55 protein-coding genes, 2 tRNA genes and 2 pseudogenes (1 of these 59 only partly in view) are annotated in these 56,208 nt (G+C 63.1%); 30 read left to right on the top strand and 29 right to left on the bottom strand.

Annotated elements, in window-relative coordinates; translation table 11 throughout:
* On the bottom strand, nt 1-763 hold the 5' portion of the coding sequence (locus tag RJT48_RS18545) for a molybdopterin synthase (RefSeq protein WP_311173845.1). Its footprint begins 32 nt before the window's first position; the window shows 763 of its 795 coding nt (coding positions 1-763); the start codon lies at nt 761-763; its stop codon lies beyond the left edge, outside the window.
* Nucleotides 764-912: 149 nt separating this feature from the next.
* Here RJT48_RS18545 and pyrH point away from each other — a divergent pair, with 149 nt between their 5' ends.
* Both pyrH and lysS read left to right on the top strand, forming a co-directional pair.
* Entirely contained in the window at nt 913-1,632 is a 720-nt protein-coding gene (gene pyrH, locus RJT48_RS18540; RefSeq protein ID WP_311173844.1) for a UMP kinase, read from the top strand.
* A gap of 2 nt (nt 1,633-1,634) precedes the next feature.
* Nucleotides 1,635-3,284: a lysine--tRNA ligase gene (gene lysS, locus RJT48_RS18535; RefSeq protein ID WP_311173843.1), complete on the top strand. Its 1,650-nt coding sequence runs from the start codon at nt 1,635-1,637 to the stop codon at nt 3,282-3,284.
* 58 nt (nt 3,285-3,342) lie between these two features.
* On the opposite strand, the gene RJT48_RS18530 is transcribed toward lysS, so the two are convergent.
* Complete coding sequence (locus tag RJT48_RS18530) at nt 3,343-3,669, bottom strand: DUF3784 domain-containing protein (RefSeq protein ID WP_311173842.1); 327 nt, start codon at nt 3,667-3,669, stop codon at nt 3,343-3,345.
* A gap of 289 nt (nt 3,670-3,958) precedes the next feature.
* Between RJT48_RS18530 and RJT48_RS18525 the strand changes: the two genes are divergently transcribed.
* Nucleotides 3,959-5,773: a site-2 protease family protein gene (locus RJT48_RS18525; protein WP_311173841.1), complete on the top strand. Its 1,815-nt coding sequence runs from the start codon at nt 3,959-3,961 to the stop codon at nt 5,771-5,773.
* Here the strand turns inward: RJT48_RS18525 and RJT48_RS18520 are convergent, their stop codons facing one another.
* Entirely contained in the window at nt 5,774-7,825 is a 2,052-nt protein-coding gene (locus RJT48_RS18520) for an ATP-binding protein (protein ID WP_311173840.1), read from the bottom strand.
* A 181-nt stretch (nt 7,826-8,006) separates the two neighbouring features.
* Here RJT48_RS18520 and RJT48_RS18515 point away from each other — a divergent pair, with 181 nt between their 5' ends.
* The gene (locus tag RJT48_RS18515) at nt 8,007-9,545 is read left to right on the top strand and encodes a heme-binding protein (protein WP_311173839.1); all 1,539 of its coding nucleotides are present in this window, start codon (nt 8,007-8,009) and stop codon (nt 9,543-9,545) included.
* Between the two features lie 306 nt (nt 9,546-9,851).
* Here the strand turns inward: RJT48_RS18515 and RJT48_RS18510 are convergent, their stop codons facing one another.
* The 7 genes from RJT48_RS18510 to RJT48_RS18480 all read right to left on the bottom strand — a co-directional run bounded on the left by RJT48_RS18510 (nt 9,852) and on the right by RJT48_RS18480 (nt 16,949).
* Entirely contained in the window at nt 9,852-10,031 is a 180-nt protein-coding gene (locus tag RJT48_RS18510; RefSeq protein ID WP_311173838.1) for a hypothetical protein, read from the bottom strand.
* Nucleotides 10,032-10,110: 79 nt separating this feature from the next.
* Nucleotides 10,111-11,193 (bottom strand): aldo/keto reductase, encoded by a 1,083-nt coding sequence (locus RJT48_RS18505; protein ID WP_311173837.1) that lies wholly within the window; start codon nt 11,191-11,193, stop codon nt 10,111-10,113.
* 107 nt (nt 11,194-11,300) lie between these two features.
* Nucleotides 11,301-12,692 (bottom strand): FAD-binding oxidoreductase, encoded by a 1,392-nt coding sequence (locus RJT48_RS18500; RefSeq protein WP_311173836.1) that lies wholly within the window; start codon nt 12,690-12,692, stop codon nt 11,301-11,303.
* A 212-nt stretch (nt 12,693-12,904) separates the two neighbouring features.
* A complete protein-coding gene (pepF, locus tag RJT48_RS18495) occupies nt 12,905-14,704 on the bottom strand; it encodes an oligoendopeptidase F (protein WP_311173835.1) in 1,800 nt (599 codons plus the stop codon).
* Between the two features lie 94 nt (nt 14,705-14,798).
* The gene (locus tag RJT48_RS18490; protein ID WP_311173834.1) at nt 14,799-15,239 is read right to left on the bottom strand and encodes a DUF7112 family protein; all 441 of its coding nucleotides are present in this window, start codon (nt 15,237-15,239) and stop codon (nt 14,799-14,801) included.
* A 3-nt stretch (nt 15,240-15,242) separates the two neighbouring features.
* Nucleotides 15,243-15,668 carry a 30S ribosomal protein S6e gene (locus RJT48_RS18485; protein WP_311173833.1) on the bottom strand — a complete coding sequence of 142 codons (426 nt, stop codon included), beginning with the start codon at nt 15,666-15,668 and terminating at the stop codon, nt 15,243-15,245.
* A gap of 102 nt (nt 15,669-15,770) precedes the next feature.
* On the bottom strand, nt 15,771-16,949 hold the full coding sequence (locus RJT48_RS18480) for an aminopeptidase (protein ID WP_311173832.1): 1,179 nt from the start codon (nt 16,947-16,949) through the stop codon (nt 15,771-15,773).
* Nucleotides 16,950-17,048: 99 nt separating this feature from the next.
* On the opposite strand from RJT48_RS18480, the gene gnd reads away from it, so the two are divergent.
* From gnd to RJT48_RS18465, 3 genes are all read left to right on the top strand, one after another.
* Nucleotides 17,049-17,945, top strand: coding sequence for a phosphogluconate dehydrogenase (NAD(+)-dependent, decarboxylating) (gene gnd, locus RJT48_RS18475; protein WP_311173831.1), 897 nt, complete (start codon nt 17,049-17,051; stop codon nt 17,943-17,945).
* 105 nt (nt 17,946-18,050) lie between these two features.
* Nucleotides 18,051-18,641 (top strand): 2Fe-2S iron-sulfur cluster-binding protein, encoded by a 591-nt coding sequence (locus tag RJT48_RS18470; RefSeq protein WP_311173830.1) that lies wholly within the window; start codon nt 18,051-18,053, stop codon nt 18,639-18,641.
* Nucleotides 18,642-18,727: 86 nt separating this feature from the next.
* Nucleotides 18,728-18,800: transfer RNA gene (locus RJT48_RS18465), tRNA-Arg, on the top strand.
* Nucleotides 18,801-19,292: 492 nt separating this feature from the next.
* Here the strand turns inward: RJT48_RS18465 and RJT48_RS18460 are convergent.
* On the bottom strand, nt 19,293-19,706 hold the full coding sequence (locus RJT48_RS18460) for a hypothetical protein (protein ID WP_311173829.1): 414 nt from the start codon (nt 19,704-19,706) through the stop codon (nt 19,293-19,295).
* A gap of 443 nt (nt 19,707-20,149) precedes the next feature.
* On the opposite strand from RJT48_RS18460, the gene RJT48_RS18455 reads away from it, so the two are divergent.
* The gene (locus RJT48_RS18455; RefSeq protein ID WP_311173828.1) at nt 20,150-20,560 is read left to right on the top strand and encodes a hypothetical protein; all 411 of its coding nucleotides are present in this window, start codon (nt 20,150-20,152) and stop codon (nt 20,558-20,560) included.
* Between the two features lie 176 nt (nt 20,561-20,736).
* On the opposite strand, the gene RJT48_RS18450 is transcribed toward RJT48_RS18455, so the two are convergent.
* The gene (locus RJT48_RS18450) at nt 20,737-21,075 is read right to left on the bottom strand and encodes a hypothetical protein (RefSeq protein WP_311173827.1); all 339 of its coding nucleotides are present in this window, start codon (nt 21,073-21,075) and stop codon (nt 20,737-20,739) included.
* 93 nt (nt 21,076-21,168) lie between these two features.
* Here RJT48_RS18450 and RJT48_RS18445 point away from each other — a divergent pair, with 93 nt between their 5' ends.
* The gene (locus tag RJT48_RS18445) at nt 21,169-21,483 is read left to right on the top strand and encodes a hypothetical protein (RefSeq protein ID WP_017343654.1); all 315 of its coding nucleotides are present in this window, start codon (nt 21,169-21,171) and stop codon (nt 21,481-21,483) included.
* A 514-nt stretch (nt 21,484-21,997) separates the two neighbouring features.
* On the opposite strand, the pseudogene RJT48_RS18440 reads toward RJT48_RS18445, so the two are convergent.
* Nucleotides 21,998-23,265 (bottom strand): annotated as a pseudogene (locus tag RJT48_RS18440) (Cdc6/Cdc18 family protein).
* Nucleotides 23,266-23,634: 369 nt separating this feature from the next.
* Here RJT48_RS18440 and RJT48_RS18430 point away from each other — a divergent pair.
* Nucleotides 23,635-24,276, top strand: a complete 642-nt coding sequence (locus tag RJT48_RS18430; protein ID WP_311173824.1) for a hypothetical protein — start codon at nt 23,635-23,637, stop codon at nt 24,274-24,276.
* A gap of 30 nt (nt 24,277-24,306) precedes the next feature.
* Nucleotides 24,307-24,588 (top strand): annotated as a pseudogene (locus RJT48_RS18425) (DUF4268 domain-containing protein); the annotation flags it as partial.
* A gap of 100 nt (nt 24,589-24,688) precedes the next feature.
* Here the strand turns inward: RJT48_RS18425 and RJT48_RS18420 are convergent.
* The gene (locus RJT48_RS18420; RefSeq protein ID WP_311173823.1) at nt 24,689-25,741 is read right to left on the bottom strand and encodes a metallophosphoesterase family protein; all 1,053 of its coding nucleotides are present in this window, start codon (nt 25,739-25,741) and stop codon (nt 24,689-24,691) included.
* A 555-nt stretch (nt 25,742-26,296) separates the two neighbouring features.
* Between RJT48_RS18420 and RJT48_RS18415 the strand changes: the two genes are divergently transcribed.
* Nucleotides 26,297-26,578 (top strand): hypothetical protein, encoded by a 282-nt coding sequence (locus RJT48_RS18415; protein ID WP_311173822.1) that lies wholly within the window; start codon nt 26,297-26,299, stop codon nt 26,576-26,578.
* Between the two features lie 2 nt (nt 26,579-26,580).
* Nucleotides 26,581-27,696 (top strand): tyrosine-type recombinase/integrase, encoded by a 1,116-nt coding sequence (locus RJT48_RS18410; protein WP_311173821.1) that lies wholly within the window; start codon nt 26,581-26,583, stop codon nt 27,694-27,696.
* 119 nt (nt 27,697-27,815) lie between these two features.
* On the opposite strand, the gene RJT48_RS18405 is transcribed toward RJT48_RS18410, so the two are convergent.
* From RJT48_RS18405 to RJT48_RS18390, 4 genes are all read right to left on the bottom strand, one after another.
* Nucleotides 27,816-28,166 carry a type II toxin-antitoxin system PemK/MazF family toxin gene (locus RJT48_RS18405; RefSeq protein ID WP_311173820.1) on the bottom strand — a complete coding sequence of 117 codons (351 nt, stop codon included), beginning with the start codon at nt 28,164-28,166 and terminating at the stop codon, nt 27,816-27,818.
* 15 nt (nt 28,167-28,181) lie between these two features.
* The gene (locus RJT48_RS18400) at nt 28,182-28,451 is read right to left on the bottom strand and encodes an AbrB/MazE/SpoVT family DNA-binding domain-containing protein (RefSeq protein ID WP_311173819.1); all 270 of its coding nucleotides are present in this window, start codon (nt 28,449-28,451) and stop codon (nt 28,182-28,184) included.
* Nucleotides 28,452-28,651: 200 nt separating this feature from the next.
* Nucleotides 28,652-29,662: a tyrosine-type recombinase/integrase gene (locus RJT48_RS18395; protein WP_311173818.1), complete on the bottom strand. Its 1,011-nt coding sequence runs from the start codon at nt 29,660-29,662 to the stop codon at nt 28,652-28,654.
* 257 nt (nt 29,663-29,919) lie between these two features.
* Nucleotides 29,920-31,500: a long-chain-fatty-acid--CoA ligase gene (locus RJT48_RS18390; protein ID WP_311173817.1), complete on the bottom strand. Its 1,581-nt coding sequence runs from the start codon at nt 31,498-31,500 to the stop codon at nt 29,920-29,922.
* 297 nt (nt 31,501-31,797) lie between these two features.
* On the opposite strand from RJT48_RS18390, the gene RJT48_RS18385 reads away from it, so the two are divergent.
* Nucleotides 31,798-32,964, top strand: a complete 1,167-nt coding sequence (locus tag RJT48_RS18385; protein ID WP_311173816.1) for a thiolase C-terminal domain-containing protein — start codon at nt 31,798-31,800, stop codon at nt 32,962-32,964.
* Nucleotides 32,961-33,455: a Zn-ribbon domain-containing OB-fold protein gene (locus tag RJT48_RS18380; RefSeq protein ID WP_311173815.1), complete on the top strand. Its 495-nt coding sequence runs from the start codon at nt 32,961-32,963 to the stop codon at nt 33,453-33,455. Before RJT48_RS18385 ends, RJT48_RS18380 begins: the two co-directional genes overlap by 4 nt.
* 58 nt (nt 33,456-33,513) lie before the next feature.
* On the opposite strand, the gene RJT48_RS18375 is transcribed toward RJT48_RS18380, so the two are convergent.
* Together RJT48_RS18375 and RJT48_RS18370 are read right to left on the bottom strand one after the other, a co-directional pair.
* Nucleotides 33,514-34,302: a DUF8054 domain-containing protein gene (locus RJT48_RS18375; protein ID WP_311173814.1), complete on the bottom strand. Its 789-nt coding sequence runs from the start codon at nt 34,300-34,302 to the stop codon at nt 33,514-33,516.
* A 22-nt stretch (nt 34,303-34,324) separates the two neighbouring features.
* Entirely contained in the window at nt 34,325-35,005 is a 681-nt protein-coding gene (locus RJT48_RS18370) for a phosphoglycolate phosphatase (protein ID WP_311173813.1), read from the bottom strand.
* 212 nt (nt 35,006-35,217) lie between these two features.
* On the opposite strand from RJT48_RS18370, the gene RJT48_RS18365 reads away from it, so the two are divergent.
* The 8 genes from RJT48_RS18365 (at nt 35,218) to RJT48_RS18330 (ending at nt 42,183) form a co-directional block, all read left to right on the top strand.
* The gene (locus RJT48_RS18365) at nt 35,218-36,402 is read left to right on the top strand and encodes a Cdc6/Cdc18 family protein (RefSeq protein ID WP_311173812.1); all 1,185 of its coding nucleotides are present in this window, start codon (nt 35,218-35,220) and stop codon (nt 36,400-36,402) included.
* 148 nt (nt 36,403-36,550) lie between these two features.
* Nucleotides 36,551-37,756, top strand: coding sequence for a phosphate/phosphite/phosphonate ABC transporter substrate-binding protein (phnD, locus tag RJT48_RS18360; protein WP_311173811.1), 1,206 nt, complete (start codon nt 36,551-36,553; stop codon nt 37,754-37,756).
* A 65-nt stretch (nt 37,757-37,821) separates the two neighbouring features.
* Complete coding sequence (gene phnC, locus RJT48_RS18355; RefSeq protein WP_311173810.1) at nt 37,822-38,652, top strand: phosphonate ABC transporter ATP-binding protein; 831 nt, start codon at nt 37,822-37,824, stop codon at nt 38,650-38,652.
* Between the two features lie 3 nt (nt 38,653-38,655).
* Nucleotides 38,656-39,465, top strand: coding sequence for a phosphonate ABC transporter, permease protein PhnE (phnE, locus tag RJT48_RS18350; protein ID WP_311173809.1), 810 nt, complete (start codon nt 38,656-38,658; stop codon nt 39,463-39,465).
* Nucleotides 39,462-40,253: a phosphonate ABC transporter, permease protein PhnE gene (gene phnE, locus RJT48_RS18345; protein WP_311173808.1), complete on the top strand. Its 792-nt coding sequence runs from the start codon at nt 39,462-39,464 to the stop codon at nt 40,251-40,253. The genes phnE (RJT48_RS18350) and phnE (RJT48_RS18345) overlap by 4 nt, the downstream gene beginning before the upstream one ends.
* Before the next feature lie 75 nt (nt 40,254-40,328).
* Nucleotides 40,329-40,463, top strand: coding sequence for a hypothetical protein (locus tag RJT48_RS18340; RefSeq protein WP_311173807.1), 135 nt, complete (start codon nt 40,329-40,331; stop codon nt 40,461-40,463).
* Complete coding sequence (locus tag RJT48_RS18335) at nt 40,460-41,146, top strand: glycerophosphodiester phosphodiesterase (RefSeq protein ID WP_311173806.1); 687 nt, start codon at nt 40,460-40,462, stop codon at nt 41,144-41,146. Before RJT48_RS18340 ends, RJT48_RS18335 begins: the two co-directional genes overlap by 4 nt.
* 221 nt (nt 41,147-41,367) lie before the next feature.
* Complete coding sequence (locus RJT48_RS18330; protein WP_311173805.1) at nt 41,368-42,183, top strand: DUF7839 domain-containing protein; 816 nt, start codon at nt 41,368-41,370, stop codon at nt 42,181-42,183.
* Nucleotides 42,184-42,209: 26 nt separating this feature from the next.
* On the opposite strand, the gene RJT48_RS18325 is transcribed toward RJT48_RS18330, so the two are convergent.
* Nucleotides 42,210-43,481: an MgtC/SapB family protein gene (locus RJT48_RS18325; protein WP_311173925.1), complete on the bottom strand. Its 1,272-nt coding sequence runs from the start codon at nt 43,479-43,481 to the stop codon at nt 42,210-42,212.
* A gap of 138 nt (nt 43,482-43,619) precedes the next feature.
* On the opposite strand from RJT48_RS18325, the gene RJT48_RS18320 reads away from it, so the two are divergent.
* Complete coding sequence (locus tag RJT48_RS18320) at nt 43,620-44,657, top strand: zinc-dependent alcohol dehydrogenase family protein (protein ID WP_311173804.1); 1,038 nt, start codon at nt 43,620-43,622, stop codon at nt 44,655-44,657.
* Nucleotides 44,658-44,714: 57 nt separating this feature from the next.
* Here RJT48_RS18320 and RJT48_RS18315 read toward each other — a convergent pair whose 3' ends face one another.
* Both RJT48_RS18315 and RJT48_RS18310 read right to left on the bottom strand, forming a co-directional pair.
* A complete protein-coding gene (locus RJT48_RS18315) occupies nt 44,715-45,329 on the bottom strand; it encodes a VOC family protein (RefSeq protein WP_311173803.1) in 615 nt (204 codons plus the stop codon).
* A gap of 110 nt (nt 45,330-45,439) precedes the next feature.
* On the bottom strand, nt 45,440-45,583 hold the full coding sequence (locus tag RJT48_RS18310; protein WP_311173802.1) for a hypothetical protein: 144 nt from the start codon (nt 45,581-45,583) through the stop codon (nt 45,440-45,442).
* Between the two features lie 44 nt (nt 45,584-45,627).
* Here RJT48_RS18310 and RJT48_RS18305 point away from each other — a divergent pair, with 44 nt between their 5' ends.
* On the top strand, nt 45,628-46,926 hold the full coding sequence (locus RJT48_RS18305; RefSeq protein WP_311173801.1) for an RNA-guided endonuclease InsQ/TnpB family protein: 1,299 nt from the start codon (nt 45,628-45,630) through the stop codon (nt 46,924-46,926).
* A 227-nt stretch (nt 46,927-47,153) separates the two neighbouring features.
* On the opposite strand, the gene RJT48_RS18300 is transcribed toward RJT48_RS18305, so the two are convergent.
* On the bottom strand, nt 47,154-47,960 hold the full coding sequence (locus RJT48_RS18300; protein WP_311173800.1) for a hypothetical protein: 807 nt from the start codon (nt 47,958-47,960) through the stop codon (nt 47,154-47,156).
* A gap of 87 nt (nt 47,961-48,047) precedes the next feature.
* Entirely contained in the window at nt 48,048-48,626 is a 579-nt protein-coding gene (locus RJT48_RS18295; protein WP_311173799.1) for a metallophosphoesterase family protein, read from the bottom strand.
* Nucleotides 48,627-48,884: 258 nt separating this feature from the next.
* On the opposite strand from RJT48_RS18295, the gene RJT48_RS18290 reads away from it, so the two are divergent.
* On the top strand, nt 48,885-49,448 hold the full coding sequence (locus tag RJT48_RS18290) for a response regulator (protein WP_311173798.1): 564 nt from the start codon (nt 48,885-48,887) through the stop codon (nt 49,446-49,448).
* A gap of 142 nt (nt 49,449-49,590) precedes the next feature.
* On the opposite strand, the gene RJT48_RS18285 is transcribed toward RJT48_RS18290, so the two are convergent.
* Nucleotides 49,591-51,756 carry a hybrid sensor histidine kinase/response regulator gene (locus RJT48_RS18285; protein ID WP_311173797.1) on the bottom strand — a complete coding sequence of 722 codons (2,166 nt, stop codon included), beginning with the start codon at nt 51,754-51,756 and terminating at the stop codon, nt 49,591-49,593.
* A gap of 571 nt (nt 51,757-52,327) precedes the next feature.
* Between RJT48_RS18285 and RJT48_RS18280 the strand changes: the two genes are divergently transcribed.
* The 4 genes from RJT48_RS18280 (at nt 52,328) to RJT48_RS18265 (ending at nt 54,793) form a co-directional block, all read left to right on the top strand.
* Entirely contained in the window at nt 52,328-52,789 is a 462-nt protein-coding gene (locus tag RJT48_RS18280; RefSeq protein ID WP_311173796.1) for a DUF4112 domain-containing protein, read from the top strand.
* 430 nt (nt 52,790-53,219) lie between these two features.
* Nucleotides 53,220-53,441: a UPF0175 family protein gene (locus tag RJT48_RS18275; RefSeq protein WP_311173795.1), complete on the top strand. Its 222-nt coding sequence runs from the start codon at nt 53,220-53,222 to the stop codon at nt 53,439-53,441.
* Nucleotides 53,442-53,948, top strand: a complete 507-nt coding sequence (locus RJT48_RS18270) for a PIN domain-containing protein (RefSeq protein ID WP_486617183.1) — start codon at nt 53,442-53,444, stop codon at nt 53,946-53,948. It begins immediately after the preceding gene.
* An 89-nt stretch (nt 53,949-54,037) separates the two neighbouring features.
* A complete protein-coding gene (locus RJT48_RS18265; protein WP_311173793.1) occupies nt 54,038-54,793 on the top strand; it encodes an SWIM zinc finger family protein in 756 nt (251 codons plus the stop codon).
* A gap of 2 nt (nt 54,794-54,795) precedes the next feature.
* On the opposite strand, the gene RJT48_RS20675 is transcribed toward RJT48_RS18265, so the two are convergent.
* The 3 genes from RJT48_RS20675 to RJT48_RS18255 form a co-directional block, all read right to left on the bottom strand.
* Nucleotides 54,796-55,227, bottom strand: coding sequence for a toxin-antitoxin system TumE family protein (locus RJT48_RS20675; protein WP_345784768.1), 432 nt, complete (start codon nt 55,225-55,227; stop codon nt 54,796-54,798).
* Nucleotides 55,224-55,799: a DUF7342 family protein gene (locus RJT48_RS18260; protein WP_311173792.1), complete on the bottom strand. Its 576-nt coding sequence runs from the start codon at nt 55,797-55,799 to the stop codon at nt 55,224-55,226. Before RJT48_RS18260 ends, RJT48_RS20675 begins: the two co-directional genes overlap by 4 nt.
* Before the next feature lie 177 nt (nt 55,800-55,976).
* A tRNA-Cys gene (locus RJT48_RS18255) sits at nt 55,977-56,052 on the bottom strand.
* Between the last annotated feature and the right edge of the window lie 156 nt (nt 56,053-56,208).

The raw sequence follows: 56,208 nt of genomic DNA, 5'->3' as shown, positions 1-56,208 counted from the left end.
CGACAGTCGTCTCTCTTTTGAAGATCGGGACTTCGTCCTTCAGCCGATCGATGCCGTCCGAGACCGTCTCGAACGCCTCGTCGCGGTGGCCGGCGAGGACGACGACGAACACGATGTCCTCGCCCGCGTCGATCGTGCCGGTCCGGTGGAAAAGCGCCACTTCCTCGACGCCCTCACGCTCCATCAGCTCGGATTCGATCGTCCGCAGACGGTCGTCGGCGACGCCCTCGTACTTCTCGAACGTCAAAGAGAGCGTCCGGGGGTCTTCCTCGCCATCTCTCTCCCGGACGCACCCGGTGAACGTCGCGATGGCGCCCGCGCGTTCGGCGCGTGGTGACGCTTTCACCCGTTCGACGAGCGTTTCCAGTGTCACGTAGGGTTCGGCGTCCGCGAGCGCGTCGAGAACGGGTTCGAGGTCCACGTCGGTCGCCGTCGACGCCTCGACGACGACGTTCTCCGCTTCGGTGCCGTCGATCGACACCGTCGGGACGTCCGCATCGGGGAAGTCGACGAGCAACGCGTGGTCGTAGGTCGCCGCGAGGTCATCGAGGAGCGTATCGAGGCTCCGGTCAGTTCCCGTTCCGGTCCACGTGCCGTCGGCTGTGAGACCGTAGGCCGTGTCGACGCCGTCAGGCCGGGATGGACCGTTTCCGGACGGTCCGTCGTCACGCTGTTCGACGACCGCAACGCGCCCATCCAGATGTGGGCCGACGCGCTCACACAGCCGCCGCGATTCGGGGCCGACGATTCCGAGTATCTGCATACTCCGCAGTCGGGGCGGCGATCGGCTTTATACTGTCGCCTGTGCCACCCCCGTCGGATCCGGCCGAGCGGTCAGAGCCGGCGCCGGGAGACGACTGGCTGCATCGTGGTTGACAACCCTTAAGCCCGGTTCGCGGCAACGACGGGGCAATGAGAGTCGTCGTCTCCATCGGTGGGAGCGTGCTCGCGCCGGATCTGGACGCGGGGCGCGTCGAAGGCCACGCAGCGGTCGTCGAGACGCTCGTCGCCGAAGGCTGTGAGGTCGGTGCCGTCGTCGGCGGCGGGGGCGTCGCCCGCGAGTACATCGGCACGGCCCGCGAGTTGGGCGCAAACGAGGTCCAACTGGACCAGATCGGCATCGACGTGACGCGAATCAACGCCCGGCTGCTCATCGCTGCGATTGGGTCGATTGTCGATCCGAAGGTGGCACACAGCTACGAGGACGCGGGTGACGCGCTCCGGCGGGGCGACGTCTCGGTGATGGGCGGCGTGATGCCAGGGCAGACCACGGATGCGGTCGCGGCAGCGCTCGCGGAGTACGTCGGCGCCGACCTGCTCGTGTACGCGACGAGCGTCGACGGCGTCTACAACGCCGATCCGAGCGTCGACGAGAGTGCAGAGAAGTACGACCGGCTGACTGGCACCGAACTCGTCGACGTGGTCGCGCCGATGAGCCGCGATGCGGGCGCGTCGGCGCCGGTCGACCTCCTGGCGGCGAAACTCATCGAGCGCTCGGAGATGCGGACGATCGTCCTCGACGGGACCGATCCCGAACGGATTCAGGATGCCGTCCTTCGCGGGGAGCACAACGGCACTGACGTGGTCCCGACGGGTGTCGACGGCGAGCCGAGTTACTGGACGGTGCGATAACGATGGCCGGAAACGGGGACGGTGAGGGCGAGTCCGCGAGTGAGCGAGAGACTTCCCGTCGCGCGTTCTGGGCCGAGGAAATCGCCGACGAGATCGAGGCGAGAGCGCCGGAGGAGCCGATCGTCATCAAGGGCGGCGTCTCTCCCTCCGGCGTCGCTCATCTGGGCAATTTCAACGAGGTGATGCGCGGGTACTTCGTCGCCGCGGTCCTCCGCGAGCGCGGGTACGAGGTCAGACAGGTGTTCACCAGCGACGACCGGGATCCGCTCCGGAAACTGCCCCGCAAACTCGCCGACACGGACGGCAACATCGTCGGCCTCGGCGACGTCGACGCGGGCGCGCTCGGCAGGAATCTGGGGAAGCCGTACACCGACATCCCCGATCCGTTCGGCGAGTCCGAGTCCTACGCCGCGCACTTCGCGACGCTTTTGCAGGCCGACGCAGAGCGGCTCGATATTCCGGTGGAGATGCTCTCGAACACCGAGATGTATGAGTCCGGCGCGTTCGACGACGTCGTCGCGCACGTCCTCGAACACGCCGATACCGCCCGGGAAGTCCTCTCGGCGTACCAGGCGAAAGTCGACGAGGACTACGTCCCGTTCAACCCGATCTGTGCGGACTGTGGGAAGATCACCGAGACCGTCACGTCGGTCGATCTGGACGCCGGGACCGTCGAGTACGTCTGCACCGATATGACCGTCGGCGACAACACCATCGAGGGTTGCGGCCACGAGGGGACCGCGACGTTCCGCGAGGGCAAACTCCCGTGGCGTTTCGAGTGGCCCGCCCAGTGGCAGGTGCTCGGCGTCGACTTCGAGCCGTTCGGCAAGGACCACGCCGAGGGGTCGTGGCCCTCGGGACAGGACATCGCCCGCACCGTGCTCGGCATCGAACCACCCGAACCGATGGTCTACGAGTGGTTCACGCTCAACGGCGAGGCGCTGTCCTCCTCGGCGGGCAACATCGTCACCGTCCCCGAGATCCTCGACCTGCTCGAACCCGAGGTGCTCCGGTACTTCTTCGCTTTGAACCCGCGGAAAGCCCGCGATCTGGACATCTCCCGGCTGGACCAGCTGGTCGACGACTTCGACCGCTTCGAGCGGGCGTACTTCGGCGACGTCGACGACGAAACGCTTTCGGCGTTCGCCGAGCGGGCGTATCCGTTCGTCGTCGACGAGGTGCGCGAAGACCGCGTCCGCCTGCCGTACACGTTCGCGGCGGTCCTGGGGATGACCGACGACCGCGACCTCCGGATCGAGATGGCCCGAAACGAGGAGTACTTCGACGACGATACACCGGAGTGGGCGATCGAGGAGGCCCTCGAACGGGTCGATCGGGCACGCGCGTGGGCCGAGCGGCTGGACAACGAGTACAACTACCGGATTCAGGAGGAGCTTCCGGACGTCGATTTCTCCGAGGACGTTGCCACCGCGCTCTCGGAACTCGCGGACTTCGTCGCCGAGGGCCACGACGGCGAGGCGATTCAGGGCGAGATGTACGAGACGGCGCGCCGGAACGACATCGACGTCGGCGACTTCTTCGAGGCGGGCTATCTGCTCTTCTTCGATCAGCCGCAGGGGCCGCGGCTCGGGGAGTTCCTCGGCGAACTCGACACGGAGTTCGTGGTAAAGCGGTTGCGACGCGAGGGGTAGCCGATCCTCGACGATCGCACTCGACGGAGCGGCCCGCTTCGCGGCTCCGACGGGTCTGTCAGGTGGCCTGTGACGGCGACCACGTGTTCAGCCGGTAGATGAGTCGCGCGACGGCCAGCACGATCACTCCTGCGAGTACGGCGTCGATATAGGCCGGGAGGGTCGTCACGGCCGCAAGCACGCCGACTGTCAGGAGGGCGGTTCCGATACGCAGCACCGTATTGCCCGCGATATCTCGGACGACCTCCTCCGGAACTGACGACGACGAGTCGCTGTAGCCCGCCAACAGCCACGTCCAGCCGACGTATTTGATGAGCACACCCAGCGTCGTCACGACCGCGCCGGCGGCTATCCACTGTAATGTACGGGGACCAACACCGAGCATACGCGAACGAATGCCGGGGTCGGATAAATAAGCTTAGTGCGAGCAAGACATTGTCAGGGATAGCTTCGAGCGGGCGCAGACGAGCGAAAGTGTAGCCCGACCAATCACCCGGAGTCCGAGCAGCCACGGAAGTTATCAAGGATTTTGACCGCGAGCGAGGCCGAAGGCCGAGCGAGCGGCCCTTTTTTGGTCCAGCTTTTTGCAAGGAGCGGTCGCGCGAAGCGCGACCCGACGCAGCAAAAAGGTGGATGAGGAACATCTTTCCCCACCGGACTCTTCGAATGGAGTGATGAATACGCTTCTGTGGGTGCTCGTCGGACTCGCGGCCTACTCGGCGGTCGCGCTCGTCCTCTCACAGCGCGGGCTGTTGCCCTCTTCGGTCCGCATCCAGGGACCGTTCACGACCGTCCACACGAAACGCGGGCGGGACTTTATCGACTGGATCGCGACGCCGAAACGGTTCTGGCGGGCGTGGACAAACCTCGGCGTCGGCGCCACGCTCGTCATAATGACGGGAATGTTCCTGTTTCTGCTCGTGCAGGGGATCGCGATCCTCCGGGACCCGCCGCCGGCCTCCTCGGTGAACCAGCCGCAGAACTTCCTCGTCATCCCCGGCGTCAACGACTTTCTGCCGCTGTCGGTCGCTCCGGAGATCGTCTTCGGCCTGTTAGTCGGACTGGTCGTCCACGAGGGCGGGCACGGCATCCTCTGTCGCGTCGAGGAGATCGACATCGAGTCGATGGGCGTCTTCCTGTTGACGATCATCCCGCTGGGCGCGTTCGTCCAGCCCGACGAAGAGAGCCAGCGGAACGCCGACCGAGGGGGTCGCACCCGGATGTTCGCGGCGGGCGTGACCAACAACCTCTTCGTGACGTTCATCGCGTTCGCGCTGCTCTTCGGCCCCATCATCGGGAGCATCGCTGTCGCGCCCGGGATGGCCGTGCAGGGCTCTTACGGCGGCTCCCCTGCAGCCGACGCGGGGATCGAGCAGGGCGATCGGATCACCGCCGTCGGTGGCGTGCCCGTCAGCAACGAAACGACCCTCGATGCGGCGCTTCTGGACACGAACGCGCGGACGGTCTCTGTCGAACTCGACGGCGGTGAGAGTGCCGCGGGGACGGAGGCCCGCTCTGTGGACGTCGAGCGGTCACTCGTCGTCGCGGGCTCTATCGCCGGCAACCCCGCGAACATCAGCGTCGAGGACGATCCGGTCGCGGTCACGAACGTGAACGGAACGCCGGTCTACACGCGGGCCGGATTCGCCGAGGCCGTCGGCGAGGACCGATACGCCACCCTCGACACCGAGCGCGGGACGGTCACGGTCCCGATCGGTGCGTATCTCACCCGAGTCGCGGCCGACGGCCCGCTCGCGGACGCCGGCGCGCCGACCGATCCGGGCGTCATCGTGACGGCGATCGACGGCGAGCGCGTCGTTTCCTCGACCGAACTCTCCCGCGTGCTCGATACGACCGATCCCGGCGACACGGTAACCGTCGAGCTGTACCACGACGGCGCGATCGAGACCCACGAGGTGACGCTCGGGGAGAACCCGCAGGACGGCAGCGGCTTCCTCGGCGTCAACATCTTCCCCGGGACGAGCGGGTTGCTCCTGACCGACTTCGGCGTTGAGTCGTACCCGGCAGGGACGTACCTCGAACTGCTCGGCGGGGATGGTGGCCCCGACGCGTCCGGCCTCGCCGGGCAGGTCGCGGATTCGCCGCTGTCGACCGTCTACATCTCCCTGGTCCTGCCGTTGGCCTCGCTGGTGCTCGGGATTCCGAACTTCCCCGGCTTTACCGGAGCCGTGTTCAACTTCTATAGCATCACCGGGCCGCTCGGGTTCCTCGGGACCGGCGTGTTCCTCCTCGCGAACGTCACCTTCTGGATGGCGTGGATCAACCTCCAGTTGGGGCTGTTCAACTGCATCCCCGGCTACCCGCTCGACGGCGGCCGGATCCTCCGGACGAGCGTGGAGGCGGTGGTCTCGCGGCTCCCCGTCTCCGATCGGAACCGGGTGGTCACCACCATCACCACCAGCATCGGCGTGACGATGCTGCTGTCGCTTTTGTTGCTCGTGTTCGGGCCGACCGTGCTCGGCGGGTGATCACGACGGCCGCGGGAGGCGAATCTCGACGGTCGTCCCCGTCTCCGCCTCCGTCACGTCGACGTCGCCGTCGAGACTGGTGGTGATCCAGTAGACGAGCCACAGTCCGAGTCCCTTCCCGTGGACGAGTTGGGTCTCCTCGCCGGATGTCAGGACAGATCGTTCGATCTCCGGGAGGCCCGGTCCGTCGTCGCTGATCCGCAGTCGCACCACGTTGGGATCGACCGTGATTCCGATCTCGATCGACGGCTGCTCGCCGCCGTGTTTCGCGGCGTTGTCGACGAGTTCCCACAGCGCAATCTCGATCCGGGGGAGCGTCTTCGCAATCGCCGTCTCCGGCACGTCGACTGACACCGACGCGTCGGCGTACTGGGTTTCAAGTTGCGTGACGAGGCGTTCGACCACCGGAACGATATCCGTCGGCTCCAGATCGGCCGACAGCTCCCGGTTCTCCTCGATCACCTGCGCCGACTCGCTGAGATCCAGCAGCCGATTCGCCGTCGAGCCGATGACCTCCGCTTTCGCCGCCTGCTCCCCCTCGAGTTCCGACTCCAGCATCTCGGCGTAGCCGGTGATGACGGTCATCTCGTTTCGCAGATTGTGGCGCAACACGCGGTTGATGACGCTGATCAGTCCCTCGCGCTGCCGCCGTTCGGTCGCATCGCGCGTCATCAACTGGATCCCGACGATGTCCGCGGGGGTGCGCTCTTCGGTCGGAACGCTTCCGTCGTACACCGGCGTCCCCCGGATATCGGCGTAGACAGTCGTTCCCGCCTTCGTCTCCAGCGGAAAGTCGCGCACCTGGATCGTCTCGCCGTCCAGGATTCGATCGAGTTGCGTTTGGGCCCGCTCGACCGCCTCGCCGTCGGCCACGACGACGGCGATCGGCCGGCCGTCCAGTTCCTCGGCCGTGTATCCCAGAAAGTCCTCGACCGGCGCCGAAACGTGGGTGAATCGCCCGTCGGGATCGAGTCGGGACATAAAGTCGAAACTCGCGTCGATGATAGCGCGGTAGAGTTCGTTCTGTTCGTCGAGTTCCCGTTCCCGTTCGATCAGCGCCCGTCGCTGTCGTTCCGACTCGGTGACGTCAGAGAGCAGTATCACTCTGGCGTTCGAGTCGCCGAACGTGACGCCGCTCATCGAGACGAAGTAGTACTGTTTCCCGTCCGGCGTCTCGTGGGTCAGGATCTGATCGTCGCTCTCGATTGCCGCCGCAAGCGCCGGGAACGCCCCCGAAAGTTCCTCGCCGACGGCATCTTCCAGTTCGGGGAATACAGTCGGGACCGCCCGCGAGTAATCGCGGATCCGTCCCCCGTCGTCGACGTAGATCGACAGATCATCAGCCCGTGTCGTGCTCTGGACGGCAATGAACTCCTGCTGAAAGACGAACAGCACGCCGATACTGAAGATTGCGACCCCGATCGGCGCGTAGATCACGTTGATAATCTGTGGTGTTGTGAGCGCAGCGACGTCGAGTGCGACGGGCAGGCCAAGCAATCCCGTTAGCACCGCCAGCGGTTTGGCGTCGTAGCCGGACTCCAAGTAGAGCTCGAATACCATGAACATCCCGACCGCAGCGAGCACGTATGACAGGCCGGTGACGCTCCAGTGTAAGATTCCGTGTTCGATCACGAGGTAGTTGAACGGGACCGTCGCCTCCCGCGTCGTGAAGTACAGCCCGTGGAGCGGGTTCGTGAGCTTGATCGACACGACCGAGGCGAAGGTGCCGACGCTGATCCATCGGACCAGTCGGTTTCTGTGATAGACCCGGTCCGTGTACGCCGAACAGAAGTAGAGCCACGCCCAGACGGTGGCAAAGCCGAACACGAGCCCAATCGTGTAGGCGGTTTGCCGGAACGGATCCGGGACGGTGAAGAAGGCAACTTTGAAAACCGCCCAGGTGCCGGTCGTCCCGAGCAGCCAGACGAGTCCGCGGTGAATCTCTGGGTCATCGAACTTCTGCGCCCGGGGGATCGCAGCGAAACAGACGAGTCCGCTGACGGCGAACAACCCCACGTAGGCCCAGCCGATCGGGTTCAGCAACCGAAGCACCTCAGAGTCATACGTCTGAACAAGAGTGACTTCGAGCGCAAATACGTTGCTGTACGCTCCCGAAACACCGCAAACAGTCGTCACCCGTGTATCCCGGCGTTCGGATCGTGCGCTCCCCCACAACAGCCTCTCCCGCGAGCGACTCGCAACGCCCATAGGGGTGGCGTGCCAACCGATTCGTATGCCAGACGCCCCACCGACTGACGAGGGCTGGTTCGTGCTGCACGACTTCCGTACCGTCGATTGGGACGCGTGGCGGGACGCCCCCGATCGCGAGCGCGAGCGGGCGATCGCGGAGGGGACAGAGTACCTCCGCCGCCACGAGGACGTCGTCGACGCCGACGAGGGTGCGTCGGCGGTGTTCTCCGTGCTCGGGCACAAGGCCGACCTCCTCGTCGTTCACTTCCGCCCGACGCTCGACGACCTCTCGCGTGCCGAGCGGCGCTTCGAGGCGAGTGCACTCGCCGGCTTCACCGAGCAGCCGACCTCCTACGTTTCCGTCACCGAGATTTCGGGCTACTCCACGCCGGAGTATTTCGAGGACCCCGAATCCGTCGACGAGGGCGTCCGCCGGTATATGGAGGGGAAACTGACGCCTGACATCCCCGACGACGAGTACGTCTCCTTCTATCCGATGTCGAAGCGGCGCGGCGAGGAAGACAACTGGTACGACCTGCCCTTCGACGAGCGGGCTGAGATGATGGCAACCCACGCCGAGACCGGCAAGGAGTACGCCGGCAAGATCAAGCAGGTCATCGCCTCCTCGGTCGGCTTCGACGACTTCGAGTGGGGCGTCACGCTCTTCTCGGACGACCCGACGCACATCAAAGACATCGTCTACGATATGCGCTTCGACGAGGTATCCTCGAAGTACGGGGAGTTCGGCCAGTTCTACGTCGGCCGGCGCTTCCCGCCGGCGGACCTCGGCGCGTACCTGGAAGGCGCGGCCGTCCCGACGAGCGAACACGACGACGCCCCGGCCAGTGAGCCCCAAGCGCACGGGGAAGCTCACGGCCACGCCCACGGCGACGCCGCTCACGGCGGATCGGGCGGCCACGGTGGCGCACACGGCGGCGGGAGCGCCCACGGCGACTCGCCGCACGGCGAAGGCGGAGACGCCACCGCCGCGGACGACCCGGACGACATCCGCGAGGAACTCGCGGACCTGGACATCTACGCCGGCCAGCCGCACGGCGAGGACGTCTACGCGACCGTCCTCTACTCGGAAGCCGACACCGACGAGCTCTTCGATGAGGTCGACGGCCTCCGCGGGAACTTCGATCACTACGACACGCACGTGAAAACCGCGGTCTACGAGGCGCGGGGCCGCGACCGCTCGGCGGTCGTGAGCATCTGGGACACCGCCTCGGCCGCCGAGACGGCCGCTGGCTTCCTCTCGGAACTGCCCGAGGTCGTCTCCCGCGCCGGCGAGGAGTCCGGCTTCGGGACGATGGGGATGTTCTACACCGTCAAATCCGACTACCGCGAGGACTTCCACGACACCTTCGACGACGTCGAGGACGTCCTGGAGGGGATGGACGGCCACCGCGACACCGACCTGCTCGTGAACGTCGAAGACGAGAACGATATGTTCATTTCCAGCCAGTGGGACGCCCGCGAGAACGCGATGGCGTTCTTCCGGTCCGAGGAGTTCAGCGAGACCGTCAAGTGGGGCCGCGACGTCCTGGCCGACCGGCCACGACACGTCTTCCTCGCGTAGCGACCGCGGTTCCCCGTTTTTCGACCACGCTTTCACTCCGGCGACCTGCTTTGTACTGACCCTCACTTCTACTCCGGCGACCTGCTTTGTACTGACCCTCACTTCTACTCCGGCGACCTGCTTTGTATTGATCCCCACTTCCACTCCAGAGACCTGCTTGGTACTGACCCCCACTTCCACTCCAGCGACTGAAGCGTCTGACGCGCTGCAGTCTGTCGGTTTCGAAGCGAAATGAAGGGGTTGCGTGACTGTCGATTTCGAGTCGAAATTGTGCCGTATAGACAGTCTCGACGGTAGAGACCGCCGTCACCGACGCCGCCGGTAGCCCACGACGCCGGCGATCCCCGTCAGCAGCGTCAGGGCGTCCCACGGCGAGGGGTCGATATCGCGCTTTCGAGCGTCGCGTCGGACCCACGCCGTCAACAGGAGATGGGCGACGACCGTCACGGCGAAGAGCGTCTTGCGGTTCACGCTCGAAGGGGGCATAATGATTACTCTCGTCTCTTCCCGCCGAGCGCCGCCAACGGGGATGGCGCTCGGCGGTAAACAGTGAGAGTAATCATTATCAGTCCGACGAGGCCGGGTTCCGCGGCCCGGTCGTCGCCCGTTTGTCGATGCCCGCAGCGCGAATGTCCTCGCCGCCGACCGACGAGCGGAGTTCGTCCATCCCGTCGTCGCGGTCGACGCCGAAGTTCGTCTCGTAGAGCTCGGCGACGCGGGACAGTTCCTCCTCGGAGAGTTTCGGCACGTCCGAGGCTGCGGCCCACTCGGTGATGTCCGCCCTCGTGTGGAACGTCGGCGTCACGGTCGCGACGGGGTCGTGGCTGAGGAGGTACGCGATCGCGGCCTGGCCCATCGTGCGCTCGCCGTCCTGTTCGAGGAAGCGCAGCGCTTCGAGTTTCTCCCAGCCGGTCTCGTACCACGCGTCGGGGCGGAACCCGCGGTGGTCGTCGAGGTCGTGACCCGTCTCGGGCGTGACCTGCTCGTTCAAGAGGCCCGAGGAGTGCGGGACGCGCGGGATCAGGCTCGTCGCGGAGCCCGTCTCCTCGATCGTCTCGAGGAAGTGGTTGCCGACCTCCTGCTCGAAGAGGTTCCAGACCAGCTGGACGGCGTCGAACTCCTCCTCGATCGCCATATCGCCCTCCGCGAGCCAGCCGATCGACGGGCCGAGCGCCCAGCCGACGGCGCGGACGAGGCCCTCCTCGCGGAGTTCGTCGAGGGCTTCGAGGACGTCGGCGTCGACCTCGTCGACGTTGGCGTTGTGGAGTTGGAGGACGTCGATGTAGTCGGTATCGAGCCGTTCGAGGCTCTGTTCGGTCGCCGAGCGGACCCACTCGCCGGTCATCTCTTTCGGGAGTTCGCCGTGGCCGGCCTGCGGGTTGTTGTAGAAGTCGTAGCCGACCTTCGTGGCGAGCGTGACGTCTTCGCGGTCGTCGCCGAGCGCCTCCCCGAGGAGGTCCTCGCTGTCGCCGTGGCCGTAGACGTCGCCGGTGTCGAAGTACGTGATCCCCTCGTCGATCGCGTGTCTGATCAGTTCGATCGAGTCCTCACGTGTTCGGTCGCCCCACCAGTCGGTGCCGACGACCCACGCGCCGAAGCCGACCTCGCTCACTTCGACGTCAGAGTCGCCCAGTGTCCGGTATTGCATATCTTCGGGTTGGGCGTCGCGTTATTTATACTGCCCGCTGCGGGGGCGGTGGCCGTCGAATCGAACGGCCGCGGGGAAGCGTCCCCGCAGACTCCCAACTCCCGCGGTCACGCGCGTTCGTATTCGAAGATCCCGTCGGGATCGTACCGGTCTCTGATCGCCCGGAGTCGCTCGGCGTGCCCTGAGTACACGTCGTCGGCGTCGGGATCGCGCCCGCCGGCGAAGTTCGGGAGCGTCCCGGGTGTCGCCCCCAGGTCACGGAAGCGCCCGCAAGTCTCCCGCACCCACTCGACGTTCGCCGGCGTCGCTGCGGGGTCGTCCCACGCGGCCTCGACATTGACGACCACGGCCGCGTCGCGACCGGCGACCGGGCCCGCGATATCCGGTGGGCGCTCGACTGCGCCGTGCATCGGCCAGACGACGATCGTCGAGCGGGGGGAAGGCGCGCGGTCGGCAGCGACCTGCAACTCCGCGATCGCCTCGTCTGTGAGGTCTGCGACGGGGACCGACTTCCAGTAGTAGAGCCGGCCATCGGGGAAGTCCTCGTCCGACAGCGACTGGAGTTCGGTGTACGACATCGCGTCGGTCGAGCCCGCGAACGCCGCCGGCCGATCCCGGAACGGTTCGAGTTCGCGGCGTCCCATGTCGGGGTCGCCAGCGTAGACGCCAGCCAGAACGAACGCCGCGTCTCCGTGACGGTCGGCGGGGAACTCGTCCGTCACGGGGACCGACGTGAAGTAGGGAAAGACGCAGGATTCGTCAGGGGCGTTCCGCTGGTACCGGCGGTACTCGCGGAGTGCGTCGGGGGCGTCCTCCGTCGGCAGCCACGATTCGAAGTAGCGGACCTCGTGATCGAGCGGATGCAGATCGAACTCGAAGGCGGTGACGACGCCGACGCTCCCGCCGCCGCGGGCCGCCCAGAGGAGATCCTCGTGCTGGGTCGGATCTGCGGTCACGCGATCGCCGCGGCCGGTGACGACGTCGACCGACCGGAGGTTGTCCGAGGTGAATCCGTGTTTCGGCGAGAGGTAGCCCGTCCCGCCGCCGAGGGTGAGTCCGGCGACGCCGGTGTCGGCGTAGACACCGCCGGGGGTCGCCAGCCCGAACGACTGGGTCGCTCGGTCGACGGTTCCCCAGGTCGCTCCCGGACCGACGCGGGCCGTCCGCTCTTCCGGATCCACGCGTACCCACTCCATCCGCGAGCAGTCGATGACGAGGCCGCCGGAGATAACCGACGCGCCCGAGACGCTGTGTCCGCCGCTCCGGACGGTGACGTCGAGGTCGTGGTCTCGCGCGAATTCGACGCAGCCGAGAACGTCCTCGACCGACCGGCAGTAGGCGATCGCCGCCGGGTACTCGTTTATCATCCCGTTCCAGACGCGGCGGGCCTCGTCGTAGCCGTCGTCGGTGGGGCGGACGAGGGAACCGCCGAGCCGCGCGGCGAGCCGTCCGAGCGGGAGGCGCTCTGCGAGCGCCCGCGCTTCCCGGTTCGGGTCCATACCGTTACCCAACTGACGAAATCGCTTACCGGTTGGGGTTCGCCGGCGAGCGTTTATATACGATTACGGGACCACCGTCGCCGTGATCTGACGTCAGCCCCACGCCGGGAAGCGGGTGCTCGGCACGTCGGCGTGGGGAGCGGTTGTGCCGGCTGTTCGCCCCCGATTTCCGGATCGGCGGCCGTCTCTCACCGCCTCGACCGATACCGACGCTACTGCGCCGCGAGCAACGCCGCCATCCGGTCGAGATACTCGTCGTAGACCGACAGCGCCGACTCGATCGGCTCCGGCGACGCCATATCGACGCCGGCGGTTCCCAGCACCTCGATGGGATACGCCGACCCGCCCAGCGACAGCGCCTCCCGATAGGCTGCCGCGGCGTCTTCACCCTCCTCGAGGATCCGCTCGACGATGGCGACGGCCGCGGAGATTCCCGTCGCGTACTGGTAGACGTAGTAGTTGTAGTAGAAGTGGGGGATCCGCATCCACTCCCGGGCGATCTGATCGTCGAGTTCGGCCGGTTCGTAGAACTCCGCTTTCAGGTCGCGGTACGCCTCGTCGAAGCGGTCTGGCGTGAGCGCGCCGTCGGCCTCGGCGATCTCGTGGATCCGTAGCTCGAAGTCCGCGAACATCGTCTGGCGGTAGAGCGTCGACCGGAACCGTTCGAGGTACTCGTCGAGGACGTGCATCCGGAGTTCGTCGTCCTCGACGGTGTCGAGGAGGTGGTGGGTCAGGAGCGTCTCGTTGACCGTCGAGGCGACCTCCGCGACGAAGATGGTGTAATCGGCGTAGTGCCAGGGCTGGGCCTCCTTCGCGAGTTCGGAGTGCAGCGAGTGGCCGAGTTCGTGCGCCAGCGTGAACATCGAGGCGATGTCGTCCTGGTAGTTCAGCAGGATGAACGGCTGGGTGTCGTAGGTGCCCGCCGAGAAGGCGCCCGAGCGCTTCCCGCGGTTCTCGTAGACGTCGACCCACCGGGAGTCCAGACCGGCTTCGACCCGGTTCTGGTAGTCCTCACCGAGCGGTTCGAGTGCGTCGACGATGAACTCCGTCGCCTGCTCGTAGGGGATGTCCGGTCCCTCGTCGCCCGTCAGCGACATATACAGGTCCCACATCCGGAGGTCGTCGACGTCGAGCGCCTCCCGCTTCAGTTCGGCGTGCCGGTGGAGGCTCCCGAGGTTGTCGCGGACGGCGTCGACGAGCGTGTCGTACACCTCGACCGGCACGTTCGGCCCGTCGAGTGCGGCCGCCCGCGCGGTCTCGTAGTTCCGCGCACGGGCGTACTTCACGTCCTTCTTGACGCTGGTCTTCAACGACGTCCCGACGGCGTTGCGGACGTCCGCCCACTCGTCGTAGAACTCCTCGTAGACCTCCCGCCGGAACGCCCGGTCGGGGTGTTTCTGGAGTTTCGTGAAGTTCCCCTGCGTGATCTCGACGTCCTCGCCGTCGGGCCGTTCGACGGTCGGAAACGTCATATCGGCGTTCGAGAGCATCCCGTAGATGTCCGAGGCACCCCCGGCGACCTCGCCCAGATCGGCGAGCACCTCTTCGACCTCCGCCGAGCGAGTGTGGGGCTTCATCCGCAGGACGTCGTCGAAGTAGTGGCCGTACTCGGCCAGAGCGGGTTCCGCGTCGATGAACACTTCGACGTCCGTCTTCTCGAGTTCCTGCAGTTCCGGTTCCAGAAAGCTTGTCGCCGACTGCGCCGCCGACGAGAGCGACTCGGCTTTCGCCTTCAACGCCTGGTACTCCTGATTTCGGGTATCTTCGGCGCTCCGAAGGTTCGCGTAGCTGGCAACCTTCGACACCTCGCGGAGGATGTCCTCGCGGAGTTCCAGCAGTTCCAGCAGCGTCTCGGCGCTTTCGGTCACGCGGCCCTCGTATTCGCGGAGGTCGTCGATGCGCTCGTCGACGGCCTCGTAGGCGGCCTGCCAGGCGTCGTCGTCCTCGTAGATACTCGTGAGATCCCACCGGTCGTCGGCGTCTATCTCCTCCCGTTCGGGAACCGAACTCATACCCGAAACAGCGGCCGAGCCGTCCTAAGACTTACTCACTCGCGATCGGCTATCTCACAGTTGGCCACCGCGGTCCCCCCGGAGAGTGCGACCGTCACTCCGCTCCGTCACGGAGCGACGAGGCGATGTCGCGCAGCGACTGATCCGGGCGGGCGGGGACATCGTAGACGAGCCGGGCGCCAGGGCTGCGCAGGCCGTAACAGAATCCAGGATCGAGTGCGTCGAGTTCGACGGCATCGTCCGGACCGAGGTCGTGGTCGTCACACCACTCGACGAGTCGGTTCTCCCCATCGCGAGGCGTTCTGGCCAGCCGCTCGTTGTCGTAGGCGCCCCGGAGAAGCAGTCCGCTGGCGTCGGTAGCGACACGGGCGTGGGTGGTAGTCGTCCCGTCGAGCAACAGGCGGATGACGTCGTCTTCCGCGAGGTCGACGTCCTCAGGAAGGCGAAGACAGGGGCGTCTCGTGCCGCCGCTCCGGGCGAGTTTCGCCCGGTAGTTCGTCACCGAGTCGTGGTCGCTCGGGACGCGTTCGGCCACGGCTTACTCTTCGTCGTCGGCCTCGTCTTCGTCGGCCTCCACTTCGTCGTCGTCCGCGTCGGCTTCCTCGTCGTCGCCGAGCGTCCCCCCGTCGACGATTGCGGCGTTGACCTGTGCTGTCTCCTCGGTGATCGTTCGCCCGCGGACAGTGACGCGCTTGCGCTCGCCATCGCGGGACGGCTCGTAGCCGACGCCGCCCTCTAGGAGTAGTTCCTTCAGATCTCCGCCTGAGACGTCGGCGCGCATCGGCCGGCCGGCGTTGTCGGAGCCGCCCGTGAGTTCGAGCGTCTCCCCGTCGAGACCGACGGCGCCGCCGTCGACCTCGTCGCCGAGATCGCGGCCGAGGAATCGATTCGCGTCCTGTCCGTCGACCTCGAACTGTTCCGTGCGTCCGGTCTCGTCGGAGACGACGACCTTGAATTCAGCCATAGAGGGGAGGAGACGGCCGCCGATAAAAAGCACGTCGAAAGCGACTCCCGCCGAACCCGGGTATTTCAGTGGACGAACGGCATCAGCGACTCCCGTCTCGGCTCAAGATTCGAATCCCGTCTCCCACCGGAACCGTCCGTTCCGCTGGATCACCTCGCTGTCGACTTCGAGCCGCGACCGCTCGCTCACGTCCGTAATCAGGTCGACGTGGACCGCGGAGTCGTTGCCCGACTCGCCCTCGGGGAGACAGGCGTCGTATGCGCGCCCGAGCGCCAGGTGGACGGTATCGCCCATCTTCTCGTCGAAGAGGATGTTGTCGGTAATCCGATCGATGCCGCGGTTCATCCCGATCCCGAGTTCGCCCAGCCGTCGGGAGCCCTCGTCGGTGTCGAGGATGTCTCCGAGGGTCTCCTCGCCTGCAGCGGCGCTGTAGTCGACGACGCGGCCGTCCTCGAACTCGAGGTGGACGTCGCGGACGCGCGCTCCGGAGATGGTCATCGGCACGTCGAAAGAGACCTCTCCCTCCGTATCGAACGGCGCAGTGAACACCTCGCCGGAGGGGAGGTTATGCGAGTCGTATGCCACCGACGCCGCGGAGTTGACCGCGATCCGCCCCTCGATCGACAGCCGCAGGTCGGTGTCTTCGCTAACCAGCCGGACCTCGCTGCCGGCGTCGAGGATCTCCTTCAACTGCCCCATCTCCTCGGCCAGCGACTCCCAGTCGCGGAGGACGGCGTCGTAGACGAAATCCCGGTATGCCTCGACGGACATCCCAGCCTGCTGGGCGAGCGATCTGGTCGGATGGACCGTCGATACCCAGTCTGTCGCGAGGCGCGCCTCCCGAACTGGCTGATTTGCCCGCGCGGCGGCCTGGCGTGTCTCGCCCGGGACGTCGGCCGTCGCGAAGGTGTTGCGGCCGCCCCCGAGCGAGAGGACCACGTCGGCACGCTCGTAGAGCGCGAGTTCGTGTGCCGGCGTCTGGATATCGTCGCCGTCGCCGCCCTCACCGCCGTCGCCGCCTTCGCTATCGTCGCTGTCGTCGCCGTCGCTGTCGTCGCTATCGACGCCCCCATTGCCGTAGGCTCGGAGATACGCCCGCGAGACCTCCGCGGAGTCGTAGGTGGTAACGACGGTGGCGCCGCGCTCACCGAGGACCTCTGCGACGGCGACCGCGAGGTCGTGTGCGCCCTCCGCGACGCGGACGACCACGTCGTCGCCGGCCTCGACTCGCGCGCTCCAGTCGACAAGCGTCTCGGCGTGCTCCCGGATGCGTTCGTCCATAGCCTGTTCTCGCGGCCCGCGGCGAAAGTAGCTTACGCGCGCTGCCCGGTGCGCCGCCGAACCACAATCACTACTTCCTCCGGTCACCGATGCGGTGGTATGCAACTGGGTGTCGTCGGACTCGGCCGGATGGGACAGATCGTCGTCGACCGCGTGACGGCCGCGGGACACGACGTGGTGGCGTTCGACCTGGACGCGGAGGCGGTCGCGACCGCCGCCGACACGGGTGCGACGCCCGCCGAGGACCTCGCCGATCTCGCGGATCGGCTCGGCGACGAGAAGCGGATCTGGCTGATGGTGCCCGCGGGCGACGCCGTCGACGCGACGCTCGACGAGCTAGAACCACATCTCGATGGCGACGACATCGTCGTCGACGGCGGCAACTCCCACTTCGAGGCGTCCGTCCGCCGGGCGGAGTCGACCCCGGCGGCGTACCTCGACTGTGGTACCTCCGGCGGCCCTGCGGGCGCGGAACTCGGATTCTCCTTGATGATCGGCGGCCCCGAGTGGGCCTACGAGGAACTGTCGCCCGTCTTCGATGCCGTCGCCACGGGCCCGGAAGGCCACGATCGGATGGGCCCGAGGGGCGCGGGCCACTACGTGAAGATGGTCCACAACGGCGTCGAGTACGCGCTGATGCAGGCCTACGGCGAGGGGTTCGAACTGCTCGCGAACGGCCGCTACGATCTCGATCTAGAGTCGGTGGCGCGGACGTGGAACAACGGCGCTGTCATCCGATCGTGGCTGCTTGAACTCTGCGAGGAGGCGTTCCGCGAGGAAGGCAACGATCTCGGCGACGTTGCCGACTATGTCGCGGGCGGATCGACCGGCACCTGGACGGTCCAGGAGGCGCTCGAACAGGAGGTCCCGGTTCCGCTCATCTATCAGGCCCTCGCCGAACGGTTCGGCAGTCGGGCCGAGGACGGCCGCTTCGCCCGCCGACTGGCGAACCGGCTTCGCTACGGGTTCGGCCGGCACGAGGTACAGCGCCAGTAGCCCGCGGTCGCTGCGGAACTGGTCGAATACGGCGGGGCAACCACAGCGCTCGTCGCCCGGCCCGCCAATCACAATTTCCTTAACCCCCGACTCCATAGCGCCGATATGGTCGAAATCAACTTCGCGGGGCTGGGTCTCGGGGTGATCCTGACGCTCCTCGCGGTGTCGCTTCACTACGCCCGTGGCACCGGGTGGAACCCCACCGGAGATATCTCACAGGAGGTGCTCGAAAAGCGGGCCAGCGCCGTCCCGGAGACGGACTTCCCGGAACCGATGAACCGATCCATCGGCGGCGGCGGCGCCGTCCCCGCGGGCGCCGTCGGCGGCGGTGAAGAGGGCGCAGAACTCGAAGAAGGCGAGGACAGCGACGAGGGGAGTCCCGCCGACATCCCCGAAGACGAGATCGAGTACTTCGAGGTCGAGTTCGCAAAGCAGGGCGAGACGATCGAACTCGCGAACAACGAGACTATCCTCGAACAGGGCGAAGAGGAGGGCTGGGACCTCCCCTATGCCTGCCGACAGGGCCAGTGTGTCTCCTGTGCCGGACAGATCACCTCCGGCGGCAACTCCGAGGACTACGTCGTCCACGACAATCAGCAGATGCTCGACGACGGCGAACTCGACGAGGGCTACACGCTCACCTGCGTCGCCTACCCCCGCTCGGACTTCACCATCGAGACGGGCGAGGCGCCCTGAGACGGCCGATTGTCGTTCAGGGCTCGATTTTCTCTCGCTCCCGCGTTCACAACCGTTTTATCGTCGGCCAGTCTACCCGTTTTCGAGGGCCCGTAGCTCAGTGGACAGAGTCCCTGGTTCCGGACCAGGATGTCGCGGGTTCAAATCCCGTCGGGTCCGCTGATTCTGTTCGGAACGAAGTGGAGAACGAATCAGCGACAGCCGCGGGATTTGAATCAGGGAGCGAACAGAGTGAGCGACCGTGGTTCCAAATCCCGTCGGGTCCGTTCGGTTTCTGAACGGAGCAAAGTCAACAGACGGCGTTGACCCATTTATAAGCGACGCGCTCGTCGCGGATGTGAGTCCGTTCGACGAACGAACGCGGGTCGACGCTATCGTGCGATTCACCAGGATATAAATTACGGTGAGACTACATAATCTTTCGGTTTAAGGATTTATATTGAAATATGAACGTGTGTGATGATTCTATCCATACTGGAGTCGTGGTGACGGTGTAAAATTAAGTCACAACGATTCGGTTGACCCTGAGGAACTCCCTCACGCAGAGAGTAGTACTTTACAGAAGGGTGTTGCGAATTCACTATCTGGGAACTCTGAGAACGACTCCTCAGAGAACCAAGGGTAACGTTTCGTAATGATGTATCTGGCTTTTTAGGTGATCTCGGTATATCCCTGAGGATCAAACTGCTTGGCATCTGAGGCTGAAGCCATCGATGGGAATTCATCTTGAAGGACAGAGTACATATAGTGATTCATTCTCATCTGTTTCACGAACCCTGCATAGAGATCTGTCCGATCTGGATCTGCTCTAACTCGTTGATATTCTTCATATAACGACTTACAGAATGGACAGTGGTTTGCATTCAGCTCGTTGTTTTTGACCATTGTCTCCAGAGCTGAAACATAGTGATCGGGATCTTCCCAAGTATTGACTGTGTGTTGGCTATCTTGGTATTGCTGGATTCGTCGTGGAATATTCTGGAACGCTGCACCAGGGATATCCTGGGCGAAACGCCGCTCGATGATGAAATCACCGACACCATCAACGTCGGTGTGCTTTGCCATCACTAACCCGTAGTTGTAATTTACTTCTCCACTCCATGCAAATTGTCGGGGGTTCTCGAGTTCTCACCGAGAACAACTTCAGCAAAGGGCTCTTGCCCGGGGTACGAGCGAGCGAACTCGCTTTTGCGTACTTCAACGGGTATCCCGCCCGTCTTTGTGAACGTAAACTCTGATTCCGCCGTTGTTCCTCCTATCGAAGCAGAGCCAACAAGAGGGACGGTTAGTGCCAGACCGCTAAAACCGAGTAACGGGCGCCGTTTCATATGTCACGCTTTGTGGCAGGTGGCAAAAAACGCTGGAAATCTCAAGGCCCTGTTTTAGAGACATCTCCGTTCGACGGACGGCTTGTCTATATATAGCACTCTTAGTGAGGTTTAACAAACGACGGATTGTATCTGCTTCGTTGAATGCCCTCCCTGAATCGGCGTGGATTTCTTGCGGGTTTGAGCGCTGCCCTGCTCGCCGCCAGCGGCTGTACTACACTGAATTCGAGTGGGAGAGAGTCCGACCCCCATTGGGTGAAAGTGTATCTCGGCGACCGCGACGAGACGCACAACGTTACTATCACGATTACAGACCAGAATGGAACGACGGTCTTCGAGAACGAATATGCGCTCTCGGAGAGCAACGAAGCGAACGAGAACGCAACGTTTCCAGCATCGACCGATCCCGAAACCATTGTCATAACTGTTGATGGAACTCGATTTGAGCGTGACTGGCCGGGCTTCGAGCAGTCAGAACTCCCGTGTGATGACGCGAATGAGGCAGGTATCGAGGTGTATATTGAGAACGCTCAAGACGGGACACCAGAGATTCGACTCGAAGCAGACTGTCAGTCTATCACAGCAGAGTAACACCACTTCCAGCCGCTACGTTTGACCCCTGTACTGAGCGATCAGTGAGTTTCCTGTATGGACCGGGGCCGCGTCTGACGGTATCACCTGCTGAGAATCTCAACAGATCCTTGAATTTCGTAGTGGACTGACCAGCGTGCCCCTCAGGATACTTGGCGAATCCTCGTGGACAACTGCTACTCGCCGACGCTGTTGAGCGCGCTGTTTAGCTCAAAGAGCTCTCGGACGACGTTACTGTCCGCGACCCGGTACCGACGCGGTGACGTGTTCGGAACTTCCTCGATGAGTTCGACCTGAATCAAGAGGTCGGTGTAGTTGCCAACGGTCTGGCGCGTGACGCCAGCGTGTTCTGCGAGTTCGGTCTTGTTGAACTCGCGGTTCGGCGGGAGATCGAGCAGCGCGTCTACGAGAATCGGGATCGCATCGTGCTGCGTGAGGTACAGCCACCCGCTCGGGTGCTCCTTCCGGAGCTCCTTCTTTGCTCCGCGGTCGTCCGCCTGTTCCATACTACTCATACACAGAGATACCATCTGTGTGTGTATAAGTGTTTCCACTACCGTTAACCGTCATTAACAGACTTTATGTAAGAGTAGATTCATCCCTCCGCTATGGAGAAGCCGTCGGTGAAATGTGCCCTCTTGGCGACGATGATAGCGAAACACAAGTGGGGCACACCGATCACGGAGGAGGCACTCCTCAATCTCTCAGCGATCGACGGCGACTATCCTACTGCGCGAGATGTCTACGCCGACCTTCGCCGCGAACCCTACATCACCTACCGCGGAAACCGCGGTATCGAACTCAACAAGAGCCGCTTCGACAAACTCGCCGATGTCCTCTACCACGAGTGTGGCTGGGAAGCGTGGGAGATCGATAGTCGCCTGAAACACTACGAGGGTATCGAGGAGCACGATTGGAAGTGAGTTCTCCATACAGAACGAGCCAACTCCCGCTGAGCCGGGGAGGCCAGACGCGAGATGTCCGCCCTGTATCTCGCACGGATGGTACAGACTACTAAGTAACTTGTTAGAAATGCCGGTTTTGAAGCGGCCGAATTCGACCGCCTCACGCCTGAAAGGTCGATTCGTTCGACAGTCGAATCAGCGCCCGTCGGGTCCGTCAGATTTTCTGGCAGGGCGAATTCAACGGACTGCGGACGGGTATATATATAAATCAACCCCTATATTATGGGTCGTGTTTAGTTAATACCGTGAGTAATTATTTTGGGTAGGGCCTGATTCGTGAGGTTTCGAATAGTCTCACACGTCTGCGTTCCGTTCGGAGTTTGACGTTGGTAAGTTACTAACCGTAACCAGAAACCCAGTTTTCCTGGTAATTATCGACGTTGCAGCTCTTCTACGTTGAATATTACTCTAGTGCTTAACTAAACACGACCCTCGTTCGAAGCTTGAGCCGTTATAGTCGAGTTGACGCTAATTATTTATCCGTCTTACTACTCTGTTCTCGGAGGACTGTTGCCACATCTCCAAGACGCTCGGATTCCTTTGGGAGATTTTCGAGTACTGTATCAAGATCGACTGCGAGCGAGTACTGGTTCTCGTCGCCTCGGCCTCTACCCTGCCGCTTGTTGAGCACGTTCGTATCAGCGAGGTCGTTGAGACGGTCACGGAACCGACGATTCGAGAGGACGTTCACATCCACATACTCGCAGAAATTTTTGTATTGGGTATAGATGGGTGTCGTTGTCGCCGGAATGTCGTCGTGTATCTGATGATACGTGACTGCCATCAGCGCGAGCATCCGCTGGTTCGGGAGCGTCTGGATTCCCGATTCGATGGCCTTCGTTTCAAGGAAGTCCCGCGCTTCGCGTACGTGCTCTTCAGTGACCGTTGTTTCTCCCCTATCGTCGGCGAATCGAGTCGCACGGAACAGTAGCCGGATGGCTTCGCGGGCATCGCCTGTGTCCTGTGCGCCCAACGCAGCGGCGAGCGGGATCGTGTCGTCACTCAGGATCTCGCTTCGGAGATGCTGGTAGTCTTCGACATCGTCCGCAAAGTAGGTGTCACGGAGAGCACCGACAGCGCGTCGTGCGAGTATATCGCGGAGTTGATTGGCGTCGTACGGCTCAAATCGGACTTCATCCTCGCCGAGACTCGACCGGACATCGACATCAAGATTCTCCCGGAATTGGAGGTCGTTCGTAATTCCGATCAACGAGAGACGGACGCCGTCCGGATTCGATCGCGGAAGTTCATAGAGGATGTAGTCGTCGTTGCCGATGGCGTCGATCTCGTCAAGGACGACAATAACCGTCCCATCGACCTTCTCCAGGTTTTCGATCACCATATTGAGAAGGGTCTTCCGCTGGTGACCGCTCGGGAGCTCCTCACCGGGGCCAAGCCGCGTCTCACGGAGTCGCTTGACGAGGTGTGTCAGACGTGATATGAGCCGTCCATACCCTTACAGCGGATGTGAACGACGGTGAGGTCCATATCCGAGTCGTTGGCGTACTCCTGCAGTTGGTTTGTCTTGAGACGAATCCCGACTGTCTTCCCCTGACCGGATTGACCATACACGATCAGATTGAGAGGTGTCGACCCCATCGTCGCCGGGCGGAGAGCGGAGTGGATCTGGTCAAGTTCGACCTCGCGTTCCGGCAGCGACTCGGGCTGGTACGTTTGCTCGTTCGGATTGAGGATGTCCATATCCTCAAAGATCGTGTCTTCGTCGCCGAACGCCTTCATACCCTCTCGATTTTACGTGTTTATATATAAAGCCCCTGCGTCCTACATATCTTCTTGTCTAATAGACGGGGTAGCGTCCAGAAATTCGTCGTTGGCTTCTTTGAGGCAATATCATACGTTGGCTGGAGGATGGGGACGGAGGGGGGTGCGTCCAGCATCCTATGGAGGTAGCGGATGTGAATTGAAGTCCGTAACAACGAGGGACAGAGAGCTCAGAATCGTCGCGACGGATGGAACGGTGATCGTATTCGTTGTCTGTAGGTCAATCGCCCCGGGGAGGGGGGTGCGTCCGGCAACGATCCTCAACGACTACGCTCAGGGAACCAACAGTCCACGACGTTTTATCTAAACTCCCCGGAAAGCGTGTCTATGGACTGGAACGTTTCGCGAATCCGAGAGCATAACCTCCGTTCGGTGTGGGAAAACGAGGAGCGGGACTTCACGAGGTGGTTGACGGAGAACATCGACCTGTTAGCGTCGGAGTTGGGGATAGAGATCGAGGATGCACGGGCAGAGGAAGCCGTTGGCGACTTCTCAGCTGATATCGTTGCACGGGAGATGAACACGGGTGAGACCGTCGTTATCGAGAATCAATACGATAAGACGGACCACGATCACCTGGGTAAACTCCTGACGTACTCGTCCGGGAAGAATGCCGGATTCACGATGTGGCTTGCTGAGGAGTTCCGACCGGAGCACCGGAGCGTGCTCGAATGGTTGAACGAAACCGGACCGAAAGGTGCGAAGTTCTTCGCGATTAAACCCCGCGTCGTGAGTATCGAGGGATCCGAGGAGCGTGGTTTCGAGTTCGAAGTCGTCGTTGAGCCCAACGAATGGGAACGAGAGGTTAGTGACGAATCTCTTACCGACTCCGAACAAAGCTACCGACAGTTCTTCGCCGAGATGGTCGACGCATACTCCCGGAGGCGTCCAAACTGGTACAAACTCAAGCCCGGGCCTCGAAACTATCTGACGTTCAGTGCTGGAATTTCAGGGGTTAGATTCGGGTGAGTATTCCATCAGGGGCCGGAGTTTTCCGTCGAACTCTATATTTCAACGTCGAATAAGGAACGCAACGAGGAGATATTTGAGGCATTGAAACGAGAACAGACGCAGATTGAGGAGAATTTGGGCGTTGAGTTGGAGTGGGAGCGTTTGCCTCAGAAGCAGGCCTGCCGAATCAAGCGGCCGGAAGATATCGACGGGACGATCACCGAACTAACAGCCGACCAGCGAGAGTACCTGGTCGAATGGGGAGTGGATGCTATGGACGAGTTTCAAGAAGAGTTCGAACCGCGTCTTTCTGCGCTTGGATCCAACTGACTGCTGAACGGTTTCATCGGTGCAGTAGGCTCACTACGTGGATGCCCCATATCCCAGCCGTCTTGCCGGACGCACCCCCCTCCCCCAGTTCTATTTTGGATTACGCCAGACCCTGCCGCTCGATTTGAACCTCTCCGTTCACAATCGTCACCAACCACGTCGAGGGATCGTTCTCCTGCGTCGACTTGCTGATTTCCGCGGTTGGGCCTGTAACGAGTAGGGGGGTCTCGTAGCCCACTATCGATCCACGACTCCCCACGTGCAGATGCCCCGAGACGATCAAGTCTAACCATTCATCAGCGGAGTCGAGGAACTTCCGGAGGTCCAAGTGATTTGGATCGTTTCGATGGATCGGGGATCCGTTCTCGTTGACCGCCGGGTACGGCGTATCGTGTAGAACGAGGACCGATCCGGACACCTCCTCGTCGGCGACATTCTCCGGCGGCGGGCTTGAGAACTCTCCAGCCCCGTAATCGAGTCCCGAAATCCGTACGTCGCCATCCCCGAGTACTACAGTCTCACCACCAAGATGGACTCCAGGACCTCGGCGTAACGTCCTGTTACCTGCCTCATTGTCGTGGTTCCCGTGGATGAAATATACCGGGATCCCCGCGTCGTGGGTTCGTCGGATCTCTTTGCGAACGTGATCTCTATCTTCAGGGGTTATCCCGTGGTCAAACACGTCGCCAGCGTGGACGACAGCGGCGACATCAACATCTCGGGCACGGGTAAGGCACTGGCTCAACGTCTGTCTGTTGTCGATCTCCCCGGCCCACGGCGGTTTCGTGCCTGAAGGCCGATGTCGGTACCCGACGTGCGTATCGCCGATGATGAGGAGTCGTAACGGGTCTGAAGGGCCTGTAACCCGCTCAATAGCAAAATCCGCGTTGCTGTGGATGCGTAATTCGGGACCCGAGGCGTCGATATATCTCTTGGCTCGCCCGCCCGTGATCGCATACGTGGTACCAACATCCCAATCAGCCGTAACACCGTGCTTCGTCCAGATTACGAGCTGTAACTCCACTCCCTCGGCGTCTGTTGCAATGAGTTCAACATCCCGGGGAGATACCGGATCAGTATCGATGTAACGGATCGTTACCTCCAACGGCCCCGCCACGGACTGGTTATGTCGAAGGCCCTCACTGGTTTCCACAGGGTATGCCACTCCGAATGTCGTGTTAGTTCTGCTGATCGTATCGATCTGTCGAAACCCGAAGGAAGATCCGAGTAGATCAGCAGTCGTATTGAATATCGAGATCCAACAGATACGCTAGTAACAGCTTGTTACGTCGCATCCTCACTATCCATCTGGGTTCACTATCATTCTGATACCGGTGCAGAATCCGGCTGTTACGCTATTTGACTGGATAACTGAGCAACTTCACGCGGAGATGTCGCGCAAGGACAGATCACACACAGAACCTCCGCGGATTGGGGGAACTATCGCGATAGGTCGAAGTCCCTGTATCGATTTTGGGCCCAATATCACTGTGCTGTGTAGCGATTCGATATAATAGGCCACTCCTGAACGTGAATTGGAGAATCACTTGACACGCATTCACTAGAGTTGGTAACTGAATCCAAATCTATCACCAGAGCTGGTCGATTGATTTCTATATCGATCAGATCGAGTCCGGTTAGTATCCTCAGTTCCAGAAAGTTGGTGGATATCAAGCCACCAACCCCAATTTTCGCCCAGCCTATATGTGTGACTCCAGCCAGAACTCGTGACGTGAGAACTCCCACAGAATCGGTCGCAGCTCGTATCGATACGACCTCGAAGGACAGGCTCACGCTTGCCGCCGAGGAGTGTAATGTCACGGTATCAGCGTACCTTGAGACGGTCATCGAAGAGCACATTGACCGGAATCCCCGCGACCTTCGAGCACTCGAATCGTCCGCTCTCCAGGGCCCGAATAAGTCGGACCACGGTACAACCGAAGACCCACCGGATGAGTTCATCGATGAAATGCTCAACGGGTTGGAATAATCGTGTCTAACGACGTTCCAACCGTAGCGGATCCCGACAGTCTGGAGGCGCGCTTAGAGGCGGTGCTTGCCCAGAGGACCGAATCTCTCGAACCGGCTTCTCCGGACCGGGCGTTGGAACTCTACCTCGATGACAAGGCCCGCGACTGCCAACAGGCGACCGTCGACGCCCACCGCTCTCGGATCGGCTTCTTCGTGGACTGGTGTGTGGACCAAGACATCGATAGCCTCGATCAACTCTCTGCGCGCGACCTACACGAGTTCCGTGTATGGCGACGGGAAGACCTGAACGCCGTCAGTGAGAAGACGCAGATGGACTCGCTTCGGGTTTTCATCGGGTGGTGTGAGACGATCGACGCCGTCCAGTCGGATCTGTATCGCAAGGTGGAATCGCCAAACTTGGACGACGGTGAGAACGCGCGGGATACGGTCCTCAGCGCGGATCGGGCGCAGGAAGTGCTTGCATACCTCGAACGCTACGAGTACGCCACGACGGAGCACGTCTGTTGGGTGGTCCTGACGGAGACGGGTGTACGCCTCGGCGGAGCGCGTGCACTCGACGTCAAGGACTATCAGGCAGATGCGGAGACGCCCCACCTCGAAATTCATCACCGACCGGAGTCGGAGACACCGATCAAGAACAAGGAGCCGGGAGAGCGTCGGGTCGCGATCAGCAAAGCAGCGTGTGATGTGATCGACGACTATCTCGATCAACGGCGGCCGGATGTCGTCGATGACTACGGTCGAAAGCCACTCTTGGCGACGCAGCGGGGCCGCGTCGGGACCTCAACCATCCGTGCCTACGTCTACCGGTGGTCGCGGCCGTGTATGATCGGACGGGAGTGTCCACACGACCGTGACCCGAACGACTGCGAGGCAGCAAACGATGAAGCTCGGGCTGCCCGATGCCCGTCGAGCGTGACGCCCCATCCGATCCGCCGGGGATACATCACGCAGTTGCTCCGGGCCGGTGTTCCGGTCGAGATTGTTAGTGATCGGTGTAACGTCTCGCCGGCCATCATCGACCAGCACTACGACGTTCGATCGAAGGAGGACAAGATGCAGCAGCGTCAAGAGGTGCTTTGCGACATCGAGGGCGGTGGTTCGTCGTACACCTGAGTATCGAGCGTCTGTTATCGGAATGGGTACATCTATTAGAACAGTATAGAACCACTCACACACTCATACCAGTGAGTAGTATCGCTTAGTACAGACTAGACACTGCCGGAACTTTTCGCTCAAATGCCGAGGCTATCTTTGATTGCCGAGTCGATTTTTACCATGTCTGATGACGGGACAGATCCAATGTTCTTTGTTACACGTTCGTCGATGTCGACAACCCGGATTTGACTTAGATCTGCCACTGAATCGTGATCGAGGGCAGTATCCGAAGCCAGTACTTCTACCTCGAACGGGTACGTGTCTCCAGACGTGTATTGCTTTGTGAATGGAGCGATGATGGTTGTCGGTGAGTACTGATTCCCAACATCGTTCTGGATGACAACACAGGGCCGGCTCTTTCCTTGCTGCTCACTGCCTTTCGTAGGATTCAGTTCAACGATGACAATGTCGCCGCGGCGTACCTGCACAATTGACTCCAGAAATCACTCGCTCCAACCGGGCGCGTCACCGAGATGCCCGGTTGCTTCTGAGGATGCTTCTTCCATTTCTTCAGCCAACTCACGAGACCGCTCGGCTCTCTTTCGATATCCTTCAGCAAGCCGTTCCTCATCTGTCGGCGGTTTGAGTATGATCTCGTCATTCACTTCGACGAATTCAACTTCGTCACCGCCTTCGATGCCACGACGGTCCCGCAGTTCCTTCGGAATCGTCACCTGCCCCCGATCTCCGACTTTCCGTTTGTATTCAGGCATATCTATTCATACTTTTTTCATACTGGTATAGGTGTCGGTGGCATAGTCATTCAATTCGCAGGTGCTGTCTAGTGGATGATTCGCTCGTGAATCTGGGAAAATAACATCTTGCGAAGTGTTCTACGACACCTACGGACCTATATTATAACTCGTACCCTGGGAAAAGAAGTTAGCAAGCCGACTCTACAAGCAAGTAGTTGCTAAACTTTGTCCAGATGTCCCCTCCGTTGTTCCATCTTCTCCTTGTCCGATCGCTGGTCGTAGTGCTGATCGATGACATCCTTCGTTACGTTTGCCCGATCGCTGACCGCCGTCTCGGGCACGTCACTCTGTAGGAAGTGTGTGATCGCCCCACGACGGAACGGATGGGGGCTGACGCTTGATGGGCACTCCGAGGGAGAATCCAATCCTGCGGCCTCGCAGTCGCTTTCATTACGGTCGTGTGGGCATTCCTGTCCGTACTTACACGGTCGAGTTATCTGATAGCAGTAGTTCCGTATCGTAGTCCTGCCAACCCGCCCGTGAGTCGTCGAGAGAAGTGGCTGCCGGCCGTAGTCGTCGGTCACCTCGGGGCGCTTCTCACGGACCCAGTCGTCAAGCACGAGGCAGACATCGTTTGAGACGGCGATGATGCGCTCTCCCTGGCGCTTGTTTTTGAGCGGCGTGTCGGTGTCGGGCTGGTGCCGAAGCGTCAGCGATTGCTCCTCCGGGTCGTAGTCTTCGAGATCAAGCGCCCGGATGGATCCCATCCGCAGCATCGTATGCCAGAGGAGCGTCGCGGTCACGTGCCGGAGCGAGGCGTACTCGTACCGCCTGAGGTACGTCAGCATCGCTTCGGCCTCGTCGGCGTCAAGCATCACGTCGCGGCTGTTCTCTTCGGGTGTGACATCCGGAGAGCGGACCTTCTTGTGGAGGTCCTGCTCCACGGCGTCGATGGACTCCAGCGACTTGACGAAGACGCGGAGCGTATCCATCTGCGTCTTCTCGCTCACCTTCGTGAGGTCGCCGGCGTTCCGTCGCCAGAGTCTGAACTCCTGGAGCCTCCGGCCGGTCAGATTGTTCAGGTTCTCTATGTCGCGTTCCTCACACCACTCAAGCAGGAACCCTAACCGCGATCTGTGAGCGGCCAGCGTCGCGTCCGCGACCGATGTTTCTTTCTCTGCGATGTACAGCTCGAAGGCCGTGTCGGGGTCGATCGGTTCGAGTTTCATAGTTCGATCTCGAACCGCCCGAAGGCACAGCCGTTGGACACCCGCGCGCTGAATCACCAATTATTCAGCGCCGCCGAGTGTACCCCGTCGGGTCCGTTCTGTTCCTGAACGGAGCAAAGTCAACGGACGGCGTAGACCCATTTACCAGCGACGCGCTCGTCGTAGGTGTGAGTCCGCTCGTCGAACGAACGCGCGTCGACGGCGTATCATACTCCCGACCGATCGAGGTCGCCGAGGACTACCCCTGAAGGACGGAGTCACTCGACGGCGTCGCCGTGAGATTCCCGAAGTTCGACCTTGCGGATCTTGCCCGTGGAGGTCTCGGGGAGGTCGTCGACGAACTCGACGACGGTCGGGCACTTGAAGTGCGCGAGGTTGTCGCGGGCGAATTCGATGACACCCTCCTCGGTGAGGTCGGCGCCGGCAGCGGGCACGACGATCGCCTTGGGCGTCTCGCCCCACTTCTCGTGGGGGACGCCGATCACGGCGACGCGCTCGATGTCGGGGTGGTCGTAGAGAGCGTCCTCGACCTCGACGCTGGAGATGTTCTCGCCGCCGCTGATGATGACGTCCTTCTTGCGGTCCTTGATCGCGACCATCTCGCGTTCGTCGATCGTGGCGAAGTCGCCGGTGTGGAACCACCCGTCGACCCGGCCGGAGAAGGCCTCGCGGGTCCGCTCGGGCTTGTTCCAGTACCGATCCATCACCTGGTTGCCGCGGACGATAATCTCGCCCATCGTCTCGTCGTCGCGAGGGACGTCCGCGCCGTCCTCGTCGACGACGCGCAGTTCGGTCCCGAGCATCGCGTGGCCCTGGCGGGTCTTGATCGCGAAGCGGCCCTCGCTTTCGATCCGGCGCGGCGAGTTGCTCGTCGTGATCAGCGGGCCGGTCTCGGTCAGCCCGTAGACGTGCAAGATGTTCCAGCCGAGTTCGTCCTCGACGGTGCGGATGGTGGCCTCCGGCGGCGGGCTGGCCGCGGTCGCGATCCTGACCGGCTTGTCACCGGTCGCCGCGACGTCGTGGGCCTGGTAGTGGTCGACCATCCGATCGAGGACCGTCGGCGCGCCACAGAGGTAGGTCACGTCGTGAGCGTGGATGCGCTCGAAGGCGCCCGCGGCGTCGAAGTGGCGCTGGCAGACGTGCGTCCCGCCGACGCCGGTGATGATATAGGGATAGCCCCACCCGTTGACGTGGAACATCGGGAGCGTCCAGAGGTAGGCGTCGTCGTCTATGATCTCGGTGTGGTGGGTGGTGATCAGCGCGTGCCAGTGTTCCGTGCGGTGGGTCCGGACCACGCCCTTCGGGTCGCCGGTCGTCCCGCTCGTGTAGTTGATCGTCGCGGGGTCGTCCTCGTCGATGTCGGGGCGCTCGACCTCGCCGGGGTCTGCCTCCGCAAGGAGCGACTCGTAATCGTGCCAGTCACCGTCGACGCGGTCTGCCGGATTGGCGACGAACGCCGTGGCGGGGACCCGGTCGCGGATCGCCTCGACCTTCTCGGCGTACTCGTGGTCGGCGACGACCGCCTGGGCCCCGCAGTCGTCGAGGATGTACTCGTAGTCCTCGGTGATGAGCCGGTAGTTGAGCGGGACCGAGATGGCCCCGAGGACGTTGATCGCGTATAGCGTCTCCAGAAACCAGTGTGTGTTCGGTGAGAGCAGCGCGACGCGGTCGCCCTTCTCGATGCCGAGATCCGAAAGCGCCGCCGCCGCGCGGTCGACCCGCTCGCCGAACTCGGCGTAGGTGTACTCGGTGCCGTCGTGGGCGATCACGCCGACGGCGTCGCCGTAGACGTCGACTCCCCTGTCGAGGAAATCGAGCGTCGTCATCGGTCGATGCATACTATCCCAAGGGGTAACGGTGAAACGTAAAGTTCTTTCTCACCGACGGAGTCGAACGTGTGAGCGTCGCCCAGATCCGGCGGGACGTGCGATCGTCGCCCAGCAGGACCCGGCGGGACGTGCGATCGTCGCCCAGCAGGACCCGGCGAGACGTGTGACCGTCGCCCAGCAGGACCCGGCGAGACGTGTGACCGTCGCCCAGATCCGGCGAGTTCCGGTCCCGTCCGGGCCCGGGTGCGGGCGGGGCCAGGCTCCGCGACCAAACAATTAAGCCCACCAGTTGGCGATCCATAGAGGATGTCCACAGCGCACCTTATCGCGGTCGGGTCCTCGCCGCTGGGCAAGACAGACCTGCCCGGCCGCGACCTGTTCTCGAGCGCACTGGCCGAGGCGTTCGAGGAGTTGCCCGATCCGGCCGACGTCGTCGACGGGCTGTACGTCGGCGCCCAGTCCGAACGGTACGAGAATCAGATTATGCAGGGAACACTCATGGCCGAGTGGGCCGGCCTGCGGAACGTCCCCGCAGAGCGTGTCGAGGCGTGTGCGGCCGCTGGCGCGCTCGCGCTCAAGAACGCCGTCCGGGACGTCCGGGCGGGCGTCCACGACGCAGTACTGGCCTGTGGCGTCGAGAAGATGACCGCCGGCGGGACCGAGGGCGCCACGAACGCGCTCGGTGCCGCCTTCGAGCGGGCCCTCGAACAGCGGTCCGGGATCACCGCGCCCGCCACGTACGCCCTGCTCGCGCGGCGATACCTCCACGAGACCGACGCGACGGAACGGGATCTGGGCCGGATCGCCGTGAAGAACCACCGGAACGCGGCGGAAAACCCACGGGCGATGTTCCAGGAGGCGGTCGACATCGAGACCGTTATGGACGCTCCCGAGGTCGCTCCCCCGCTGAAACTGTACGACTGTGCGCCGGTCACCGACGGTGCCGCGGCCGTCGTCGTCGCGAACGACGAGGTGGCGGCCGATCTACAGCGCCGCTCCGACGCGATCCGCGTGGCCGGCGTCGGCTCGGCGGCCAACAACCTCGCCGTCGCGGAGCGCGACCTGACGTTCGTCGAGGGGGCGAACGTCGCTGCCTCGACCGCCTACGAGGACGCCGGCGTGGGCGCCGCGGATATCGACGTCGCGGAAGTTCACGACGCCTTCACTGTCTGTGAGGCACTGCTGGCCGAGGCCGCCGAGTTCGCCCCCAAGGGTCGCGGCATCGAGACTGTCGAAGATCCCGGGGACCGGTCGGCGGGCTGGACTGACGTCCAGATCAACACCAGCGGCGGCCTGAAGGCCCGCGGGCACCCGATCGGAGCGACCGGGCTGTTGCAGGCGGTCGAAGCCTACGAACAGCTCACCGGACGGGCCGGTGACCGGCAGGTGGCCGACGCCGACACCGCGTTGCTCATCAACGAAGGTGGCGTCGCGGACGCCCATACCGTGGCCACCGTTCTGACCGCAGAATGACCGACGAGAGTGATTCACCGATGACAGACACCGATTCCACGACGACGGGACCGCTCGGACCGGACGACATCACCGCCGATTCGCCGTTCACGCTCCCCGGCTTCTTCGACGCGTTGGCCGAAGGCCGGCTGGTAGCCGCCCGCTGTACGGAGTGTGAGACGCAGATGCTGCCCCCCCGCCCCGCCTGTTACGGCTGCGGCAGTCGGGCAGTCACCCTCTCGGAACAGCCCCGGACCGGTGAGGTGGTCTCGTACACCGCGGTCAACCGACCCCCCTCAGCGTTCGAGCACCTGGCGCCGATCACCGTCGCGGTGGTCGAACTCGACTCCTCTGCTCGGCTGACAGGTCGCGTCGACGCGTCCCTCGAGGAGGTCGCCATCGGCGACCGCGTCGAACTCCGAGTCTGCGATCCCGAGTCGGTCGACATCGATCCGGACTTCGACCTGTCGTACGAGGAGGAGTGGCCGATCCACGTCTTCGATCTGCTGTGAGCGGGGGACGAGACCGTAACGGTAACTGTCAGTTCCCCGACGGCCTCCCCCGGGACGGTCACTCGAACTGGTAGAACGCGACACCGCAAGTTTCGCAGGCGAGTACCTGCGGCGGATCGGTGCCAGCGTCGGGAACGGTATGCCCGCAGCAGTCATCGAGGGACGCTTCGGCGACGTCGTCGCCGCAGGCCGGACACGTTTCGAGGAACGCACAGACCGCGTGGGCCCCCAGTTCGCGATCCGCCGCGGGAAAGCCGGTCTCGCCGAGCGCCTGGAGGGCGGCGACCTCCGCGATGGCGACCGGCCGCCGGAGCCAACTCGCCCCGTCGTCGCCGGAGACGACGAGAAACGTCTCCGAGCCGGTGTCCTCGATCCGCGCCGACGTGATCGCCTCGCTGGCCTCGCGTGCGACCTCGGCGAGCCGTTCGTCGGGTGCGTCCCCGAGATGCTCCATCCGCTCCCGCCACGCGGTTGCAAACTCGTCTGTCGGCGCGAGCCGGTCCTCGGTGGCGACGACGACGTCGGCAGCGACCAGAGACCGCAGGATCGCCTCCCCGTCGCCCTCGTCGGGATCCAGGTCGCCGAGGGTATCCGAGGGCGTGTCGTGGCCGAAGCGATCACCGGGGAGTGCGGCGACGAGACGGGGTGCAAACCGCGGGGTGTACGGGACGACGTACCCGCGGACCCAGATCAGGAGGCCACCGACCGCACCGAGGGCAGCCCCCAGTCCGGGTCGGTTGCGACCCGTGGCGACGACGGCGAAAAAGAGTAGCACGAGATTCACGACCGTACAGGGCCAACAGCGGTTCTCACCGGTGTATTCGGGGCGCCGGAGCCGGTCGATCATCGTCGGACTGAGGGCGTCGGGGTCATTCCGTCGCCTCCAGTTCGTCGAGCATCTCGATGACGCCGTCGGCGAAGGCGCCGTCGGTGACGACGTCGGCGCGGTCGAGGGCGGTGTCGTCGGCGTTTGCGACCGCGTAGGCGGTGCCGACCGCCTCGAACAGTTCGGCGTCGTTCGCGGAGTCGCCGACGGCGACGAACGCGTCCGGCGGGAGGTCCAGCAGGTCGCAGGCGCGGCGGAGACCGGTGGCTTTGTTCACCGAGGGTGACTTGACGTGGTAGGCGTAACCCGAATCGACGATGGTCTGTCCGTGTTCGCCCGCGACGGAGTCGAGATACTCCCGGGGCACCGACCGGGTCACGGACAGTTCGGTCTCCCGCCAGCGGTTGTGCATATCCGGCTCCGGCCAGCCGCCGGGGTAGCCGTCGCTTCGGAGTCGCTCGGCGACGCGACTGGCCGCGGCCGCGTCTCCCTCCACAGCGAGTTCCCCGTCCACGAGGATGACGCCGCCGTTCTCGGCGACCACGCGCTCCGGGATGTCGATGAACGTACACAGCGCGACGGGAAAGGGGAACGCTTTCCCGGTCGCCACGACGACCGGCGCGTCCCACGCGCGCAGCCGTTCGAACAGTCGCTCGTCGATGCCGCCGTCGGGCCGCGTCATCGTCCCGTCGATATCGATCGCCAGCGGTCGGGTCATCGCCATCAGATACCGTGAACTACTATCGTAGTCGTATTAATTTTATGTCCAATAAGCGAATACCGGTAAAGGTCCCGTGTCGATCACTCCGTCACGCGTCGACTTTCGGCCCCGAAACGATGAACCCCGGTTAGTTCCAATCATACGGCGTCCGACACTGCGATACGGGGTCGTGTCGGCCGACGACAGGGGACCAAACCGCACGGAACGAGCATAGTATGGACATCGACGCTCGGATCGAACGTCGGCAGCGCCTCCGGAGTGACGGCCGTCTAGCCATCGATGACGAGTGGCTCAGTCCGGTCGAACACATCAACGACCCCGTCGCCCGCGGGTCGGTCGTCGAGCGACTTCTCGACCTCCTCGATCCGGCCTTCGACGGGGAACTCCCGGCCGATAGCTACCTCTACGGCCCCAAAGGTGCCGGGAAATCAGCAGTCGTCTCTGCGCTGTTCGATCGTCTGAGCGCCGTGACCCACCGGTCGAACGCGACGATTCACACCTCGACGCGGGTCGCGGAGACCCGACTCCCACGCTTCGTGTACATCGACGGCCGTGCGGCGAACACGCGGTTTACCCTGTATCGAAACCTGCTCGACGGCCTGATCGCGGAGACGGTCCCGAGGCAGGGCGTCGGCACCGACTGGATCCTCGAGCGGCTCACGGCCGCCCTCGAAGACGAGGAGACCGGCATCGTCGCCGCCGTCGACCACCTCGGCGAATCCGGGACGAAGACGGTCGAGTGGCTGCTTCAGACCGTCAAACCGCTGCCGGGCCTCGCCTGTCTCACCGTGAGCCGAGAGCGACCGACCCCGTCGGTCGGAATAGACGACGCACGGGTATTCGGCATCGAGCCGTACCAGCAGCACGTGCTGCGCGATATCCTGATGACGCGAGCCAACGGTGGACTGCCGAGCGAGGGGATCGACCACGAGCGGGCGAAGATGATCGCCGAGTGGGCCGACGGCGACGCCCACGACGCCCTGGCGGCACTGCTGAGTGCGACAGACATCGCGACCGCCGACGAGCGGACGCGGCTCCGGATCGCAGACATCACCGCGGGGATCGAAGCGGTTCCGCGTCCCGCGGTGTCGCTCAGCAAGATCGTCTCGCTGCCGGCGAACAAACAGGCCGTGCTGCGGGCGCTTGTCGACATCGACACCGAGGACCGCGAGTCAGTGACGACCGCGGCAGCGGCGATTGCGGCGGATGGCGCGCTAGCGCTTTCGGCGGACACCGTCGAACGTTTCCTTTATCAACTCGCGGACGCCAGCATCGTCCAGCGAGTCCCGCACAGACAGACCACCGGGAAGGGTCGCCCGCCGAGTCGCGTCGAATTCCGGTTCCCCGCTCGGGCGTTCGCCCGACTGTACGACGCGCAGAACGACTCCTCGGACGCATAGCACCGAGGAACTGAAAGGGGCGCCTCGCAAGCGGACAACGATCATACATCAAAGCTGTGAACGACGCAACTGTCTCACCGACCATTATCTGAACACTGCCTATCGAGTATGTCCAAAGAATTAAGTCATACACTATTGATTTGAATGTATGCGAGAAGTTGATAGACGGAAGTTTGTCAGTGGAATCGGAGCCGCCGCACTCGCGGGCGTCGCTGGTTGTAGCGGCGGCGGCGGTGGCGGCGACGGGGATGGTGACGGCGACAGTGGTGGGAGTACGACCACCAGCGGCGACAGTGGCGGGAGCACGACCACCAGCGGGAGCGATATGCCCGATCACACCGATCCGTCCACGTACCCCGAATTCGACCCGTCGAGCCCGGAGTTCCCGCAGACACTCGACACGCTGCTGGAAGCCGGCTTCGAGACCGGGTCGATGGCGGACCTCGAACGGATGCAGGAGAACCAGCGGGACGAACCGCGCTACGGCCAGCCCGTCGCGGAGACGCCCGACGACGAGAGCGAGTGGCTCAACCCCGACACGCTCGAGTTCTCGCTGACGCCGACGGAGGACCCGACCGTCTACGAGGAGACGCTCCGTCCGCTTTTGGACAACATCGCAGAGGAGACCGGCAAGGAAGTCAACTACGCGTCGCTCGACTCCTATGCGGCACAGGTCGAGGCGATGCGCTCCGAACGGCTGCACCTCGCCGGCTTCTCGACGGGGGCGGTTCCCTATGCGGTGAACATCGCGGATGCCGTTCCGTTCGGCGTCCAGATCGACGGCGAGGGCGGCTCCTTCGGCTACCGGCTCTGGCTGATCACGCAGGTCGACAACCCCGACATCGGCGAACTCGACGACCTCAAGGGCGAGCCGAAACAGAACGTCGCACACGCCGATCCCTCGTCGAACTCCGGGAATCTCGCCCCGCGGGCCCTCTTCGCGAACCAGGGCGTCGTCCCCGAGGAGGACTACGCGGTGAGCTACTCCGGCGGCCACCAGCAGAGCTCCCTCGGCGTCGCCAACGAGGACTACGAGGCCGCACCGGTCTGTTCGACCTGTATCGCCCGCGTCATCCGCGACGATCAGATCGATCCGACCGCGCTCAAGTGCATCTGGGCCTCCGATCCGTTCCCGACGACGGCGTTCTCGTACGTCAACACGCTCCACCCGGACATCCAGGAAGGAGTCCGCGCGGCGTTCCTCGATTACGACTACCAGGACACCGCCATCGCGGAGGAGTTCGAGGGCCGCGGCACCTGGGTCGAGATCGACTACGCGACGGTCTGGGACATCATCCTCCAGATCCAGGAGTCGCTCGAAGTCGAGTACAACACGGGCAACCTCGAGGGGTAGTCCGGTAGAGTCTCCGGTCCTTTCTCTAGCAAAACATAACCACCATACCTACACTACAGTAACGTATGCTCTCAGTCACTGATCTACAGAAGACGTATCCGTCAGGGGACGAGGCGCTGAAGGGCGTCTCGCTCGACGTGACGGGCAACGAGACCGTCGCGATGATCGGTCCCAGCGGTGCCGGCAAAAGCACCTTCATCCGCTGTGTCAACCGACTCACCGAACCCACCGGCGGCAGCGTCGAACTGGACGGCCTCGAAATAACCGAACTCTCCGGCAAGGAACTACGAAAGGCTCGCCGCGATATGGGGATGATCTTCCAGGAGTACAACCTCATCGAGCGGCTGACGGTGATGGAGAACGTCCTCTCCGGCCGACTCGGGTACGTCAGTACCTGGGACGCCTTCCGCCGGAAGTTCGCGGGCGAGGACATCGAGCGGGCCTACGAGGTCCTCGATCGCGTCGGCCTCGAAGGCCACGAGAACAACCGGGCCGACGAACTCTCCGGCGGGCAGCGCCAGCGCGTCGGGATCGCCCGAGCCATCCTCCAGCGGCCGAAAATCCTGCTGGTCGACGAACCGACGAGCAGCCTCGACCCCGAGACCTCGCGTGCGGTGATGGATCTGCTGACCGAAATCGCAAACGAGGACGACATCCCCGTGTTGATCAACATCCACGAGGTGGATCTCGCCGAGGAGTACGCCGGCCGCATCGTTGGGCTCCGCGACGGCATAAAAGTCTTCGAGGGAACCCCCGAGGAACTCGACGAGACCGCCCGCGGGCAGATCTACCGCGGCGAGGAGATTCCGGAGGGGGCAGGCCCGACAGGGAAGGTCCCGGAAGCCAAGACAGCCGGAGAGTCCTCACAGGAAGAAGGGCAGATCAGGCGAGGCTAAGCGATGGCGACTGAACAACCCGAACGGCGGACGTGGCAGCGCCCGACGGCGTTCTACAACCACTACGTGAAGTGGGCAGTGTACATCTTCATCGCAGTGTTCCTGCTGTGGAGCGCCTGGAACATGCGGATCTCCTTTGCCCGGGTAGTGAGCGGCTGGGACTCCGCGATCGGACTCGTCCAGGGGATGGTCCCGCCGGAGTTCACGCCGTTCAAGACCGACCTGCTGATCGAGGGACTGATCGAGAGTCTTGCGATGTCGGTCATCGCGACGATCGTCGGCGTGATCCTCTCGATCCCCGTCGCGTTCATGTCCGCCGAGAACATCGCTCCGCGACCGGTGTACTGGGTCGGCCGGGGGATCATCACCGTCTCACGGTCGTTCCACGAACTCATCATCGCGATCATCGCGGTCAAGGCCGTCGGCATCGGCGCGCTCGCCGGCGTGATCGCGCTGTCGTACAAGACGATCGGCTTCTTCGCGAAACTGCTCGCCGAGGAGATCGAGGACATCGACGCCGGGCAGATGGAAGCGACCGAGGCCACCGGGGCCAACCAGACCCAGACGATGCTGTTCGGCGTCCTCCCGCAGGTGATGCCGCGGATCATCGGCCTGACGATCTACCGGTGGGACATCAACATCCGTCACAGCACGATCGTCGGCATCGTCGGCGCCGGCGGCATCGGTGCGACGCTTCTGAACTCCTTCGACAAGTACGACTACGACTTCTTCCTGACGATCATTCTCGCGATCATCGTGATCGTCATGATCGGTGAACTCATCAGCACCTACGTCCGGGGGCGGATACAATGACCGACTACCAGACCTGGGAGCGACGGACGCCGCGGGAGCGATTCACGCGGTACGTGTTGATACTTCTGACCATCGTTGCCGCCGCGATCTCCTGGCAGTTGTTGCAGATCAACTACAGCTACCTCGGCACCGCGCCGGTGGAGTTTATGGATCTGATCAACCGGATGTATCCGCCGAACGTCGGCTACAGCGAGCAGATCCTGTCGCCGATGATCGAGACGATCCACATCGCGATCCTCGGGACGGCGCTTGCGGTGTTGATGTCCGTGCCGGTGGCGCTGCTCGGCGCCGACAACACCACGCCGAACAGGTACACGTTCCTGCTCGGGAAGTTCATCATCTCGGCGTCGCGCTCGGTGAACGTGATCATCTGGGCGCTCGTGTTCGTCATCGTCTTCGGGTCAGGTGCGCTGGCCGGGACGCTCGCCATCGCGGTGCGCTCGATCGGATTCTGTTCGAAGCTCATCGCCGAGGCGATCGAGGAGATCGACCCGGGACAGGTGGAAGCCGTCAAGGCGACCGGGGCGAACTCCGTCGAGGCGGCGATCTACGGCATCGCGCCGCAGATCAAGCCCGCGTTCATCGGCGTCTCAACGTACCGGTGGGACATCAACGTGCGCGCCTCGACGATCATCGGCTTCGTGGGCGCCGGCGGCATCGGCGTCGAACTCAACACCTCAATCAACTTCTTCGCGTGGCAACAGGTGCTGACGATCCTGCTTGCGATCCTCGTGATCGTCGTCATCAGCGAGGTCGTCTCGGCGTACCTGCGCCGGAAGGTGCGCTAATCCGCAGTGCCCGTCGATTTTCCGGGCTGTTCGGGTGTGAAGTCTTTTGTTCGATCGACGACTCTGACAGCCGTGATGCCGGGAGAGACGACCGGACGCCACGCAAGAGAGGGTGAAACGGCGCTGGCGAAGGCTGCCGACGGACGGGCCCACTCGAAAAGCGACCGCAAGGGACACCATCGACGGAGCAGTGACCCACAGTGCACGTGATCGCCCACCGGGGCTGTCTGGCGCAGTACCCCGAGAACACCCGCTATGCGTTCCGGGAGTCCGCACGCGTGGTGGATATGATCGAGACCGACGTTCGTCGGTGCGGTACGGGCGAACTGGTGGTCTTTCACGACGAGACGCTGGACCGGGTGACCGACGGGACCGGCGCTATCGAGTCGCTGTCGCTCGCCGAACTCCGGGAAGTCTCGATCCTCGAAAGCGGGGAGTCGATCCCGCGACTGGCCGAACTGTTCGAGACGGTCCCGCCGACGGTGGGGCTGAACCTCGAACTGAAGGGGCGAGACCTCGCCCGGGATACGATCGCGATCGCCGACCAGTACGGCCACGACGTGATCCTCTCGTCGTTCCACCCCGAGGACCTCGCCGTCGCAGGGGACACCGGCGCGACGGCGCTGGCGTATCTGTTCGCCGCGGACGACCCGGCGGACTTCGCCGTCGACGACGCGCTCGACACCGCCGTCGACCTCGGGTGTCGCTACGTCCACCCCGAGGTCGCGCTCTCTCTTGAAACCGACGTCGTCGGCGACGCCCACGCCCGCGGTCTCGCGGTCAACGCCTGGACCGCCGAAACCGAATCCGAGGTGCGTGCGCTGCGAGCCCGGGGCGTCGACGGCATCGTGATCGAGGACTGTGACCTCGCGGCGGTCTGTCGCGGCGAGTGATACTGATTACTCTCGTCTCTTCCCGCCGAGCGCAGCCACCGGGGGTGACGCTCGGCGGTGAAAAGTGAGAGTAACCATTATGAGTCTGCTCGAACCGAGTGGCCGCCGCACACCCGCTCGGTACAACTCCACTTGTTCAAATTCAACTATTTCGGGGCGTTCACCCAACTCAACCCGCATTCGACAAAAGGTATTTCCCGACGAGCGCCGGAACACCGATGATGGCGAAGAACACGGAGGCGGCCGACGAGTTCGGCGTGCTCCGGAGCAAGCGGAACGCCACGCGGTATCAGATTCTCGTGGAGATCGCCGAACGGCAGCCAGCGGTGAACCAACAGGAGATCGCCGACGCGATCGGGATCACCGCCCAGGCTGTCAGCGACTACCTCCGGCAACTGGACGAGGAAGGGTACGTCGAGAAACACGGTCGGGGGCGCTACGAGGTCACGAAGGAGGGCGTCGACTGGCTTATCTCACAGACCGACGAGTTGCGCGCGTTCGTCCAGCACGTCTCCGAGGACGTGATCGGCCAGGTCGACGTCGAGACGGCGATCGCCACGACGGCGATCGAGGAGGGCGAGACGGTCAGCCTGGCGATGCAGGACGGCGTGCTCCGGGCGATCGCCGGCGAGAGCGGGACGGCGACCGCGGTCGCAGTCTCGGACGCAGAGGCGGGCCGGGACGTCGGCGTCACCGACTTCCAGGGCGTCCTCGATTACGAACTGGGGACGGTGACCGTCGTCTCGGTGCCGCGCGTCCAGAACGGCGGCAGTCGGGCGGTCGAATCCGAGGACCTCGGCGGGATGGCCGAACGTCACGATCTGATCGCGGTCAGCGGGGTCGAGGCGCTCGTCGCCGTCCGGGCCGTGGGACTCGAACCCGACATCCGGTTCGGCACCGCCGCGGCCGTCGAAGAGGTGGCCGCCAAGGGACTCGACGTGCTGCTTTTGGCCACCGCGGACGCGCTCTCGGCGCACACCGACAACCTCCGCGAGGAGAACATCAGCTACAAGGTCGTCGACGCCGGCGAGGAGTGATACTGATACCGTCGGCTGCAACTATTTCAGAGCAGTTGGACGGCACCCACGCCGGCGACACCGAGTAAGGCGAGATACGCCGCGCGCACGACTACCGGGCCGAACAGGGATCGGTTGATCCCGACAGCGAGCCAGACTTTTACGATAATACTCGCGAGGGTTCCGGCCAGGACACCCTGGGCGGCGACGTCGGGGGTGATCTGCCCGGTACTCGCAAGCGAGACGGCCGTCGTCGTCGTGGTGCCGCTGGAGAGGAGGCCACTGAGGAAACTCGTTGCCAGGAAGCCGGCGGTTCCGAACATCTCTTGGGCGCCCGCCGTCGCGAGGAGCACGATCACAAACAGGCCCCCGAAGGTCAGGGCGTTCTTGCTGCTGAACGGCGACTCGAGGTCGAGATCGATCTCGCCGGTCCAGTTGCGCTCGTAGGCCGCCAGCCCCACGCCACCGACGGCGATGAGGCCGAGCGGGAGGCCGACGCTGAGCGCCGACTCGGGAACGAACGCGACGACGATCACGAGGTTCCGGACGGCCATCGCGGCGTCGGCGACGAGGATCGTCGCCACCGCGAGATCCAGGATGCCGGTGTTTGCCTTCGCCCGGTTTGCGATCTCGCCGATCACCGCCGTGGAGTTGACGAGGCCGCCGAAAAAGCCCGTGATGAGCATCCCGCGGCCGCCGTACCGCTGCATAATCGCGTAGTTCGCAAAGCCGATCCCGCTGACGGCGATCACCAGCATCCAGATGAGCCGGGGATCGATCGCGTCCCAGGGCCCGTACGTCCCCTGCGGGAGCAGCGGAAAGACCACGAACGCGATGATGGCGAACTCCGCCGCCCCACGGACCTCCTGGTGGGAAAGCTGGCTCGCGAACTCGTGGAGCTCCCGGCGCAACACCAGGAGAAACGACGACGTGATCGCGATCACGACGCCGACCAGGACGTACTCTAAGCCGACGAGGACGCCGACCACGTAGGCCACGAGAAGCGACGTCGAAGTCGTGAGGGCGAGACCCGGCCCGCCCTCCGACTCCTCGTCGTAGAGTTGGGCGTCGACCAAGACCCCGCGGGCACCGAGGAGAAGTCCCTGAACGAGTACCAACACCCCGCCGAGCGCCAGCAGAATCGGTTCTTCGACTGTGGCCGCCGCCACGCCGACGAGACTCGTCAGCGTGAACGTCCGAATCCCGGCTGATTTGTTGGACCACTCCCGTTCGAGACCGAGAAGCATACCCAGCGCTCCCGCGACGAAGAGGCGGAAGATGGTGTCGTCGACGAGGAGGCTCTCAGGGCCGATCGCCATCCTCATCACCTACCGGTCGCAGTAAGTCACGGGAAATCCCGTAGATATATACTAGTAATTTCACTATATATCTTATATAGATACGCCCAGTTAAGCGTTTCCCGCGGGTTTTTCTGCACGTCGAACCGCCGTAGGAGTATGCGCGCAGCAGTCTATCACGGCCCCCGCGACATTCGGGTCGAGGACCTGCCGGAGCCGGAACTTGCGTCGTCGACGGACGCGGTCGTTCGCGTGACCCACACCGCGGTCTGTGGCTCGGACCTCTGGTTTTACCGCGGCGAAAGCGACCGCGACCTCGGCTCGACGGTCGGTCACGAGCCGATGGGTATCGTCGAGGCCGTCGGCGAGGACGTCCGCTCGGTCGAACCGGGGGACCGCGTGTTCGCGCCGTTCAAGATCAGCTGCGGGCGCTGTGAGTTCTGCCGGACTGGGCTGCACACCTCGTGTGTGAACGGCGAGGGCTGGGGCGGCGACAACGGCGGCGCACAGGGCGAGGTGATCCGCTGTCCCCACGCCGACGGGACGCTCGTCCGCGTCCCCGATCGCTACGCCGACGACGAGGACGCGCTCCGCTCGATACTCCCGCTGACGGACGTGATGGGGACGGGCCACCACGCCGTCGTCAGCGCGGGCGTCGGCCCCGGCGACACCTGCGTCGTCGTCGGCGACGGCGCCGTCGGCCTCTGTGCGGTGCTCGCGGCGCGCCGTCTCGGTGCCAAGCAGATTGTGGCTGTCGGCCACCACGAGGACCGCCTCGAACTGGCCGCGGAGTTCGGGGCGACCGACATCGTCGCCGAGCGCGGCGAGGCGGGGATCGAGCGGGTCCGCGAACTGACCGGCGGCGGGGCCGAGCACGTCGCCGAGTGCGTCGGCGTCGCCTCGTCGATGGAGACGGCCGCGGCGGTCTGTCGACCGGGCGGCACCGTCGGCTACGTCGGCGTCCCTCACGGCCTGGACGGCGGGCTGGACCTCTTTTCCTTCTTCGGCGACAACATCACGCTCCGCGGCGGCGTCGCGCCCGTCCGCGCCTACGCGGAGGAGTTGCTGGCGGACATCCTCCAGGGGACGCTCGATCCCGCGCCGGTGTTCACAAAGACCGTCGACTTGGAGAACGTCGCCGAGGGCTACCGCGCGATGGACGAGCGAGAGGCGATCAAGGTGCTCGTCGAAGTGTAAGCCGGGCCATAGAACCTCAGGAGCATTTCGCTTCCGCTCCGGGTCTAACAGCCTGCCTCACTGCACGCCGCCGACGCCGGAGGCAGCGTCAGGGAGGTCGTGGGGATCCGCATCGAGGCCGAGTTCCTCGAGGGCGGCCGCGAGGTGTTCGTCCTTGGCGTAGTCTTCCCCGTCGGCGACGCGCAGTTCCTGCGCCTTCGCCAGCACTTCGCCGCGGCGGTCGTCGGGGATGTCGTACTTGTCGGTGGAGAGTTCGATCACCAGGCCGTTGTTGTCGTGGGTGTACAAAGAGAAGAAGATCCCCCGGTCGAAGACGTTGTAGCTGCGGCCGTTGTCGTCGAGTGCGGCGGCGACGTCCTCGAAGTCCTCGGGCGCGACGCTGAAACAGAGGTGATGGACAGAGCCGGTGCCGCCGCGCTGCCGCCCGCGGTGGGACTCCCGCTCGCCGACGAACACCGTCAGGATGCGGCCGTCGCCCGTGTCGAAAAACAGGTGTGTCTGGGAGGGATCGTCGAGGTTCGGCTGTCTGAGCACAAGCGGCATCCCGAGGAGGTCGCGGTAGAACGCGATCGTATCCGCCTCGTTGCTCCCCCAGATCGTGATGTGGTCGGTCCCGGTCGTCGTGATCGGGCTGTCGGGTCGGTCCGCAGTGACGGGCGTCTCGTCGCTCATAGGGGCAGTACGGTCGCCGGCGGCATAAGTATCGGAGTGACACGTAGCGAGAGGAAGCCCATCCGTTCACGGGTGGGTCCGAGCGACAACACGGCCCGACAGTCCACGCGCTACGACTCGTCTGGATGTTCCACGTTGTCGAGTCCGGTTTTCACTAACTCGATGTACGCTTCTGTGAGAGTTCGATCGGTTTCTTCGGCCCACTCTTTCACCTGTCCGTGGAGCGACCACGGAATATCCACGTTCGGACGCATCAGCGACAAGACTTTAGGACCACAAGACCATAGAAGTTGGTGTCGTGAGGCGAACCAACACGTTCGCGGTACGCCCGCTTTCCGACAACGACGAGCGGCTACTGCTAGACCAGTTGGACGCCTCTGCGAGCCTGTGGAACGAACTGAACTACGAACGTCGCCAGCAGTTCTTCGACGGTGAAAGCGTGTGGGACACCGCCGACTACCGGAAACAGTACGTCGATGTTCTCGGTTCTGCCACCGCACAACAGATAATTCGGAAGAACAAATCGGCGTGGCAATCGTTCTTCGCCGCCCGCAAGAACGGCGAGGACACCGCCCCACCGGGCTACTGGGGCAACGAGGACGACGGCAGGGAACTCCGCACGCTCATCCGAAACGACCAGTACACGCTGGAAACCGGCGAGCGGTCACGAGTCGAGATACCAGTCGGACAAGCCCTGAAAGACGAGTACGGGCTTGGATATCACGATCGGCTCCGCCTCGAAGTCGCTGGCGACCCGAAGTGGAGTGGCGAACAGGGCCGCTTGGAGATACAGTACGACGAGACGGACGACACGTTCAGGGCCTTTCAGCCTGTCACCGCCCCCGATTCTCGGCAGGATTCACCACTGGCTTCTCACGAAGCCGCGCTGGACGTGGGCGCGAACAATCTCGTCGCTTGTACGACTACGACCGGCCAGCAGTACCTCTACGAAGGCCGCGACCTGTTCGCCCGCTTCCGCGAGACGACCGAGGAAATCGCCCGTCTCCAGTCCAAACTCCGCGAGGGACAATACAGCAGTCACCGAATACGGCGGCTGTATCGCACACGGACGCGACGGCGCGACCACGCACAGGATGCACTTGTTCGGGACCTGATAGAGCGGCTGTACGCCGAGGGGGTCGCTACGGTGTATGTGGGCGACCTCACGGACGTTCTCTCGACGCACTGGAGCGCCGAGGTGAACGCAAAGACGCATCAATTCTGGGCGTTCCGGGCGTTCATCGAGCGCCTATCACACACCGCCGAGGAGTACGGCATCACGGTCGAGGTGCGATCAGAAGCCAACACAACGCGAACGTGCCCGGCGTGTGGCGAACAAAAGAATACCGACCGGGACGGCGATCTATTCCGGTGTCCGTGCGGTCACGAAGCCCACGCCGACCTGTGCGCGTCTCGCACGTTCCTCGAACGACAGGCTGGCGAACACGTTGGGTCGATGGCACGGCCCGTGCGTCTCAAGTGGGACGACCACAACTGGTCGGAGCTACCACACTCTCCCGAGAAGGCAAGTCCCAACGAGAAGCGCACAAACCGGAGTACCAGCGACGGGAAACTTGCCTCCGTGGGAACGGCATAGCCACCATCCCCACCGGAGGAATCCCACGGCTGAAGCCGTGGGAGGATGTCAAACTGATGTCACCTCAGCCTCCAGCCAGGACCGCAGCGCGGCGACAGCGCTCGCGGAGCGAGCAAGCGGCGGACCGAGCAAACCGGATGAACAAACAACCAACGCGACCAAGCGAACCGGACAGACAAAACAACCAACGCGACCGAGTCCCCAAAACACGGGCCCCGTCGACGTCGTCAGTACCGCGAGGGGAGATACGCGAAGCCGATCATAAAGACCGCCGTGAGGAAGGAGACGATGCTCACACCCCAGAGGCCGTTCTTGTAGGTGGTAAAGCGGTCGATATCGTCGGTCTGTGCGTTGTAGCGCTCGAAGTTCTGCGTCAGTTGCAGCGTCGAGTCGTCCGCGAAGTGCGCGAAGTACGTCTCGCCGTTCAGCGTGACGTTCTCCCCGCCGGCGACGCTGACCGTGTTCGTCCGCGGTGCCGTCCACGCCAGGGTTACCTCCGCGGTCGTCACCGAATCGACGGTAGAGGTGTTGCCCTCGTACTCGACGGAGTCGCCCTCGGCGTACGTCCGCGTCTCGGGTTCAGGGAAGTACTCGTCGGCGGCGACGAGTTCGGAGCCGTCGATCACGACGTACCGTTCACCGTCCTGTTCGACCGTCTCCCCGCTGGCGTTGGGGTCCTCCTGGAGGATCGCGGTCTCGTTGATCTCCTCTTGCAGCGTGAACGCCGAGGGGTCCTCGCCGTTCTCGACGAGTACGCGCCACTCCTCGCCGTCGTAGGTCACCGTCGAATCGTTCTCCCAGACGGCGGTGTACTCCGCGGACTCGACGGTGTAGCTGAGTTCGCCCGAACCGTCCGAGGCGCTCGATACCGTGTACGTCCGGTCGCCGACCCCGAACTCGTCACCCGCCGTGAGTTCGTACTCCGGGTTCTGGAACTCCACCTCCGGCGTCTGTGCGGTCGCGATGAGGGAATACGAGGCCGCACCGATAACGATGAAGAGTGCGACGTAGATCGCCGCGGCGCGTCGTTGCATATCTCCGCGTTTGACCACGTAGCGTATAACGGTTATCGTTTTCAGTTACGATGTCGGAGGGCGGAAAACCGGGACGACGACTCAGGATCAGGTTCCCGACAGCCCGAAGTGTTCCCGCGCGGCCGCGACGTCCCGGAGCCGGGTCCCCGGTGGACACTCCCGCAGGAGAGTGGTCAGCGTATCGAGCGCCAGCGGCCGGTACTCCAGGAGTTCGCTGCTGACGTTGACCCGCTGTGCGTCGGTAGCGACGAAGGGATACTCCTCGGGACGGTTGTTGTGGTGGTGGCCGTGGAGGACCCACCCGTCCCAGTCGTCGGGGACGTCCTCGGGTCGGTGGGTGCAGTAAAACTGGAATTCACCGTGTTCCAGCGTGCACGAATCCAGGACCGGAAACGGCGCGTCAGCGGGATCCAGTCCGACGTCGTGGTTCCCCCGGACCAGGAGGTCGCCATCGAGGCGCTGGAAGTAGTCGATCGTCTCCTCGCCGTCCCGCATATCCATCGCCACGTCGCCGAGATGCACGAGGAGATCGTCGGCGCCGACCGTCTCGTAGTGGCGATCGAGGAGCACGCTGTCCATCTCGCCGGGGGAGGAAAACGGCCGGTCACAGTAGTCGATGATGTTCGCGTGGCCGAAATGGTGATCGGAGATGACAAATCGGGACACAGCCGTGGGTCGCTGCCGATCCGATTAACAGTTTGGGTGGCGTCGGCAGAGCGTACGTCTCGGCGCGATCACAACCGGCGTCGGCGGACTACCTGCTCTGCGCGCTCTCGCAACTGCGAGAGTAAACTGTTTGCTCCGCGTCGCCCCGCTCGAAAGTCGTCCTGGGATTTATTCGATCGTCGATTTATCCTACGAGGGAGGTATCAATATCGATAACGCCGACGGTAGCTTTTAGAGGAATATATTACACTTTCGAGTATGGGCAACAACGGCGGCCAGGCGACGGTTCTAGTTGTCGACGACGAGCCTGCGCTCCGGGAGATCTATGCCACGTTCCTCGAGGAAGATTACGAGGTGAAGATTGCGGAGGGCGGCGAGGCGGCACTGTCGACGATGGACGACGACGTCGATGTTGTCCTGCTCGATCGCCGGATGCCGCGGATGTCCGGCAGCGAGGTGCTGGACAGGCTCCGCAAGCGAGGGTACACCGTTCCGGTGATGATGGTGACGGCGGTCGCCCCCCAAGAAGACATCATCACGATGCCGTTCGACGATTACCTCGTCAAGCCAATCGATCGTGAGGGGTTACTCGCGAAGATCGACATCCTGGTCTCGCAGGCCCACCTCGACCGGAAGAGTCGGGAGTTCTACCAGCTCGCCTCCAAGCGGGCCACCCTCGAGACACAGGACTCGTTCGACCACACGGCCAGCGCGGAGTATCAACAGCTCGTCGACCGGATGGAGATGCTCCGGTCGGAACTCAACGAAACCCTCGATGATCTCATCGAGGAGGAGCCGCGGGCGGCGTTCCAGTCGCTCTGAAACCGAGTCCTGTCGTCTTCCGACCGCGTTTTTCACTGCGCGGCCGCAACCGCCGGCTGACAGTTACAACGGCACGGACGGGCGGTCGTCACGTTCGCTATTTGTCGTCCCGCACCTGCGGGAACCGACCCCTGTCGATCGTTCACCCGGCGTCGACGCCGCGGAAGACGAACCGCGCGCCGCCGTTTTTCCCCTCGGTGACCGCGACCGTCCAGTCGTGGGCGTCGGCGATCTGGCTCACGATCGCGAGCCCGAAGCCGGTTCCGTCATCGGAGGTGGTGAACCCCGATTCGAGGACGCTGTCGCGATCCGCTTCGGGGATTCCGGGCCCGTCGTCCTCGACGTAGAAGCCGTCCTCGAGCATCCCCACCCGAACGGTCGAGGCGTCCCCAGCGTGTTCGCGCGCGTTCCGGTAGAGGTTCTCAAGCAGCTGTTCGGTCCGGGAATCGTCCATCAGGAACGTCGCGTCGGCGGCCACCTCGAGGCTCATCTGGCGGGTGTCGACGTGGTCCCAGGCGTTCGTGGCGACGGCCTCGAGCCCCGCCGGTTCGGGGTCCAGCACCGTCTTCCCCTGTTCGGCCAGCGCGAGCAACTCCTCGATGAGTTCGCCCATCCGATCCAGCGCCGTCTGCATCCGCTCGTGGGCGTCGGCGGGATCGTCGACCCGGGACGCTTGATCGAGGTGCGCGTCGATGATGTTCAGGGGGTTCCGGAGATCGTGGGCGACGGTCCGGCCGAACTTTTCGAGCCGTTCGTTCTGCCGCTTGAGTTCGCGACGCTGTTCTTTGAGTTCGGAGATGTCGCGGTTGATCGCGACGAAGTGGGTGATCTCGCCGTCGTCGTCGGTCAGCGGCGCGACCGTCTGGTCGATGGCGTACCGCTCGCCGTTCTTGTGCTCGTTGACGATCTCGCCGGTCCAGACCTCCCCGTCGAGGATCGTCCCCCAGAGGTCGTCGTAGAAATCATCCCCGTGCTCGCCGGATTTGTTGATGGCCGGCGTTCGCCCGATGGCCTCCGCCGCGCTGTAGCCGCTCAGCTCCTCGAAGGCGGGGTTGACATACTGGATGACGCCGTCGGTGTCGGTGACGATGACGGCGTGGCCGGCCTGTTCGACGGCCTCGCGGAACATCCTGAGCTCCTGCTCGCGCGCTTTCCGTTCCGTGATGTCCTGGATCGTCCCGACGTGATACTCGTCGCCGCCCGCGGTGATGTGCGTCGTCGTCGTGGCGACAGGGAACGTGATGCCGTCGTCGAATCGCCTGTGGTGCGTCTCCCGGCGTCTGGTTTCGCCGGGGTCGAAGGAGCCCCAGTACTCGTCGAACCGGTCTTCGTCGAATTCGGGGTTGAGGCTCGCGACGTGCCGTCCTTCGAGGTCTCCGGACGTCGTTCCGAGCATCTCGGCGTACGCGCTGTTTGCATACCGGATCGTTCCGGTGTCGTCGTAGGCGGCGATGCCGGAGCCCATCTGTTCGACGGCCTGCTCGAAAAAGGCGAGGTTGCGCTCGCGTCGCTTCCGGACGGTGATGTCCCGATTGATCGCGACGAACCCCTCGATCTCGCCGCCGTTCGTGAATGGAGCGATGGTCTGGTCGATGACGTACTGGTGGCCCTGCTTGTGCTCGTTTATCACCTCGCTCTCCCAGACCTCGCCGTTCAGTATCGTCTCCCAGAGGTCCCGGTAGAAGGCCTCGTCGTGTTCCCCGGATTTGAACAGGGAGGGGGTCGCCCCCCGGATCTCGCCCTGGGAGTACCCGGAGATCTCCGCCATCGTGGGGTTGGCGTTGGTGATGACCCCGTCGGAATCGGTGACGAACATCGCGTGGCCGGCGTGCCCGATCGCCTCGTAGATGTTCTCCAGTTTCTGCTGCCGGCGGCCGAGCGTGACACAGCCCTCGATGCGTCTGGCCAGCAGTTCGTAGTGGACCTCGTCGGTCCCGCCGTCGAGGTAGTCGTCGGCGCCTCGTTCGATCGCTCGCCTGGCGACCTCGTCGGACCCGTCGATCGCGAACAGCACGAACGGGAGCTCCGGAGATCGGTCCCTGACGGCGTCTAAGAGCGCGAGGCCGTCGATACCGGACTCGGCGTGCCCGCTCACGACGCAGTCGACACGCGCTGTCGCGATCTGCTGGAGGGCAGCGTCGGCGGTCGTTGCGGTGGCGACGTCACAGCCGTGCTCGTCGTCGAGATACGTCGAGACGGGATCGAGGGCGTCCGTGTCGGCGACAAGTAACACCCTGATCGCCCGCTCGGCCGGTATCGTCCGCGCTACTCGATGGCGGGGTTCGGCTCGTTTCTCTTGGGAAGTCATCATCTGGATGGTCGCTCCGGAGACCTCCGGGGGCGGTCGTCACGTTCGAGATCGGCTAATTCTGCGGTCGCTTCGGGCTCTTCCACCCGCGGCGGCAGCGTGTCTCCCACCTGACGGCTACCCCACAGGGGTGAGCGCGAGCCCACGGTTACCCTTCGGTAGGATCTGGTCCGTATCAACACTGAGATAGATTCCTATTCGCTAAGATTTATCCCGTATTTTTAAATTTTCTCAATCCGCGATCGGTGATCGAGAAAACGCCACAATATCTCTTTAGCCGGTATTTTCGTGGTTCTCTACTGGTCTTATCGGTATTCGGGTTGGGTTCTCCTTTTTATTTTGTAGACTATCGGCGATGACAACAGTTCCCTCGGCAAAGCGCCGTCGGTCGCGTGGTACGGAGTAGTGATCGGGAGTTGGGAAGAGTAGTGCCACGTCAGACCTGGGCTGCTGCGCACTGCCGATAGAGCGGTCATACCGAGAGTCTCACAACTCACGATTGCACTCTCACTCGCGTCGGTACGACGTCCACCACGCAGACTTTACGTCTCCCACTCGAACTATTGGGTCTATGTCCGCGGACTTCGAATCGCGGTTCGACGTCGACTACGATGGTGAACTACCAGCGAGCATCGACGCGGCCGCGCTCAAGCGGATGGAGACGGTCGCGTACGTGCTCGACGAGAGCGTGCGCGTCCCCGGCATCGGCGTCCGCATCGGTGTCGACCCGATTCTGGGAGCTCTCCCCGTCGCTGGCGACGTGGTGAGTGGCGCCTTCTCCCTGTACATCGTCGCCGAATCGGCCTATCTCGGCGTCTCCTTCACGACGCTGGTGAAGATGCTCGCCAACCTCACTATCGACGTGGCGGGTGGATCTATCCCCTTCGTCGGTACTGTCTTCGACGCATTCTGGAAGGCGAACAAGCGCAACGTCGAGCTCGCACTGGAGGACCTCGCCGAAGCGGTGGAGACCGACGTGGGGGCCGGCAGGACAGGCGGCGGCGTCGAGATTCCCGTCGAATCTGACGACTGAGGGAGTCACTGGATGGCACGTGCTCGTCGCGGACGTCCACAGACCGCACCTGACGGATCCCGAGTAGATGACGACCCGATGCAAGACAGCCTTCCGCTCGGCTGAACGATTATTTTCGTTACGTCCGACTGAAATTCTCTGCATCAACCGCAAGAACCGTATTGCCTACTTTGCGGTGTGATTCGATCGTGGTGCCGGATTCCGCTCCTGTCGGCAATGAAACTAGTGTGAGAGCCAAAGGCCCGAATTAAGGCAGTATTTTAAGTATAATAAACCATCACATCAGGTGAATTATCGCCAAATCACCCCAGATAACGAATGAATCAACGTTTTTGTCTTAGATTGCCACGGGGATAGCAACCCAGCGAGCCGACGGGCGACCCCATCCCACGATAGATTATTAGGTCGGTAGACCCGATACCTACGTACGATGGCCTCTTCCAGTAGTGAGTCCTCCGACGAACTTGCGACCGCGGTGGGTCGGTACGTTCTCGGCGACCTCTCGCTCGGACGTGCTGCCGAAGCGGCCGGACTGTCCCGGTGGGAGTTCGAAGAAGTCCTGGAAGACGCTGGCTTCACGGCGCTCTACGGGCCGCGAACTGACGACCAGCTACAGCGGGAGATCGACGTCGCACTCGATCTCGACGAATAGATGCCGGACGGATACCCGCAACCGGTTTTCCTCGACGCGACCGTCATCAGTAATTTCGCTAGTACGAACTCGATCGAGTTTCTCGTCGACATACTCGAAGCACCAGTCGTGACACCCGCAGTCCGTGACGAAATCGAACAGGGAGTTGATTTCGGCCACGAGTATCTGACCAGCGCCGTTGAGGCGTTCGAAGAAGGACTGGAAGTTAGTGGCGTTCCACCCGAAATAGGAAAGGTGAGCCTCCATGAGCGACTTGATCCAGGAGAAACGGAAGCGTTGCGGGGAGCCGTTGAACGCGACGGGACGATCGCCACTGATGACCTCACAGCACGCCGTCTTGCGACGGAACTGGATATGCCGGTCACTGGATCGATAGGCCTCCTCGTCCTCGGCATCAAACGCGAGCATATCGACAGCGAAACTGCGGACGAATGGCTAGAGGTCTGGCGGGACGAACGCGGCTACTACGCCCCCGTCGAGAGCGTCACTGAACTGCTAGACGAATAAGACCGCGAACTGACGAGAACGAGATCAAATACTCGTCCCCAGTCATAGACCTCAACAACGCGAAAATTCAAGAGACCTGTACCGACGCGGTGTTCGAGCGCGGGCGGGACTACCGCGACGAAGGGCGCGTTCAGCGACTCGAACGGTTTGGTGACGTGGTTACAGCCGCGGTTCGGGGGACGAATCTGTACGACGTGACCGTCGATCTAGACGAACATACCATCGATGCGCGGTGTACGTGTCCCTACGAGGGTGCGGGCGAGTGCAAGCACGTCGTCGCGGTGCTGCTGGACCTCATCGCCGATCCGCCCCAAGACGAGAACGAACGCGTCGAAAGGGTTATTGAAGATGTCTCGTCCGACGATCTACACGCATTCGTGCGTGATGTACTCGCAGAGAACCCAGACCTGCGTGAGCAGTTCCTCGCACGGTTTGGCGACGGCAGCAAGTCGGCCGAAGCGTACCGTGACGAGATCGAGGAGCTGTTCGACCAGCACACACAGCACTATCCAGTCGTTACGGAGGCCATCGACTTCTCGCACTTCTTTGAATTAGCCGAGCAGTACCGCGAGCGCGAGCACTACCGGGCGGCCGCGACCGTCTACCGTGCGCTGTTCGAGGGAATCGACGACAACCACGTCCGCATCGACGCCGCATACGATCACTACGCCAAAGCCTTGCGCTCTGCGCTCGATGGGTACGTCGACTGCGTGCTCGCGGCGGACCCAAGCGACGGCAAATTCGAACAATACGCCGGCGCACTCGAAGCACAGGCGATGTCCGAACCGCGGATCAACGAGGAGCAGTTCCGACGTGCGCTCGACGCCCTCGAAGATCAACGATGACCTTACTCAGTCCAGAAGGCCCGCTGTCGATCGTCGATCTCGCCGAGAACCATCGACAGCACGTCACGCCATTCTTCCGGATGTGACGTGTCGTCGCCAGGTGTTCGCGCGTCAGGCCCCGGGTGGACGTGATCACGAGTGTTGTGATCCGAGTGATGCCGATCCCATCGGTAGTCAAACGTGCCATCCTCGTGCACTTCGTGGTAATGCAGCGAGAAGTTCCCGTTCTCGAACCACACGATTTCAAGGCGAGCACCCCGTACGCGCTGCGGATAGAACCCGGGATCGTAGCGACAGACGATGCGATCCGGTGCGAATTCCGGTTGAATTTCGATTTCAGTGAAGCGATCGTCGGTAGCGAATCGCTCTGCGGCGACATTCAGACGGGCGAAGTCGATCGGTGCACCGCTGACGTCGTCCCTTCCGCCGCTTATGCGACGGGGCGCTGCCCGGCAGCGCTGTCCGTGTCAGTCTGCAATGCCCGTTCGAGGAGAGAAATTCGGCGGCGCGTCGTCTTCCACGCTGACACCTCCCGCCACACTGCCTCGACAGAACGATCGGTGTCAGTTGCGTGTGCAACTATCGCTACTGCGTCCGGAGATTTGACATCGAACTCCTCCGCAAACGACTCATCACGCTCCACTGCGTCTTCAAGGAAGGCGAGGAGGTCGTCGTCGTCGTACTGGTTCCGGAGCTGCTGGACACGCCGCCAGTTCAGGTACTCCTGATTCCGTTCGTACGTCGCGGGAGAGTCGGTGACCTGCGTGACGATCCCCATGCGTTCGAACCACGCTAAATACTCACGGGCAGCGTCTACCCCATGTCCTGCAAGATCAGCGACCTCACTTGCAGTCCCGGGACTGTCCAGTCCGAGCACGGCATCGAAGAAGTCGTCCCGAGTACGGTCCCCGGAAACGAGTTCTTCCGGACTGACGAGGTCGTCGAACTCCGGCGCGTCCCGACGCTCGTCGGAATCTGCCTTTAGTTCGGTACGTGGGTCGTCCATACCAGAGATACGGTCGTCTGGCGGAATAAATCTTTGTGTGTCCGGAATATTCCGAGAATTCAGTTTCAAAACGAGCTAGTCGCCAGCGTGATCCTACTATCCGATCTCCAAGAAGTCGAGACCAGAGAGAAAACGTGCCAAGACATAGTCGTCTTGGGCTTTAGGGGAACGTGTGAGAGCCAAGGGCCGGATTTGAACCGGCGATGATCCGCTCTGCAGGCGGACGCGTTAGGCCGAACTCTGCCACCTTGGCGCGGGTGGAACTATTCCGTTTCGGCGCTTAAGCCTAGCGGTCTCGTTCGAAATGAAAAACGCCCACGGGACAGTCTGATACTGTCCGGTGGGCGCTTGAAAGTATGAGTGGCGAGGCGGCGAGTCAGTGTTCCCAGAGGATCGCTCACTCCAGTAC

The sequence above is a fragment of the Halobellus ordinarius genome (genome assembly GCF_031823395.1).
Classification (GTDB): domain Archaea; phylum Halobacteriota; class Halobacteria; order Halobacteriales; family Haloferacaceae; genus Haloquadratum; species Haloquadratum ordinarius.
Note: the sequence above shows the minus strand (reverse complement) of the source record. Positions and strands in the feature narration are given on the sequence as shown.

Excerpts from the sequence above, each read along its gene's own strand:
- pyrH (WP_311173844.1), top strand. The coding sequence starts at position 913 with ATGAGAGTCGTCGTCTCCATCGGTGGGAGCGTGCTCGCGCCGGATCTG.
- lysS (WP_311173843.1), top strand. The coding sequence starts at position 1,635 with ATGGCCGGAAACGGGGACGGTGAGGGCGAGTCCGCGAGTGAGCGAGAG.
- RJT48_RS18530 (WP_311173842.1), bottom strand. The coding sequence starts at position 3,669 with ATGCTCGGTGTTGGTCCCCGTACATTACAGTGGATAGCCGCCGGCGCG.
- RJT48_RS18525 (WP_311173841.1), top strand. The coding sequence starts at position 3,959 with ATGAATACGCTTCTGTGGGTGCTCGTCGGACTCGCGGCCTACTCGGCG.
- RJT48_RS18515 (WP_311173839.1), top strand. The coding sequence starts at position 8,007 with ATGCCAGACGCCCCACCGACTGACGAGGGCTGGTTCGTGCTGCACGAC.
- RJT48_RS18510 (WP_311173838.1), bottom strand. The coding sequence starts at position 10,031 with ATGCCCCCTTCGAGCGTGAACCGCAAGACGCTCTTCGCCGTGACGGTC.
- RJT48_RS18505 (WP_311173837.1), bottom strand. The coding sequence starts at position 11,193 with ATGCAATACCGGACACTGGGCGACTCTGACGTCGAAGTGAGCGAGGTC.
- RJT48_RS18500 (WP_311173836.1), bottom strand. The coding sequence starts at position 12,692 with ATGGACCCGAACCGGGAAGCGCGGGCGCTCGCAGAGCGCCTCCCGCTC.
- pepF (WP_311173835.1), bottom strand. The coding sequence starts at position 14,704 with ATGAGTTCGGTTCCCGAACGGGAGGAGATAGACGCCGACGACCGGTGG.
- RJT48_RS18485 (WP_311173833.1), bottom strand. The coding sequence starts at position 15,668 with ATGGCTGAATTCAAGGTCGTCGTCTCCGACGAGACCGGACGCACGGAA.
- RJT48_RS18480 (WP_311173832.1), bottom strand. The coding sequence starts at position 16,949 with ATGGACGAACGCATCCGGGAGCACGCCGAGACGCTTGTCGACTGGAGC.
- gnd (WP_311173831.1), top strand. The coding sequence starts at position 17,049 with ATGCAACTGGGTGTCGTCGGACTCGGCCGGATGGGACAGATCGTCGTC.
- RJT48_RS18470 (WP_311173830.1), top strand. The coding sequence starts at position 18,051 with ATGGTCGAAATCAACTTCGCGGGGCTGGGTCTCGGGGTGATCCTGACG.
- RJT48_RS18460 (WP_311173829.1), bottom strand. The coding sequence starts at position 19,706 with ATGGCAAAGCACACCGACGTTGATGGTGTCGGTGATTTCATCATCGAG.
- RJT48_RS18450 (WP_311173827.1), bottom strand. The coding sequence starts at position 21,075 with ATGAGTAGTATGGAACAGGCGGACGACCGCGGAGCAAAGAAGGAGCTC.
- RJT48_RS18445 (WP_017343654.1), top strand. The coding sequence starts at position 21,169 with ATGGAGAAGCCGTCGGTGAAATGTGCCCTCTTGGCGACGATGATAGCG.
- RJT48_RS18430 (WP_311173824.1), top strand. The coding sequence starts at position 23,635 with ATGGACTGGAACGTTTCGCGAATCCGAGAGCATAACCTCCGTTCGGTG.
- RJT48_RS18400 (WP_311173819.1), bottom strand. The coding sequence starts at position 28,451 with ATGCCTGAATACAAACGGAAAGTCGGAGATCGGGGGCAGGTGACGATT.
- RJT48_RS18395 (WP_311173818.1), bottom strand. The coding sequence starts at position 29,662 with ATGAAACTCGAACCGATCGACCCCGACACGGCCTTCGAGCTGTACATC.
- RJT48_RS18390 (WP_311173817.1), bottom strand. The coding sequence starts at position 31,500 with ATGCATCGACCGATGACGACGCTCGATTTCCTCGACAGGGGAGTCGAC.
- RJT48_RS18385 (WP_311173816.1), top strand. The coding sequence starts at position 31,798 with ATGTCCACAGCGCACCTTATCGCGGTCGGGTCCTCGCCGCTGGGCAAG.
- RJT48_RS18380 (WP_311173815.1), top strand. The coding sequence starts at position 32,961 with ATGACCGACGAGAGTGATTCACCGATGACAGACACCGATTCCACGACG.
- RJT48_RS18375 (WP_311173814.1), bottom strand. The coding sequence starts at position 34,302 with ATGATCGACCGGCTCCGGCGCCCCGAATACACCGGTGAGAACCGCTGT.
- RJT48_RS18370 (WP_311173813.1), bottom strand. The coding sequence starts at position 35,005 with ATGGCGATGACCCGACCGCTGGCGATCGATATCGACGGGACGATGACG.
- RJT48_RS18365 (WP_311173812.1), top strand. The coding sequence starts at position 35,218 with ATGGACATCGACGCTCGGATCGAACGTCGGCAGCGCCTCCGGAGTGAC.
- phnD (WP_311173811.1), top strand. The coding sequence starts at position 36,551 with ATGCGAGAAGTTGATAGACGGAAGTTTGTCAGTGGAATCGGAGCCGCC.
- phnC (WP_311173810.1), top strand. The coding sequence starts at position 37,822 with ATGCTCTCAGTCACTGATCTACAGAAGACGTATCCGTCAGGGGACGAG.
- phnE (WP_311173809.1), top strand. The coding sequence starts at position 38,656 with ATGGCGACTGAACAACCCGAACGGCGGACGTGGCAGCGCCCGACGGCG.
- phnE (WP_311173808.1), top strand. The coding sequence starts at position 39,462 with ATGACCGACTACCAGACCTGGGAGCGACGGACGCCGCGGGAGCGATTC.
- RJT48_RS18340 (WP_311173807.1), top strand. The coding sequence starts at position 40,329 with ATGCCGGGAGAGACGACCGGACGCCACGCAAGAGAGGGTGAAACGGCG.
- RJT48_RS18330 (WP_311173805.1), top strand. The coding sequence starts at position 41,368 with ATGGCGAAGAACACGGAGGCGGCCGACGAGTTCGGCGTGCTCCGGAGC.
- RJT48_RS18325 (WP_311173925.1), bottom strand. The coding sequence starts at position 43,481 with ATGGCGATCGGCCCTGAGAGCCTCCTCGTCGACGACACCATCTTCCGC.
- RJT48_RS18320 (WP_311173804.1), top strand. The coding sequence starts at position 43,620 with ATGCGCGCAGCAGTCTATCACGGCCCCCGCGACATTCGGGTCGAGGAC.
- RJT48_RS18315 (WP_311173803.1), bottom strand. The coding sequence starts at position 45,329 with ATGAGCGACGAGACGCCCGTCACTGCGGACCGACCCGACAGCCCGATC.
- RJT48_RS18310 (WP_311173802.1), bottom strand. The coding sequence starts at position 45,583 with ATGCGTCCGAACGTGGATATTCCGTGGTCGCTCCACGGACAGGTGAAA.
- RJT48_RS18300 (WP_311173800.1), bottom strand. The coding sequence starts at position 47,960 with ATGCAACGACGCGCCGCGGCGATCTACGTCGCACTCTTCATCGTTATC.
- RJT48_RS18290 (WP_311173798.1), top strand. The coding sequence starts at position 48,885 with ATGGGCAACAACGGCGGCCAGGCGACGGTTCTAGTTGTCGACGACGAG.
- RJT48_RS18285 (WP_311173797.1), bottom strand. The coding sequence starts at position 51,756 with ATGACTTCCCAAGAGAAACGAGCCGAACCCCGCCATCGAGTAGCGCGG.
- RJT48_RS18280 (WP_311173796.1), top strand. The coding sequence starts at position 52,328 with ATGTCCGCGGACTTCGAATCGCGGTTCGACGTCGACTACGATGGTGAA.
- RJT48_RS18275 (WP_311173795.1), top strand. The coding sequence starts at position 53,220 with ATGGCCTCTTCCAGTAGTGAGTCCTCCGACGAACTTGCGACCGCGGTG.
- RJT48_RS18270 (WP_486617183.1), top strand. The coding sequence starts at position 53,442 with ATGCCGGACGGATACCCGCAACCGGTTTTCCTCGACGCGACCGTCATC.
- RJT48_RS18260 (WP_311173792.1), bottom strand. The coding sequence starts at position 55,799 with ATGGACGACCCACGTACCGAACTAAAGGCAGATTCCGACGAGCGTCGG.